General features: G+C 70.6%; 53 protein-coding genes and 2 pseudogenes (1 of these 55 only partly in view). 24 read left to right on the forward strand and 31 right to left on the reverse strand.

What is annotated here, in order from left to right; genetic code table 11:
* Positions 1-465 (forward strand): annotated as a pseudogene (locus ACIPSA_RS08170) (ATP-dependent helicase); the annotation flags it as partial.
* Positions 466-586: 121 nt separating this feature from the next.
* Positions 587-1,462: an alpha/beta fold hydrolase gene (locus ACIPSA_RS08175; protein WP_402630274.1), complete on the forward strand. Its 876-nt coding sequence runs from the start codon at positions 587-589 to the stop codon at positions 1,460-1,462.
* A gap of 40 nt (positions 1,463-1,502) precedes the next feature.
* Here ACIPSA_RS08175 and ACIPSA_RS08180 read toward each other — a convergent pair whose 3' ends face one another.
* On the reverse strand, positions 1,503-2,396 hold the full coding sequence (locus ACIPSA_RS08180; protein ID WP_402630276.1) for an NYN domain-containing protein: 894 nt from the start codon (positions 2,394-2,396) through the stop codon (positions 1,503-1,505).
* A 171-nt stretch (positions 2,397-2,567) separates the two neighbouring features.
* Between ACIPSA_RS08180 and ACIPSA_RS08185 the strand changes: the two genes are divergently transcribed.
* On the forward strand, positions 2,568-2,723 hold the full coding sequence (locus tag ACIPSA_RS08185) for a hypothetical protein (RefSeq protein WP_402630279.1): 156 nt from the start codon (positions 2,568-2,570) through the stop codon (positions 2,721-2,723).
* Positions 2,724-2,813: 90 nt separating this feature from the next.
* On the opposite strand, the gene ACIPSA_RS08190 is transcribed toward ACIPSA_RS08185, so the two are convergent.
* The 4 genes from ACIPSA_RS08190 to ACIPSA_RS08205 form a co-directional block, all read right to left on the reverse strand.
* The gene (locus ACIPSA_RS08190) at positions 2,814-3,419 is read right to left on the reverse strand and encodes a MarC family protein (RefSeq protein ID WP_402630282.1); all 606 of its coding nucleotides are present in this window, start codon (positions 3,417-3,419) and stop codon (positions 2,814-2,816) included.
* A 56-nt stretch (positions 3,420-3,475) separates the two neighbouring features.
* On the reverse strand, positions 3,476-4,333 hold the full coding sequence (locus ACIPSA_RS08195; RefSeq protein ID WP_402630285.1) for a PHP domain-containing protein: 858 nt from the start codon (positions 4,331-4,333) through the stop codon (positions 3,476-3,478).
* Positions 4,334-4,442: 109 nt separating this feature from the next.
* Positions 4,443-5,084, reverse strand: coding sequence for a DUF6758 family protein (locus ACIPSA_RS08200; RefSeq protein WP_402630287.1), 642 nt, complete (start codon positions 5,082-5,084; stop codon positions 4,443-4,445).
* A 196-nt stretch (positions 5,085-5,280) separates the two neighbouring features.
* The gene (locus ACIPSA_RS08205; RefSeq protein ID WP_402630290.1) at positions 5,281-5,877 is read right to left on the reverse strand and encodes a suppressor of fused domain protein; all 597 of its coding nucleotides are present in this window, start codon (positions 5,875-5,877) and stop codon (positions 5,281-5,283) included.
* A gap of 508 nt (positions 5,878-6,385) precedes the next feature.
* Between ACIPSA_RS08205 and ACIPSA_RS08210 the strand changes: the two genes are divergently transcribed.
* On the forward strand, positions 6,386-7,519 hold the full coding sequence (locus ACIPSA_RS08210; RefSeq protein ID WP_402630292.1) for a magnesium and cobalt transport protein CorA: 1,134 nt from the start codon (positions 6,386-6,388) through the stop codon (positions 7,517-7,519).
* Positions 7,520-7,559: 40 nt separating this feature from the next.
* A complete protein-coding gene (locus ACIPSA_RS08215; protein ID WP_402630295.1) occupies positions 7,560-8,075 on the forward strand; it encodes a hypothetical protein in 516 nt (171 codons plus the stop codon).
* A 286-nt stretch (positions 8,076-8,361) separates the two neighbouring features.
* Here the strand turns inward: ACIPSA_RS08215 and ACIPSA_RS08220 are convergent, their stop codons facing one another.
* Complete coding sequence (locus ACIPSA_RS08220) at positions 8,362-9,117, reverse strand: hypothetical protein (protein ID WP_402630298.1); 756 nt, start codon at positions 9,115-9,117, stop codon at positions 8,362-8,364.
* Between the two features lie 217 nt (positions 9,118-9,334).
* Here ACIPSA_RS08220 and ACIPSA_RS08225 point away from each other — a divergent pair, with 217 nt between their 5' ends.
* Genes ACIPSA_RS08225 through ACIPSA_RS08235 form a run of 3 tightly spaced genes read left to right on the forward strand, consistent with a single transcriptional unit; the run spans position 9,335 to position 12,474 of the window.
* Entirely contained in the window at positions 9,335-10,702 is a 1,368-nt protein-coding gene (locus ACIPSA_RS08225) for a magnesium transporter MgtE N-terminal domain-containing protein (RefSeq protein WP_402630301.1), read from the forward strand.
* Positions 10,692-11,297 carry a DUF1003 domain-containing protein gene (locus ACIPSA_RS08230; protein ID WP_402630303.1) on the forward strand — a complete coding sequence of 202 codons (606 nt, stop codon included), beginning with the start codon at positions 10,692-10,694 and terminating at the stop codon, positions 11,295-11,297. Before ACIPSA_RS08225 ends, ACIPSA_RS08230 begins: the two co-directional genes overlap by 11 nt.
* 43 nt (positions 11,298-11,340) lie before the next feature.
* Entirely contained in the window at positions 11,341-12,474 is a 1,134-nt protein-coding gene (locus tag ACIPSA_RS08235; protein WP_402630306.1) for an Mrp/NBP35 family ATP-binding protein, read from the forward strand.
* Between the two features lie 163 nt (positions 12,475-12,637).
* Here ACIPSA_RS08235 and ACIPSA_RS08240 read toward each other — a convergent pair whose 3' ends face one another.
* From ACIPSA_RS08240 to sigE, 5 genes are all read right to left on the reverse strand, one after another.
* Complete coding sequence (locus ACIPSA_RS08240; RefSeq protein ID WP_402630309.1) at positions 12,638-13,309, reverse strand: hypothetical protein; 672 nt, start codon at positions 13,307-13,309, stop codon at positions 12,638-12,640.
* 243 nt (positions 13,310-13,552) lie between these two features.
* A complete protein-coding gene (locus ACIPSA_RS08245) occupies positions 13,553-14,020 on the reverse strand; it encodes a sec-independent translocase (RefSeq protein ID WP_402630311.1) in 468 nt (155 codons plus the stop codon).
* Positions 14,021-14,224: 204 nt separating this feature from the next.
* Complete coding sequence (locus ACIPSA_RS08250; RefSeq protein ID WP_402630314.1) at positions 14,225-16,267, reverse strand: trypsin-like peptidase domain-containing protein; 2,043 nt, start codon at positions 16,265-16,267, stop codon at positions 14,225-14,227.
* Positions 16,268-16,376: 109 nt separating this feature from the next.
* Positions 16,377-17,351 (reverse strand): anti-sigma factor family protein, encoded by a 975-nt coding sequence (locus tag ACIPSA_RS08255; protein WP_402630317.1) that lies wholly within the window; start codon positions 17,349-17,351, stop codon positions 16,377-16,379.
* Positions 17,348-18,064: an RNA polymerase sigma factor SigE gene (gene sigE / locus ACIPSA_RS08260; RefSeq protein ID WP_402630320.1), complete on the reverse strand. Its 717-nt coding sequence runs from the start codon at positions 18,062-18,064 to the stop codon at positions 17,348-17,350. The genes ACIPSA_RS08255 and sigE overlap by 4 nt, the downstream gene beginning before the upstream one ends.
* 235 nt (positions 18,065-18,299) lie before the next feature.
* On the opposite strand from sigE, the gene ACIPSA_RS08265 reads away from it, so the two are divergent.
* Positions 18,300-18,998 (forward strand): O-methyltransferase, encoded by a 699-nt coding sequence (locus ACIPSA_RS08265; protein WP_402631697.1) that lies wholly within the window; start codon positions 18,300-18,302, stop codon positions 18,996-18,998.
* 80 nt (positions 18,999-19,078) lie between these two features.
* Here the strand turns inward: ACIPSA_RS08265 and ACIPSA_RS08270 are convergent, their stop codons facing one another.
* The gene (locus ACIPSA_RS08270; RefSeq protein ID WP_018544333.1) at positions 19,079-19,246 is read right to left on the reverse strand and encodes a DUF3117 domain-containing protein; all 168 of its coding nucleotides are present in this window, start codon (positions 19,244-19,246) and stop codon (positions 19,079-19,081) included.
* Between the two features lie 391 nt (positions 19,247-19,637).
* On the opposite strand from ACIPSA_RS08270, the gene ACIPSA_RS08275 reads away from it, so the two are divergent.
* A complete protein-coding gene (locus ACIPSA_RS08275) occupies positions 19,638-20,441 on the forward strand; it encodes an enoyl-CoA hydratase/isomerase family protein (RefSeq protein ID WP_402630323.1) in 804 nt (267 codons plus the stop codon).
* 29 nt (positions 20,442-20,470) lie between these two features.
* Here the strand turns inward: ACIPSA_RS08275 and ACIPSA_RS08280 are convergent, their stop codons facing one another.
* Both ACIPSA_RS08280 and ACIPSA_RS08285 read right to left on the reverse strand, forming a co-directional pair.
* Entirely contained in the window at positions 20,471-21,067 is a 597-nt protein-coding gene (locus ACIPSA_RS08280; RefSeq protein WP_402630325.1) for a DNA-3-methyladenine glycosylase I, read from the reverse strand.
* Entirely contained in the window at positions 21,064-21,420 is a 357-nt protein-coding gene (locus ACIPSA_RS08285; RefSeq protein ID WP_402630328.1) for a DivIVA domain-containing protein, read from the reverse strand. The genes ACIPSA_RS08280 and ACIPSA_RS08285 overlap by 4 nt, the downstream gene beginning before the upstream one ends.
* Positions 21,421-21,578: 158 nt before the next feature.
* On the opposite strand from ACIPSA_RS08285, the gene folP reads away from it, so the two are divergent.
* Complete coding sequence (gene folP, locus ACIPSA_RS08290) at positions 21,579-22,439, forward strand: dihydropteroate synthase (protein ID WP_402630330.1); 861 nt, start codon at positions 21,579-21,581, stop codon at positions 22,437-22,439.
* A 136-nt stretch (positions 22,440-22,575) separates the two neighbouring features.
* On the opposite strand, the gene ACIPSA_RS08295 is transcribed toward folP, so the two are convergent.
* Positions 22,576-23,334, reverse strand: a complete 759-nt coding sequence (locus tag ACIPSA_RS08295; protein WP_402630332.1) for a TIGR00730 family Rossman fold protein — start codon at positions 23,332-23,334, stop codon at positions 22,576-22,578.
* A gap of 114 nt (positions 23,335-23,448) precedes the next feature.
* Positions 23,449-24,528 (reverse strand): succinyl-diaminopimelate desuccinylase, encoded by a 1,080-nt coding sequence (gene dapE, locus ACIPSA_RS08300; protein WP_402630335.1) that lies wholly within the window; start codon positions 24,526-24,528, stop codon positions 23,449-23,451.
* Positions 24,529-24,624: 96 nt separating this feature from the next.
* On the opposite strand from dapE, the gene ACIPSA_RS08305 reads away from it, so the two are divergent.
* Both ACIPSA_RS08305 and ACIPSA_RS08310 read left to right on the forward strand, forming a co-directional pair.
* On the forward strand, positions 24,625-25,620 hold the full coding sequence (locus ACIPSA_RS08305; RefSeq protein ID WP_402630337.1) for a heavy metal transporter: 996 nt from the start codon (positions 24,625-24,627) through the stop codon (positions 25,618-25,620).
* Between the two features lie 342 nt (positions 25,621-25,962).
* Positions 25,963-26,409 (forward strand): ATP-binding protein, encoded by a 447-nt coding sequence (locus ACIPSA_RS08310; protein WP_402630340.1) that lies wholly within the window; start codon positions 25,963-25,965, stop codon positions 26,407-26,409.
* Between the two features lie 86 nt (positions 26,410-26,495).
* Here the strand turns inward: ACIPSA_RS08310 and ACIPSA_RS08315 are convergent, their stop codons facing one another.
* Positions 26,496-27,593 carry a bifunctional succinyldiaminopimelate transaminase/glutamate-prephenate aminotransferase gene (locus tag ACIPSA_RS08315; protein WP_402630342.1) on the reverse strand — a complete coding sequence of 366 codons (1,098 nt, stop codon included), beginning with the start codon at positions 27,591-27,593 and terminating at the stop codon, positions 26,496-26,498.
* 120 nt (positions 27,594-27,713) lie between these two features.
* Positions 27,714-28,034: a ferredoxin gene (fdxA, locus tag ACIPSA_RS08320; protein ID WP_402630345.1), complete on the reverse strand. Its 321-nt coding sequence runs from the start codon at positions 28,032-28,034 to the stop codon at positions 27,714-27,716.
* A 140-nt stretch (positions 28,035-28,174) separates the two neighbouring features.
* On the opposite strand from fdxA, the gene ACIPSA_RS08325 reads away from it, so the two are divergent.
* On the forward strand, positions 28,175-29,275 hold the full coding sequence (locus tag ACIPSA_RS08325; RefSeq protein ID WP_402630347.1) for a GNAT family N-acetyltransferase: 1,101 nt from the start codon (positions 28,175-28,177) through the stop codon (positions 29,273-29,275).
* Between the two features lie 32 nt (positions 29,276-29,307).
* Entirely contained in the window at positions 29,308-30,159 is an 852-nt protein-coding gene (locus tag ACIPSA_RS08330) for a tetratricopeptide repeat protein (RefSeq protein ID WP_402630350.1), read from the forward strand.
* Between the two features lie 16 nt (positions 30,160-30,175).
* Here ACIPSA_RS08330 and ACIPSA_RS08335 read toward each other — a convergent pair whose 3' ends face one another.
* From ACIPSA_RS08335 to mshB, 7 genes are all read right to left on the reverse strand, one after another.
* Positions 30,176-30,790, reverse strand: coding sequence for a response regulator transcription factor (locus ACIPSA_RS08335; RefSeq protein WP_402630352.1), 615 nt, complete (start codon positions 30,788-30,790; stop codon positions 30,176-30,178).
* A gap of 10 nt (positions 30,791-30,800) precedes the next feature.
* Entirely contained in the window at positions 30,801-31,985 is a 1,185-nt protein-coding gene (locus ACIPSA_RS08340) for a sensor histidine kinase (RefSeq protein ID WP_402631700.1), read from the reverse strand.
* A 5-nt stretch (positions 31,986-31,990) separates the two neighbouring features.
* Entirely contained in the window at positions 31,991-32,731 is a 741-nt protein-coding gene (locus ACIPSA_RS08345) for an ABC transporter permease (RefSeq protein ID WP_402630354.1), read from the reverse strand.
* Entirely contained in the window at positions 32,728-33,687 is a 960-nt protein-coding gene (locus tag ACIPSA_RS08350; protein WP_402630356.1) for an ABC transporter ATP-binding protein, read from the reverse strand. The genes ACIPSA_RS08345 and ACIPSA_RS08350 overlap by 4 nt, the downstream gene beginning before the upstream one ends.
* Before the next feature lie 136 nt (positions 33,688-33,823).
* Positions 33,824-36,088, reverse strand: coding sequence for a hypothetical protein (locus tag ACIPSA_RS08355; protein WP_402630358.1), 2,265 nt, complete (start codon positions 36,086-36,088; stop codon positions 33,824-33,826).
* Between the two features lie 193 nt (positions 36,089-36,281).
* Positions 36,282-36,698, reverse strand: a complete 417-nt coding sequence (locus ACIPSA_RS08360; RefSeq protein ID WP_402630361.1) for a DUF6113 family protein — start codon at positions 36,696-36,698, stop codon at positions 36,282-36,284.
* Complete coding sequence (gene mshB / locus ACIPSA_RS08365) at positions 36,695-37,597, reverse strand: N-acetyl-1-D-myo-inositol-2-amino-2-deoxy-alpha-D-glucopyranoside deacetylase (RefSeq protein ID WP_402630363.1); 903 nt, start codon at positions 37,595-37,597, stop codon at positions 36,695-36,697. The genes ACIPSA_RS08360 and mshB overlap by 4 nt, the downstream gene beginning before the upstream one ends.
* A 1,234-nt stretch (positions 37,598-38,831) precedes the next feature.
* Here mshB and ACIPSA_RS08370 point away from each other — a divergent pair.
* A pseudogene (locus tag ACIPSA_RS08370) lies at positions 38,832-39,609 on the forward strand (DUF5753 domain-containing protein).
* The gene (locus tag ACIPSA_RS08375) at positions 39,606-39,815 is read left to right on the forward strand and encodes a DUF397 domain-containing protein (RefSeq protein WP_402630366.1); all 210 of its coding nucleotides are present in this window, start codon (positions 39,606-39,608) and stop codon (positions 39,813-39,815) included. The pseudogene ACIPSA_RS08370 and the gene ACIPSA_RS08375 overlap by 4 nt, the downstream one beginning before the upstream one ends.
* Positions 39,816-40,145: 330 nt before the next feature.
* Here the strand turns inward: ACIPSA_RS08375 and ACIPSA_RS08380 are convergent, their stop codons facing one another.
* A complete protein-coding gene (locus tag ACIPSA_RS08380) occupies positions 40,146-40,340 on the reverse strand; it encodes a hypothetical protein (RefSeq protein ID WP_030346161.1) in 195 nt (64 codons plus the stop codon).
* Between the two features lie 190 nt (positions 40,341-40,530).
* Here ACIPSA_RS08380 and ACIPSA_RS08385 point away from each other — a divergent pair, with 190 nt between their 5' ends.
* Positions 40,531-42,642 carry a prolyl oligopeptidase family serine peptidase gene (locus ACIPSA_RS08385; RefSeq protein ID WP_402630369.1) on the forward strand — a complete coding sequence of 704 codons (2,112 nt, stop codon included), beginning with the start codon at positions 40,531-40,533 and terminating at the stop codon, positions 42,640-42,642.
* 127 nt (positions 42,643-42,769) lie between these two features.
* Here ACIPSA_RS08385 and ACIPSA_RS08390 read toward each other — a convergent pair whose 3' ends face one another.
* Genes ACIPSA_RS08390 through ACIPSA_RS08410 form a run of 5 tightly spaced genes read right to left on the reverse strand, consistent with a single transcriptional unit; the run spans position 42,770 to position 48,408 of the window.
* Positions 42,770-43,879, reverse strand: a complete 1,110-nt coding sequence (locus ACIPSA_RS08390) for an ABC transporter ATP-binding protein (RefSeq protein WP_402630372.1) — start codon at positions 43,877-43,879, stop codon at positions 42,770-42,772.
* Positions 43,872-44,846, reverse strand: coding sequence for an ABC transporter ATP-binding protein (locus ACIPSA_RS08395; protein WP_402630375.1), 975 nt, complete (start codon positions 44,844-44,846; stop codon positions 43,872-43,874). Before ACIPSA_RS08395 ends, ACIPSA_RS08390 begins: the two co-directional genes overlap by 8 nt.
* A gap of 6 nt (positions 44,847-44,852) precedes the next feature.
* Complete coding sequence (locus ACIPSA_RS08400; RefSeq protein WP_402630378.1) at positions 44,853-45,857, reverse strand: ABC transporter permease; 1,005 nt, start codon at positions 45,855-45,857, stop codon at positions 44,853-44,855.
* The gene (locus tag ACIPSA_RS08405; protein WP_402630381.1) at positions 45,850-46,773 is read right to left on the reverse strand and encodes an ABC transporter permease; all 924 of its coding nucleotides are present in this window, start codon (positions 46,771-46,773) and stop codon (positions 45,850-45,852) included. Before ACIPSA_RS08405 ends, ACIPSA_RS08400 begins: the two co-directional genes overlap by 8 nt.
* A 6-nt stretch (positions 46,774-46,779) precedes the next feature.
* On the reverse strand, positions 46,780-48,408 hold the full coding sequence (locus ACIPSA_RS08410; RefSeq protein ID WP_402630383.1) for an ABC transporter substrate-binding protein: 1,629 nt from the start codon (positions 48,406-48,408) through the stop codon (positions 46,780-46,782).
* A 487-nt stretch (positions 48,409-48,895) separates the two neighbouring features.
* On the opposite strand from ACIPSA_RS08410, the gene ACIPSA_RS08415 reads away from it, so the two are divergent.
* The 6 genes from ACIPSA_RS08415 to ACIPSA_RS08440 all read left to right on the forward strand — a co-directional run.
* Positions 48,896-49,924 (forward strand): ABC transporter permease, encoded by a 1,029-nt coding sequence (locus ACIPSA_RS08415; protein WP_402630385.1) that lies wholly within the window; start codon positions 48,896-48,898, stop codon positions 49,922-49,924.
* A gap of 79 nt (positions 49,925-50,003) precedes the next feature.
* Entirely contained in the window at positions 50,004-51,770 is a 1,767-nt protein-coding gene (locus ACIPSA_RS08420; RefSeq protein ID WP_402630387.1) for an ABC transporter substrate-binding protein, read from the forward strand.
* Between the two features lie 99 nt (positions 51,771-51,869).
* Positions 51,870-52,850, forward strand: a complete 981-nt coding sequence (locus ACIPSA_RS08425) for an ABC transporter permease (protein ID WP_402630390.1) — start codon at positions 51,870-51,872, stop codon at positions 52,848-52,850.
* 47 nt (positions 52,851-52,897) lie between these two features.
* Positions 52,898-53,935 carry an ABC transporter ATP-binding protein gene (locus ACIPSA_RS08430; RefSeq protein WP_402630393.1) on the forward strand — a complete coding sequence of 346 codons (1,038 nt, stop codon included), beginning with the start codon at positions 52,898-52,900 and terminating at the stop codon, positions 53,933-53,935.
* Positions 53,936-53,961: 26 nt separating this feature from the next.
* The gene (locus ACIPSA_RS08435; protein ID WP_402630395.1) at positions 53,962-55,005 is read left to right on the forward strand and encodes an ABC transporter ATP-binding protein; all 1,044 of its coding nucleotides are present in this window, start codon (positions 53,962-53,964) and stop codon (positions 55,003-55,005) included.
* Positions 55,006-55,242: 237 nt separating this feature from the next.
* Positions 55,243-55,749 carry the 5' portion of a class I SAM-dependent methyltransferase gene (locus ACIPSA_RS08440; RefSeq protein WP_402630398.1) on the forward strand. Its footprint extends 234 nt past the window's final position, so 507 of the gene's 741 nt are visible here — the first part of the coding sequence; its start codon is at positions 55,243-55,245; the stop codon falls past the right edge of the window.

Below are 55,749 nucleotides of genomic sequence, written 5' to 3' on the forward strand. Positions count from 1 at the left end.
GAGACGGCCGAGGGCACGGAGGCCAAGCCGCGCCGCACGCGCAAGACCGCCGCCGCCCCCGAGGCAACCACGGAGACCGCCGAGGCCACCGAGGCCACGCCGCGCCGCACCCGCAAGACGGCGGCCGCCGCCGAGACGGCGGTGGACACGGCCGAAGGCACCGAGGCCAAGCCCAGCCGTACCCGCAAGGCCGCAACGGCCACCGTGGACGCGGTCGACGCGGTCGACGGTGTGGAGGCCAAGCCCGCCGTGCGCCGGACCCGGAAGGCCGCCGCCGCGGTGACCGCCGAGATCCCGGCGCAGGCCACGGAGGAGCCGGAGGTCAAGCCGCGGCGTCGTATGCGCAAGGCCACGACGGCCGCGCCCGAGGCCACCGTCGAGGCCGCTGCCGAGACGGCCGAGGCGAAGCCCAGGGCGCGCCGGACCCGTAAGGCCGCGGCGGCCGTGGAGGCCCCGGAGGCCTGATCCGGCGCGACCGGACAACGGTCGGAGAAACAACTCGACGGCCCGGCCCACCTGGTGTGGGACCGGGCCGTCGGTGTCCCCGAACTGCCACGGTGGGCGGGCGCCCGATAGCCTCTCCTCCATGAGCAGGCCTCCTACCTTCGTCCCGCCTCCAGGTGCCCGCGCGTACTCCCTGCGTACCGCGCGCGGTGAGTTCGCCGTCGTCGACGCTCCCGCGGCCGCCGGTGTCGAGCCCAGGGGTGTCGCGCTGCTGCTGCCCGGATTCACCGGGAGCAAGGAGGACTTCAACCCGCTGCACGTGCCGCTCGCGGAGCGCGGATACCGGACCGTCGCGGTGGACGGACGCGGGCAGTTCGAGTCGGACGGTCCGGAGAACGACGAATCCGCTTACGCGCAGGAGGAGTTGGCCCAGGACGTGCTCGCGCAGGCGGAGGCCCTCGGTACGCCCGTGCACCTGCTGGGGCATTCCCTGGGCGGCCAGATCTCGCGCGCGGCCGTGCTGATCGACTACTCGCCCTTCCGGTCGCTCACCCTGATGGCCTCGGGTCCCGCGCAGATCTCCGTCTCCCAGCAGCAGCGCGTGAAGCTGCTGCGGGACGCGCTCGGCGTGATGTCGATGGCCGAGGTCTGGGACGCCATCCAGGCGATGGAGCCACCCGAGGAGACCGAGATCGACGGCGGGCTCGACGACCGGGAGGACCTGCGCCGGCGCTGGCTCGGCAACAAGCCCGCCCAACTCCTCGCCACGGGACGCCAGTTGTGCATCGAGGCGGACCGCGTGGCGGAACTCGCCGCCGTACCGCTGCCGTTCCACGTCCTGTCGGGCGCGCTCGACGACACCTGGCCGGTGACGCTCCTCGACGAGATGGCGGTACGGCTCAGGGCCCGCCGGACGGTCGTCGAGGGCGCCGAGCACTCGCCCAACACGGACCAGCCGCTCGCGACCGCCCACGCCGTCGCCGGCTTCTGGGACAGGGCCGCCGAATCGGGTCGGTGAACGGCTAGTACTGCTAGTACCGCTAGTACTGCTAGTACTGCTAGTACTGCGTCCGCAGGTGCTCCCAGAAGCCGTCCCGCAGTGCGCGGCGCAGGTCCGCCTGGCCGCGCAGGGAGTACTGGAGCAGGCCCTCGGCCTCGACGAGGAGATCCTGGTCGACGGAGCCGGGCAGGTACGGGTGGCCCGGCAGCAGCTCTCCCAGGGCCTCCCGGCCGCGTGCGGAGAGCCACTTCGCGGCGATCTGGGCGCCGACGAAGCGGACGTCCTCGCGGCTCGGCCGGCTGGCCGTGGTTTCGTACGCGGGTACGGTGCGCCGCGAGACGTACGGCTTGAAGAATTCGAGGTCGAAGGTGCGCTGGCTGTCGACCTCCCAGAGCAGGGGCTCCGCCTGGTTGCGCGCCTCGGGGGCCTCGATGCCCCAGAGGTGGACACGGGCGCCGTACCCCTGCGCCGCCTCCACCGCCGACACCAGGTCCTCGTCGCCGCCGATGAGGGCCGCGTCGCTGATGGCGCGGTGGCGGGCCAGCGACTCCAGATCGGAGCGGATCAGTGAATCGACGCCCTTCTGCTGGTTGTTGGCGTTGAGGTTGCCGAGGCGGACCTTCACGTCCGGGAGTTCCGCGATGGACTGCTGCTCGGCCGTGTGGATGCGGCGCCGGGCGCCGTCGTACCAGTAGACCCGGAGCAGCCTGCTGTCCGCGAAGATCGTGCGGGCTCGGTCGATGAGTGCCTCGATCAGGCCCTCGGCGTCGAGGTCGAAGGCGCGGCGGTCCTCGGTCCCGGCGACCAGCCGGCCCGCGGCCGCGTACACGTACCCCGCGTCGACGAAGATCGCATGGGTCGAGGGCGTCTTCGCCACTTCGGCGAGCATGCGCTGCAGCAGCTCGTTCGTGCGGTCGATGCGGGCTTGGAGGGCCGCGAGGTCGTCGTTCATCACCTCCATTGTCCCGGCGGTCACGCTGCGAACACAACCGGTCCCGGTCGGTCTCGCGGCCATCCACTACCGGTCGGTAGTTAGCCGTTCGAAAAATTTCTTTAGCGTAGGGAATGTTTGTAACACGCAGCCCGTTGACTATGACGGAACAAAGCGACGAAGGGAGAGGCCATGCGCTTCGAAATCATGCGACTCGACGAGGTCGACGGGACGACCGTGGACAGCACCGTCGTGGACGCCGCCTCCGTCAACCGGATCGTGCAGCAGGCCGCCGCCATCGGGCAGCGGCTGTGGATCCGGCCGGCCGAGAGCTGCTCGGCCGCGTAACAGGCGCGGATCACCGCACAAGCTTCAGAGCCCCCGTACGGCATCGACTGCCGTACGGGGGCTCTGCGCGTACGCCCGGGGGCCGGACCCTCAGGCGCCCTTGATCACCTGCGTGATGCCGTTGATGATCTGCTGCACGGCGATGGCGGAGAGCATCATGCCCGCGAGCCGTGTCACCAGGACCACGCCGCCGTCCTTGATCACCCGGATGATCAGCAGCGAGTAGCGCATCACCAGCCACAGCACGACGTGGATCGCGAGGATCGCCGACCACACCGACACCTGCGTGGCCACGCTGTCGGCCTTCTGCACGGCCAGGATGACGGAGACGATGGCGCCCGGCCCGGCCAGCAGCGGCATGCCCAGCGGCACGAGCGCGACGTTGACGTCCTTGGTCTGCTTCGGTTCGTCGGTCTTACCGGTGAGCAGGTCGAGCGCGATGAGCAGGAGCAGCAGCCCGCCCGCGATCATCAGCGCGGGGACGGAGACGTGCAGGTAGTCCAGGATCTGATGGCCGAGCAGCCCGAAGACGGCTATCACACCGCCGGCCACGCAGACGGCCTGGAACGCCATCCGCTTCTGCACCTTGGTGGGGCGTCCGGCGGTCAGCGCGAGGAAGATCGGGGTGATCCCGGGGGGATCCATGATGACGAAAAGGGTCAGGAAGAGGGAGCCGAAGACGGCGGCGTCGAACATGGGTGGAGAGACCTTGCGGAAAAGAGGGTGAAGGTGGGCGTGCGGGGGTGTGAGCCTCAGGCTCCGCCGGTCCCCGGCACCGGGAACGCCCCCGTGGCCCGCCGTGTGATCTCCCCGTACACCTCGGGGTCCGTGGTGTACTCGCCCAGCGCCACGGTCTTGCGGCTGCCGTGGTAGTCCGAGGACCCCGTGATCAGGAGACCCAGGTCGGCGGCGAGCCCGCGCAGGCGCGTCCGGGCGTCGGCGTCGTGGTCCATGTGGTCGACCTCGATGCCGTCCAGACCGGCGGCGGCCATCTCGGCGATCGCGGACTCGGGGACCGTACGGCCCCGCTTGGCGGCCGCCGGGTGCGCGAAGACGGTGACCCCGCCCGCGCCCTTGACCAGCCGGATCGCCTCGAAGGGGTCGGTCTCGTGCTTCTCCACGAAGGCCCGGCCGCCGTCGGCCAGCCACTCCTGCGTGAACGCGTCACCGACCGTCGGCACGACACCGAGTTCGACGAGCGCGGAGGCGACGTGCGGACGCCCGACGGAGCCGTTGCCGGCGATGCGCGAGACCTGGTCCCAGGTGACCGGCACGCCCAGCCCGTTCAGCTTGACGATCATGGCCTTGGCCCGCGGCACCCGGTCGTCCCGGACCAGCTCGCGCTCGGCGAGCAGGGCGGGCTCCTCGGGGTCGAAGAGGTAGGCCAGCATGTGCATGGAGACGCCGTCGATACGGCAGGACAGCTCGGCGCCGGTGACCAGGGTGAGCCCCTGCGGTACGGCGGCGATGGCCTCCGTGTACCCCCGGGTGGTGTCGTGGTCGGTCAGCGCGACGACGTCCAGACCGGCCGCGGCGGCATTGCGCACCAGCTCGGCCGGGGTGTCCGTGCCGTCGGAGGCCGTGGAGTGGCAGTGCAGGTCGATGCGCACGACGCGGACTCCAGGCGGTGACGGGGCGGATGGGGACACCTAAGGATAGCGGGATCCCGGCGGTGCCCTGTCACACCCCAAGCCCGCTTGCGCCCCCTACAGCCGACGCTCAGGGTTCCAACAGCCTCGGCGACAGCGCTCCGCACGGCACCAGGTCGAGCTCGGCCCCCGCGTCCCGCAGGTCCGTCAGCACCAGCTCGTCGTACATCAGCAGCCCGGTCTGCTCGGGCCACACGACCGCCCACAGCCACAGCCCGAGCGCCTCGCCCGCGAAGACGGCGCGGTCGTCCGGGGAGCCGGTGACGTGCCACAGCGGGGTCGGACGGCCGGCGGCCAGCACCTTGGCCTGCGGCGGCTTCTCGACGTTCATGTACGGCCCCGGGTCCGGGCCGTCGATGCCGGCGTAGCGCGCGCCAAGGCCGACACCGAGCTCCTCGGCGACCAGGATCAGCTCGCCCATGCCGCCGAGCGGACCGGGCCCCGAACAGGCCACGGCTGTCGCGCGGCCGCCGCTGCGGTCGTCACCCGCACAGGCCACACCCGTGAACAGCCAGCCCACCGGCAGCGGCCACGGCATCCACACCGGCACCTGCGTGCGGTGCACGACGACGCCGAGCGCCTCGACGCTGGGCGGGATCGCGGGCTGTACCGGATGCACGGTCCCGTGCACATCGCACTGCCACGAATCGGCGAAGAGTCCGGGAGCCCTGACCCGGCCACCACACTTCGGGCAACTGGGTTCGCCCCTCATAGGGCTCCACGGTCCTACCCCCGCTCCCCCACGTCAAGGACGATCACCCGTCCGGACGGAACCGGTCACCACAAGGAACCAGACGCACCCACATCAGTTAGTTGACCTAACTTCCTGCATGTACGTCACCATCTTTACCAACTGACTGATTCCAGCCTTGCGTTGGTGAGATCGGTCACTCCCGGAATCGCCGGAGTCAGTCGAGCGGGACGGACTTGCGGCCGGGATCCCGGAGATCCGTCCCGTTCGCGAGCCAGCGCTCCTGGAGGGCCTGGGCGCCGTGCACACGCTTCCAGGCGGCCTCGTTCGGGGTCATCGGGAGCAGCGGCAGGAACCGTACGGGATCCATCGGCTCGTCCAGCTCCAGGTCCTCGACGAGGCCGCCCGGCTCGCCGACCAGGACCGAGGTGAACGGGGCGCCGGGCCACAGCGGCGCGCCCACGTCGAGGGAGGCACCCGGAGCCACCACCACACCCTCCACCTGCGGTGACGCACCGAGGACGGCGAGCGGTCGGAGCACCTTGTCGGTGTCGGCGAGGCCGCCGCGAACCGAGAGGACCAGCTCCGCGCGGGGTCCCTTGACCGGATCGGCGAGCATCGCCGTGGGGTCCGTCATGGGCTGCGCGGACATGCCGAGCGTGGCGTAGCGGACGACGGCGCCCTCCTGGTCGCTGTCCTGGAAACGGAGCACCTCGATGCGGTCCGTACCGAGGAAGGTGACCGCCGCGCGCGCGTCCGGTTCTCCTAGCGCGGTAGTCAACCGCGCCTCGACTAGAGGCAGAACATCAACCATGCGGTGAGCATAGAACTCGTCAGTACCGGGCAAAGCAGCGCCTTGACACTACAGGCGGCTGATACTCTGAGCCGGTGGTTCGGGGCAGCACGCAGAAGCGTCGCGATCGAGTCCCGACGCCGATGAGACTCCCCTACGGGGAATGGATCGTCCCTCACGAGGGACCGGCCGGAGGAGGTGGGGCTGCGATGGACCGAAGTCGACCGTGCAGTACCACCCGCTCTTCCTGCCGTTGATCTGGTTGATCTAGCTGCCTCGGCTCCTCTGCCTGGCCGCCACCTCTCGCATTCGTGCGTGCTCCGGTCGTCGCATGGAAGAGCACTTCGTTTCGTATTGCCTGATCTGCATCAGTAGCCGAATCAGCAGCGAAGCCCGCCACCGCGACGGAGCGGTGCTCCCCGCTTTGTGGACGTGCCAAACATCCCGCAGCAAGGACGTCCCCATTCCGGGCAGTTCCACCCGTCGCAACGGCCTGCGCGCCTCGTTGCTCGTTGCGAAGGAGCCTGCCATGTCGATGATCCGCGACCTGCGTGCCGTCGTCCGCCCCTCCCGTCCGTCGCTGCGCAAGAACAGCCTGCGGATGGACACGAGCGCGTACGACGCCACCCGCGACCCCTCGACCCCCTCGGCCGTCGTCGACTGCGCCGTGTACCGCGACGGCACCCGGATCGACAGCGCCAAGCCGCTGACCCCGCAGGAGGCCATGCGGCTGGTGCGCCGCGACGGCGGGTTCGTGTGGATCGGCCTGCACGAGCCGACCGAGGCCGAGTTCGCCGGTATCGCAAGCGAGTTCGGGCTGCACCCGCTGGCCGTGGAGGACGCGGTGCAGGCGCACCAGCGCCCGAAGCTGGAGCGCTACGACGACTCCCTCTTCACCGTCTTCAAGACCATCCACTACGTCGAGCACGACCGGCTCACCGCCACCAGCGAGGTCGTGGAGACCGGCGAGGTCATGTGCTTCACCGGCCGGGACTTCTTCATCACCGTCCGGCACGGCGGACAGGGCTCGCTGCGGGCGCTGCGCCACCGCCTCCAGGACGACCCCGAGCTGCTCGCCAAGGGCCCCTCGGCCGTACTGCACGCCATCGCCGACCACGTCGTCGACGGCTACATCGCGGTCGCGGACGCGGTGCAGGACGACATCGACGAGGTGGAGACGGAGGTCTTCTCGCCGGGTCGCAAGGGCGGGGTGTCGCGCGGTGTGGACTCGGCGCGGATCTACCAGCTCAAGCGCGAGGTGCTTGAGTTCAAGCGCGCGGTCTCCCCGCTGCTCCGCCCGATGCAGCTGCTGAGCGAGCGCCCGATGCGGCTGATCGACCCGGACATCCAGAAGTACTTCCGGGACGTCGCCGACCACCTGGCCCGCGTCCAGGAGCAGGTGCTGGGCTTCGACGAACTCCTCAACTCCATCCTCCAGGCCAACCTGGCGCAGGCGTCGGTCGCGCAGAACGAGGACATGCGCAAGATCACGGCCTGGGCGGCCATCATCGCCGTACCGACGATGGTGTGCGGTGTGTACGGCATGAACTTCAAGTACATGCCCGAGCTGCACTGGAAGTACGGCTACCCGGTCATCATGGGCGTCACCGTGGTCCTCTGCCTCGGTATCCACCGCACCCTGAAGCGCAACGGCTGGCTGTGAGGACGGCCGGAGCGGCGGGATGCGTGGATAGGCTGGACGCATGACAAGTGAGCTGCTCGACCAGGCCCTCGTCGAGGAGGCCACGAAGAAGTCCGGCCTCGTCTGGGTCAAGGGCGCCGGGGCTCCGGCCGCCCGCGCCCTGTGGCACGTGTGGCACGAGGGCGCGGTGTGCCTGCTCGGCGACGGCCCCGGGGAGCAGCCGCTGCCCGGACTGGTCGACGGGGGCTCCGCCGAGGTGACCGTGCGCAGCAAGGACAAGGGCGGCCGGCTCGTCTCCTGGACGGCGGCCGTCTCCGAGCTGCCGGCCGGCTCCGCCGAGTGGGACGCCACGGTGGCCGAGCTCAAGGGCAAGCGCCTCAACGCACCGGACGGCGAGGCGATGACCGACCGCTGGGCCCGCGAGTGCCGCGTGTTGCGCCTGGTGCCGACGGGTTCCACGGCGGCGCTGCCCGACGGCAGTCTGGCCGAGCCCCCGCTGCCGTCTCCGGCGACCACCCGCCGGCCGATCCCCGCGGGGCTTCCGCGGCTGCTCGTGAAGCGGCGCAAGCGCAAGTAGCGCCACCGCCCGAAGACAGTCTGCCCAGGGCCCGCTGCCGCCCCTGGCCGAACCCCGCCACGCCTCGGCGGCCGCTCGTGCCGTGACGCAAGCGGAAGTGGCACCACCAGCGCCACCGCCACCGCCACCGCCACGAAAAGGCGACGCCGGGCGCCGCAACCGCGACCGCCGGAACAGCGAACCGCCTGATGCTCCGCCGGACGACCGCAGCCTTCACGGCACCGCCGCCCGACGGCAGCCTGCCCCAGGCCCGCTGCCGCCCCGGCCACCACCCCCGACCGGGGGCCTACGACGTCGGCAGCTGCTTCCCGTAATCCACGGTCTCGTTCTTCGCGGGCTGTGTCACGGCGAAGTCCTTCCCCCAGTCCGAGAAGCTGAGCGTCCCCGCGCCGCCGGCCCGCACCAGGCGGAGCGGATACGGCTTGCCCTCCAGGGAGACGTCCAGCGTGCCGCCGGAGCCGCTGTCGCCGGTGATGCGGATGGTGGGGGTGCCGGACTGGTCGTGGTGGCCGTCCGTGGCCAGCTTGCCGTGCAGGCTCAGCAGACCGTCGAGGAGGACGGCCTTGTCCGTGAAGCCGCTGAACCTCTTGTAGGCGGGATCGCCCTGCGGCACCTTCACGTACTTGCCGCCGAGCTTGCCCGCGGCCGCCGCGTCCCCGCTCTTGTGGCCGGTGCCGTCCGCGTGGCTCCAGAAGTCCGCGTCGGCCTTCAGGTACAGCCGCTCACCGATCCGCAGCACATGGAAGGTCGCCCCCTCCGAGGTGACCGACCCGGTACCGCCCTCCGACTTCAGGCGCATGTCCAGCTGGTACGTGTGCCCGCTGGTGACGACCGTCCCGGACAGCCGCACCGCGTCGACGGAGCCCGCGGCCGCCTTCGTCCTGCTCTGGATCTTGTCGGCGGACAGCTTGCCCACACCGTTGGTGCCCGCGTCCGGATCCTCGCTGCACCCCGAGAGCGCCACCGTTCCCGTCACCACCAGGGCACATGTCGCGGTCACCAGCGCGGCGCGGCGGATACGGCCCTGGGGAATCGCAGTCACAGGTGGGGCTGCCTTTCTGACGGGTCCTGAGCGGCGTACGGCAGCGTACCCGGGCCGCACCCGTCCAGCGGAGCCAGTCCGTCCGGACCGCTCGCCAGGGCGTGCCCGATCGGGACGGGCTAGCCTGAAGCCCACCGAGCGGGCAATTCGGAAAAGGAACGCAATCGGCAGCATTCCTGTACGCAACAGCACTCCTGCACGCAAAGGAAGCAGAGCCATGGCAGCCGGGGCCCCCCGGATCTTCGTCTCGCACCTCGCCGGCGTCGCCGTCTTCGACCCGAGCGGCGACCAGGTGGGGCGCGTGCGCGAGCTGGTCGTCATACTCCGCGTCGGCCGCCGGCCCCCGCGCCTGCTCGGGCTGGTCGTCGAACTCTCGACCCGGCGCCGCATCTTCCTGCCCATGACTCGGGTCACGAGCATCGAGTCCGGTCAGGTCATCACCACCGGCGTGCTCAACGTCCGCCGCTTCGAGCAGCGGCCCACCGAGCGGCTCGTCTTCGGCGAGCTCTTCGACCGGCGCGTCAAGCTCGTCGAGACCGGCGAGGAGGTCACCGTCCTGGACGTGTCCGTGCAGCAGCTGCCGGCCCGCCGGGACTGGGAGGTCGACCGGGTCTTCGTCCGGAAGGGGAAGAAGGGCGGCGCCTTCCGGCGTGCCAAGGGCGAGACGCTCACCGTCGAGTGGTCCGCCGTCACCGGGTTCTCCCTGGAGGAGCACGGGCAGGGCGCCGAGAACCTGCTCGCCACCTTCGAGCAGCTCCGCCCCGCCGACCTCGCCAACGTCCTGCACCACCTCTCCCCCAAGCGGCGCGCCGAGGTCGCGGCCGCCCTCGACGACGATCGTCTCGCCGACGTGCTGGAGGAGCTCCCGGAGGACGACCAGATCGAGATCCTCGGCAAGCTGAAGGAGGAGCGCGCGGCGGACGTCCTGGAGGCCATGGACCCGGACGACGCGGCCGACCTGCTCTCCGAGCTCCCGGAGGCGGACAAGGAGCGGCTGCTGAGCCTGATGGAGCCCGACGACGCGGCGGACATGCGGCGCCTGATGTCGTACGAGGAGCACACGGCCGGCGGTCTGATGACCACCGAGCCGATCATCCTGCGCCCCGACGCCACCGTCGCCGACGCCCTCGCCCGGGTCCGCAACCCCGACCTGTCCCCGGCCCTCGCCGCCCAGGTCTACGTGTGCCGCCCGCCCGACGAGACCCCGACCGGCAAGTACCTCGGCATGGTCCACTTCCAGCGCCTGCTCCGCGACCCGCCGTACACGTTGGTCAGCTCGCTCGTCGAGGACGACCTGCAAGCCCTCGACCCCGACGCCGCGCTGCCCGTCGTCGCCGGGTTCTTCGCCACGTACGACATGGTGGCGGCACCCGTCGTCGACGAGGCCGGGGCGCTGCTGGGCGCGGTGACCGTGGACGACGTGCTGGACCACATGCTGCCCGAGGACTGGCGGGAGACGGAGTTCCACCTGGACGAGGAAACCGGCGAGGGAGCAGGCGAGAAAGCGGGCAAGGGAACAGGCGAGGGAGTGGGCAAGGGAGCAGGCGAGGGCGCAAGCAAGGGGGCGAGCGCACATGGCTCCTGAGCGCGAGGCCGGCACACGCGAGCGGACCCCGGTGGGTGCCACCGCCGCCACCCGGCCGCGCACGCCCCGGCTGGACCAGCCGCGCCCGCCCCGGCGCCGGATCGTGCCCGAATGGGATCCGGAGGCCTTCGGACGGCTGTCGGAGAAGATCGCGCGCTTCCTGGGCACAGGACGCTTCCTCGTCTGGATGACGGTCGTGATCAACGTCTGGGTGCTGTGGAACATCTTCGCGCCCGGTGTGCTGCGCTTCGACCAGTACCCGTTCATCTTCCTGACCCTGATGCTGTCCCTCCAGGCCTCCTATGCCGCCCCACTGATCCTGCTCGCGCAGAACCGGCAGGACGACCGCGACCGGGTCAACCTCGAACAGGACCGCAAGCAGAACGAACGGTCCATCGCGGACACCGAGTACCTGACCCGCGAGATCGCCACCCTGCGTACGGGCCTGGGCGAGGTGGCGACCCGTGACTGGATCCGCTCCGAGCTGCAGGACGTCATCAAGGAGGTGGAGGAGCGGCGGCTCCGCAACGGGCATGTCCTATTCCCGGCAAAACACTCGGAACACCCGCCGGAACGTGACGTAGAAGACCACTGACTCGCTTTCCGGGGCCCCCGGCAGGCGCCGTACCATCGTCCTTATGGCTACGGAAGACGCGGTGCGCGAAGCACTGGCGACGGTGAACGACCCCGAGATCAACCGACCCATCACCGAGCTCGGGATGGTCAAATCGGTGGAGATCGGCGAGGACGGGGCGGTCGCGGTCACCGTGTACCTGACGGTCTCCGGCTGCCCGATGCGCGAGACCATCACGCAGCGCGTGACGGACGCGGTCTCCCGGGTCGAGGGCGTCACCCGTGTCGACGTCTCGCTCGACGTCATGAGCGACGAGCAGCGCAAGGAGCTGGCGACCGCGCTGCGCGGCGGCCAGACCGAGCGCGAGGTCCCCTTCGCCAAACCGGGCAACCTGACCCGGGTGTACGCGGTCGCCTCCGGCAAGGGCGGCGTCGGCAAGTCCTCGGTGACGGTGAACCTGGCGGCGGCGATGGCCGCCGACGGCCTGAAGGTGGGCGTGGTCGACGCCGACATCTACGGCCACAGCGTGCCGCGCATGCTGGCGGTGGACGGCCGTCCGACCCAGGTCGAGAACATGATCATGCCGCCGCAGTCGAACGGCGTGAAGGTCATCTCGATCGGCATGTTCACGCCCGGCAACGCCCCGGTGGTCTGGCGCGGCCCGATGCTCCACCGCGCGCTCCAGCAGTTCCTCGCGGACGTGTGGTGGGGCGACCTGGACGTCCTGCTCCTGGACCTGCCCCCGGGCACCGGTGACATCGCCATCTCCGTCGCCCAGCTGGTTCCGAACGCGGAGATCCTGGTCGTGACGACGCCTCAGCAGGCCGCCGCCGAGGTGGCCGAGCGGGCCGGCGCCATCGCGGTCCAGACCCACCAGAAGATCGTCGGCGTCGTCGAGAACATGGCCGGCCTCCCCTGCCCGCACTGCGGCGAGATGGTCGACGTCTTCGGCACGGGCGGCGGCCAGCTGGTCGCGGACGGCCTGACGCGTACGACGGGCACGACCGTCCCCGTCCTCGGCAGCATCCCGATCGACGTCCGCCTGCGCGAGGGCGGCGACGAGGGCAAGCCGGTCGTCCTGACCGACCCCGACTCCCCGGCGGGCTCCGCGCTGCGGTCCATCGCGGGGAAGCTCGGGGGGCGGCAGCGGGGCCTTTCCGGGCTGTCGCTCGGGCTCACGCCGAAGAACAAGTTCTAGGGCTGCCGACCGAAGGACTTACGACGAAGGGGCGCCGTCTTCCATGGACGGCGCCCCTTCGTGCTCGCGCCCCGGACACAGGTCCAGCGTGGTCACAGCTGGAGCACCGCCGGAAAGGACCACCGCCGTACTTCCGCGGCGGTGGTCCCGCTGAGTGCCGTGGCTAGGCGTACGCCGCGATGTCCTTGATCATGGCGAAGCCCAGCCCGTACGCGCTCATGCCCCTCCCGTACGCCCCCACATGCACCCCTTCCCGGGTCGACCCGGCGAGCACCCAGCCGAACTCGGACTCCCGGTAGTGGAAGGGTGTCGGCACGCCGTCGACCGGCAGGGACAGGGTCGACCAGTCCGGGCCGGCGAGGTCGTCCGCGAGGACCCACGCCGTCTCCGTCTGCTGCTCCAGCCAGTCGTCACGGAGGGCGTGGTCCATCTGGCCGGGCCAGGTGAAGGTCAGCAGGCCCACACCGGCCAGCCAGGCCGCCGAGGAGACCGAGGTGGCCTCCAGGAGGCCCGTGCCGTCCGGGCTGCGTCGTGAGGGGTTGGCCGCGACCGTGACCACGACCGCGAACTTCTCCCGGGGCTCGGTCGCCGAGCCGACGGCGTACTCGTTCTTGACGGAGGGTTCGTCGCCGTGCCCGATCGAACCGTGCTCGACGGCGCCGTCGGCCGCCGTACCGACCTGCATCAGCCAGCGCGACCCCGTGAAGGCCTCGTCGAGGCCGTACCACGGGAAGGGCGCCAGCAGGTAGCCGTCGACCGTGCGCCGGGCGGAGGGGACCGGCTGGCCGCCCTCCGCGCCCGGCGCCTGCGCGACTGCCTGACTTGTCGTCTCCATGTGCCCGGACGCCTCCTCGCTCTCGTCGGACCGGGGCGGCCCGCCCCCCTTCGGGCGTACTCGTCCGGTCCGCACAACAACTCGGCAGCATATCCACACCACTCCGAGCAGCAGGGAAACCATCCGGTGCGTGGGTCGCACGCGCGGCCGGTTCACGCCGCACACGGCGCATACGGGGTATGAAACGCGTCACGTCCCGGCGCGGGGGCGCACTGGGACGCGCGGTTCACTGGCGTACGACGGTCAGGTGGCGTCCGCGTCGAAGGGCGGGCGCTCGTCCTTGCCCGGGTCCTCGGGCCCCTTGGTCATGTCGATGCGGCCACCGGACGAACCGGCACCGGCACCCGCGGACGAGGACGACGACGCGGACGAAGAGGAGGAGTCGGTGTCGCGGCCGTTGACCACGTCCGTGACCTCGGCCATCTCCTTCTTCAGGTCGAAGCCGTTGCGGATCTCCTTCAGCCCCAGCTCGTCGTTGTCCAGCTGCTTGCGGATGAACGCCTTGGGGTTGAGGTCCTCGAACTCGAAGTCCTTGAACTCCGGCCCCAGCTCGGCGCGGATGTCCTGCTTGGCGCCCTCCGAGAACTCTCGGATCTTCCGGATCGTGCGCGTGACGTCCTGGATGAGTTTCGGGAGCTTGTCCGGACCGAAGACGAGCACGGCGAGCACGACGATCGTGACCAGCTCGAGCGGTCCTATGTCATTGAACACCTGAAGCTCCTTGGCGATGTCCTCGGTCCTCGGCCCTCGGCGGTCCGTGTTGCTGCTCTTCCGTGGTCCGGGCCGGGTCCACGGTACCCGGCGTACCTGTCTCACCGGTACCGTCCCCAGGCGTCCGAGCGGGTGTCGGACACGGGTTTTTGGGGTTGTTTGCCTTGTGGGGAGGGGTGCCGGGCCTCACCTGTGAGGTTTATGTCAGTTGTCGTCGGACGATCCGAGCACCAGCGAGACCGACTTCTCCTCGCCGTCGCGCTCAAGTGTCAGCCGCAGGCGGTCGCCGGGGCGGTGGGCGCGGGTCTTGACAATCAGCTCTTCACCGGAGTGGACGCGCTGCCCGTCGACCTCGGTGATGACGTCACCCGGCCGGAGGCCCGCCCGGTCGCCGGGTCCGCCCGTGGTCACCGCGGGCGAGCCCTTGGCGCCCTTGCTGCCGATACGGGCGCCGTCGCCGGTGTAACTCATGTCGAGGGTCACCCCGATCACCGGATGAGCCGCCCTGCCCTCGTTGATCAGTTCCTCGGCGACGCGCTTGGCCTGGTTGACGGGGATGGCGAAGCCGAGCCCGATGGAGCCGGCCTGGCCGTCCTGCAGCTCGGAACCGCTGTCGGCGGAACGGATCGCGGAGTTGATGCCGACGACCCGGGCCTGCGAGTCGAGAAGGGGTCCGCCGGAGTTGCCAGGGTTGATGGGCGCGTCGGTCTGCAGGGCGTCGACGTACGACACGTCGCTCCCGTCCTCGCTCTCACCGCCGGCCGTGATGGGCCGCTCCTTGGCGCTGATGATGCCGGAGGTGACGGTGTTGGCGAGGTCGAAGGGGGCGCCGATGGCCACGACGGGGTCGCCGACCTGGACGTTGTCGGAGTTGCCGAGCGGCAGGGGCGTGAGCCCGCGTACGCCCTTGACCTGCACGACGGCGAGGTCGTAGCCGCTGTCCCGGCCGACGATCCTGGCCTTGGCCGTGTCGCCGCTGCTGAAGGTCACGGATATCTCGCCGCTCGACGCGGCGGGCTCGACGACGTGGTTGTTGGTGAGGATGTGGCCGCGCGTGTCGAGGAGGAAGCCGGTGCCGGTGTCCTGCTCGTCGCTGCCGCTCACATGCAGCGTGACGACACTGGGCAGCGCGCGGGCGGCGATCCCGGCCACGCTGTCGGGCGCCCGCCCGGCCGGCACCTTGCCCGCCTGCGGCAGCTGTACGGCCCCCACGCCGCCGTTGCGCTCCAGGTACGCCCCCACGGCCCCGCCGACGCCCCCGGAGACGAGGGCGAGCGCCAGGGCCCCGCCGACGAGCGCCCGTCCGGCCCGCCTACGGCGCTGCTGCTCGGTGGGGACCGCGGCGCCGTTCTGCTGGAGGGGGCCGTGGGCCTGGAGAGGGGTTTGGGTGAAGGCCGGGTTGAACCAGGGGTCGTAACGGCGCCAGGGGTCGGGCTGCGGAACGTCCACCGGCGTCACGGGAGGCGGAAGCGGGGTGCCGGGCGCCGGCGTCGCGGGAGGCGAGAGCGGGGCGCCGGGCGCCGACGTCACGGGAGGCGGAAGCGGGGCGCCGGGCGCCTGTGTCGCGGGAGGCGAGAGCGGGGCGCCGGGCGCCGGTGTCGGCGAGGCAGGTGACGGCGGCTGTGCGGGCGCTTGCGTCGCCGTGCCGTGTGCGGGTGTGGTCGCCGGGTGCTGGACCGGCGGAGCCGGCGCCCAGGGGCCCGGCTCGCCGTACGGCGGCGTGCTGTACGGGTCGGGGTCGTGGAGGGGCTTGGGGCGGTCCGTGGCGGACGGTACGACGGGAGTGCCGGGGCTGGGTCCGGCAGTGCCGGTCATGGGCGCAGCGGCGCCGGACACGGGCACGGAGCCGTCGGACACAGGCACGGAGCCGCCGGGCACAGGCACGGAGCCGCCGGAGACAGGCACGGAGCCGTCGGGTACAGGCACGAAACCGCCGGACACGGGAACGGAGCCGTCGGGCACGGGCACGGAGCCGCCGGGCACGGGCACGGAGCCGCCGGGGGCCAGCGGCTCGGCAGCCTCCGCCACGGCACCCGTGTCCCCCACGACAGGCCCGGCCCCCTGCCCATCAGGCCCGGGCGAGGGTGCCTCCAGCTCGAAGTCGCCGTCGGCCGCAGCTGCGGGGCGGGCCAGTTCGAAGTCGCCCTCGCTGTCGCCCCGCACCGGATCACCCGCCTCCGGAACCTGGGGTCGAGGCCGACTCCACCACTTCGCCTTGGACGGCTTCGTCGGTTTCCCCTCGTTCATGCTCTCCCCACAGCTGGCCGCGCAACGTCGACTCCGCGCCCGGAACTCCGCCGCGGGCACGGCCCCCACAGGATTCAACCAGGTTCGAGGGACGGCGCGCAGAGGCTGGTCAGGGGGCCGTGCGGGGGGAGGTGGAGGGGTTCGGAGCGGAGGTCGTGTCGGGGGCGGGTGCGGCGAGCAGGCCGGGGCCGGTGACCTCGGGGGCCGCGGACCATGAGGCCAGGGCCACCGGCGGGGTCGCGCCGAGCGGACGTATCAACGGGGACATGGCGGCCGCGCCGGCCACGACTGGCGTGGTCAGCGGGTGGATGGCGTCCCCGGTCCGCCCGGTGCCGGGGGACGGCGCCCCGGGCAGCAGTGGCGCGGACACCGAGGTCGGCACCATGGAGGTGTCGCCGAGCTGCGTGCCCTGGACGAGCAGCGGTCCGACCGAGCGGCGGCGCTGGGTGTCGGGCGTCGACGCCCCTCCCCCGCCCTGGGTACGGGCCGGTGTCACGTTGCTCCCGGAGCCGGAGCCGCCCCGGGCGTCCGCTGCCGCGTCGCCCGGGATGCCCGTGGTCACGCCGCCCAGCGCGACCGCGGCCAGCGACACCGCCCCGGCAGCGGCGGCGGCGAACCGCAGCCCGCGCGAGGCGGACCGGTCGGGGTCCGGGCGGCCGACGGGGTGGATGCGGAACCCTCGGTCAGCGGCCGAGGGCGCGGTGTGGGGGTCGGCGGGGACATAGCCGAACTCGAACCGGTTGGGCCGTCTCACACCGAAGACACCGGTGTCGGAGGCTCGTCCGGAGAGGCCGCCCCCGCCCAGCAGGGAGTCGCTGTCGCCGGGATCGCCTCCGCCGGGAAGTCCCTGGAGGCGGGCCAGGAAGCTCTCGGAGGGAGGCGGCGGGGCCGCCTCCGCGAAGACGTTCTTCAGCCGTCGCTGGGCGTCCGCCTCCGCCTTGCACTTGGCACAGGTGGCCAGGTGGGCCAGGACGCGGTCGCGCGACTCGTGACCGAGCTCCCCGTCCACGAGGGCGGAGAGTCGGTCTCCCAGATGCTGCTCTGCGAGGCGTGCCTCGGCAGGTTTCGGCCGTGATCCACTCACGCGGTCGCGCCCCCTCCTCCCAGTGCGGGAACGCGGGCCATGAACGAGCGGCGCTCGGCGGCCCGGGCTTCCGGGGAGCGGTGCGCGAGGGCCTTGCGCAGCTGGGAGCGGCCCCGGTGGATCCGGGAGCGGACGGTGCCGAGCTTCACGCCGAGGGTCGCGGCGATCTCCTCGTACGACAGTCCTTCGATGTCGCACAGGACGACCGCGGCGCGGAACTCGGGCGCGAGGGTGTCGAGGGCCTGCTGGACGTCCGCGTCGAAGTGCGCGTCGTTGAGGACCTGCTGGGGCGTCGGTTCGCGGCTGGGCAGGCGCTCGGCCGCGTCCTCTCCCAGCGCGTCGAAGCGGATGCGCTGCTTGCGCCGCACCATGTCCAGGAAGAGGTTCGTGGTGATGCGGTGCAGCCAGCCCTCGAAGGTGCCGGGCGTGTAGGTCGACAGGGAACGGAAGACACGGACGAAGACCTCCTGAGTGAGGTCCTCGGCGTCGTGCTGGTTGCCCGTGAGGCGGTACGCCAGGCGGTAGACCCGGCCGCTGTGCATGCTGACGATCTCCTCCCATGTGGGCGGAGTCCACGCCTGCGCGTCCGCGTCGGTGGAGAACGTCGCGGTCTGGGCAACGCCGGCGGCGGAACCAGCGGCGTGGCTTGGGTCAGCAGCGGTGTCGTTCACGGATTTCGGCCTGCCTGCCGACCCGAGAAAGCGCCGCAGCACTCCTCCCCGGTCCCCAGGCGCAGCCGCACCTCCCCTGTCGGCTCTGGTGGTGTCCAGTGGAGCCCCTACCATAGCCACCTCGCCCGTTAGCTCCGGATAAGCGGTTTTACGAGAATTTGATCTGGGCTGATACGGCTCATGTGGCTGCGTCAGCACTTGCTGGGCCTTCTGATCCACCTCTTACCCCCCGTCGGGTTCCCCCACCACGCGCTCAACCCTTTAAACGCCCGGTCCCATCTGCGGGTTCCCAGGGCCAACGGATACAGTCACGCCCAGGCAACCACGGGGACAGGAGAGGGTCATTACCGGCAACCGGCTGACGAGCTGGGCGTTCGCCGACGCCTTTGTCGCCGAGGACGAGGCGCTGCACTGGGCCCGTGAGCGGGCCCGGGAGGCCGGCCTGCGCTCGGTGTCGCCCGGCACGGGCGCCGCGCTGGGATTGCTCGCCGCCGCCGTGGACGCCAAGGCGGTCGCGGAGATCGGCACCGGCTGCGGGGTGTCGGGGATCCATCTGCTGCACGGCATGCGGCCGGACGGGGTGCTGACCACCGTGGACCCCGAGCCGGAGCACCAGCAGTTCGCCCGGCAGGCCTTCCGCGCCTGCGGCTTCGCCAGCAACCGCGCCCGCTTCATCCCCGGCCGCGCCCTGGACGTGCTGCCCCGGCTCGCGGACGCGGGCTACGACCTCGTCTTCTGCGACGGCGACCGCCTGGAGTACCTGGACTATCTCGAGGAATCGTTGCGCCTGCTGCGGCCGGGTGGCGTGGTGGTCTTCGAGGGCGTCTTCGGCAACGGCCGGACGGTGGACTCGGGGCCGCAGCCCACGGAGGTGCTGCGGCTGCGCGAGCTGTTGCGGACGGTGCGGGAGAGCCAGGAACTGGTGCCGTCGTTGCTGCCGGTGGGCGACGGGCTGCTGTGCGCCGTCAAGCGGTGACCCCCGTACCCGGGAACACAGCTGCCCCGGCACCGCGTACGCGGTGCCGGGGCAGCTGAAAGGGTATGGTCGCTGGCGCCTCAGACGACGACCTTCTTGAGGGCGTCGCCGAGCGCCTCGGCCTCGTCAGGGGTCAGCTCGACGACGAGCCGACCGCCGCCTTCGAGCGGAACGCGCATGACGATGCCCCGCCCCTCCTTGGTCACCTCGAGCGGGCCATCGCCCGTCCGCGGCTTCATGGCCGCCATGCTCGTTCCCCTTCCTGAAACCAGCTCATCCTGTGCCGACGGCCCGGGAGGGCACGCGCGACCGTGCAGGACACGCGACACCGGCATCGAACACATTGCTTCCAAGCCATTATCCCGCATCTCAGGACCCGATGACCAACATCAGTAGGCATCGCTTGGGCAACGCGCGCGAGCAAAACCACTCAATTCGGCGATGTGACTGCGATACTGCTCCACCGCGCCGACGCACGCCGACGTAAGTCGACGCCCGCCGACGAGATCCGCGACGGAATTCTTTGACGCAGGTCACACGACGGGTCCGGCCGGTGGACAGCGATGTCCGCCATGCTGTCCTTCAGACATCGACGTACCAAGCGGTACGTCAGAGCCGCCACAGCAGAGGGGATGCGCCATGGCCGACACCGTGCTCTACGAGGTGAACGACGGGCTCGCGACGATCACGCTGAACCGCCCCGAGGCGATGAACGCGCTGAACATCGCGACCAAGGTCGCCCTCCGGGACGCGGCGCAGGAGGCGGCGGTCGACGGATCCGTACGGGCGATCCTGCTCACCGCCGCCGGAGACCGGGCGTTCTGCGTGGGCCAGGACCTCAAGGAGCACATCGGGCTGCTGGCGTCCGACCGCGAAACGGGGGCCGGACAGACGATGAGCACGGTGAAGGAGCACTACAACCCGATCGTGCGGGCCCTCGTGGAAGCGCCGAAGCCGGTGATCGCGGCGGTGAACGGGGTCGCGGCCGGGGCGGGCCTCGGTTTCGCGCTGGCGGCGGACTACCGGCTGGTGGCGGACACCGCGTCCTTCAACACTTCGTTCGCCGGGGTGGCCCTGACCGCCGACTCCGGCATCTCCTGGACTCTGCCCCGGGTCGTGGGCCCCAGCCGCGCCGCCGACCTGCTGCTCTTCCCGCGGAGCATCAGCGCGCAGGACGCGTACGAGCTCGGCATCGCCAACCGGATCGTGCCGGCCGCTGAGTTGCGCGCCGAGGCCGAGAAGGTCGCCCGGAAGCTCGCCGAGGGCCCGACGGTGGCCTACGCGGCGATCAAGGAGGCGGTCGCCTACGGGCTCGCGCACTCCCTGGAGGAGACCCTGGACAAGGAGGACGAGCTGCAGACGCGGGCGGGGCAGTCCGAGGACCACGCGATCGCCGTGCAGGCGTTCGTGAACAAGGAGAAGCCGAAGTATCTGGGCCGCTGAGCCCAGTCCTCTCCTCGGGCGCCTTCTCCTCAGGTGCCGGGCGGGCTGGTGCGGCTCACGCACGCCTCCAGGTGGTCGTCGACCAGCCCGCACGCCTGCATCAGCGCGTACGCCGTCGTCGGCCCGACGAAGCGCAGGCCCCGCTTCTTGAGGGCCTTCGACAGGGCGGTCGACTCCGGGGTGACCGCGGGGACGTCGGAGAGGGTCTTCGGGGCGGGCCGGTCGGCCGCGTCCGGGGCGTAGGACCAGATCAGGGCGTCCAGCTCGTCCGGGGACCAGTCGGCGAGCACGCGCGCGTTGGCGAGGGTCGCGTCGACCTTGGCGCGGTTGCGGATGATGCCGGGGTCGGCGAGGAGTCGTTCGCGGTCGTCGTCGGTGAAGGCCGCGACCTTCGAGATCTCGAAGTCGGCGAAGGCGGCGCGGAAGCCCGCGCGGCGGCGCAGGATCGTGATCCACGACAGGCCCGACTGGAAGGCCTCCAGGCTGAGGCGCTCGTAGAGGGCGTCGTCGCCGTGTACCGGGCGGCCCCACTCCTCGTCGTGATATGCCACGTAGTCGTCGGTGGACAGGGCCCAGGGGCAGCGCAGCACGCCGTCGGGGCCGGCCAGGGCGGCGCCGTCGCTCACCGCTGGCCCTCCTGCCCGGGCTTGTCCAGCCGGGCGTGCGCGGCGGCCTGGGCACCGGCCAGCGCGGACTCCAGGTCGGCGATACGGGCGTCCCGCTCGGCGAGCTCGGCGGCGAGGCGGCCCAGGGCGTCGTCCACGTTCGCCATGCGGTAGCCGCGGGGGGCGAGCGGGAAGCGGATGTTCTCCACGTCCGCGCGGTTGACCGGGCGGTCCGGAGGCAGCGGGTCGTCGAGGCGCTCCGGCGCGGCCTCGGGCAGGGGGCCGGTGGCGCCCTCGCCGCCGCCCACCACGGCGAGTGTCACCGCGGCGACCACGACGGCGAGCGCGACGACCAGGAACAAGAACATAACCATCGCTGGGTCCCCACGCTCTGTGTGCTCGGTGTCGAAGTACTCGAAGCGATCGAAGTACTCGGTCTCGGAAGTCTCAGGGTCCGATCGTGCCATGCGAGTCTGACAGTTAGGGTCGCAGGCGGCCGTACGTCGCGACGCACTAGGAGAGGTCACAGGGGATGCTCAGGCTGGGCAGGCGGGAATTCGAGCCGCACGAGCCGGTGATCATGGCGATCGTGAACCGGACCCCGGACTCCTTCTACGACCAGGGAGCCACCTTCCGCGACGAGCCGGCGCTCGCGCGCGTGGAGGAGGCGGTGGCCGAGGGGGCCGCGATCATCGACGTCGGCGGGGTCAAGGCCGGGCCCGGGGACGAGGTGACCGCCGAGGAGGAGGCGCGGCGGACGGTCGGCTTCGTGGCCGAGGTGCGGCGGCGGTTCCCCGACGTGGTGATCAGTGTGGACACCTGGCGGGCCGAGGTCGGGGAGGCCGTGTGCGAGGCCGGGGCCGATGTGCTGAACGATGCGTGGGGCGGGGTGGATCCGCGGCTGGCGGAGGTCGCCGCGCGGTACGGGGCGGGGCTGGTGTGCACGCACGCGGGGGGTGCCGAGCCGCGGACCCGGCCGCATCGGGTGACGTACGACGACGTCATGGCCGACATTCTCCGGGTGACCGTGGGGCTGGCCGAGCGGGCGGTGGCGCTGGGGGTGCCCCGGGAGTCGGTGATGATCGATCCCGGTCACGACTTCGGCAAGAACACCCGGCACAGCCTTGAGGCGACGCGGCGGCTGGACGAGATGGTGGCCACGGGGTGGCCGGTGCTGGTGTCGCTGTCCAACAAGGACTTCGTCGGGGAGACGCTGGACCGGCCCTTGAAGGAGCGGGTCGTGGGGACGCTGGCGACGACCGCGGTGTCCGCGTGGCTCGGGGCCCAGGTGTACCGGGTGCACGAGGTGGCCGAGACGAAGCAGGTCCTGGACATGGTGGCGTCGATCGCGGGCCACCGCCCCCCGGCGGTCGCCCGCCGGGGGCTGGCGTAGCCGGCCCGGCCGTACCAGGGGGCTCCGCCCCCTGGATCCCCGGCCTATGCCCACCCACCACCCGACTCGCTCGGCCGAGAGGTGAACGACTCGTCCTCCGGGCGGGTGGGCAAGGACCGCCGTCGAGGCCCGGCGCCTAGCGCGCCGCCTCCTTCGACACCAGTGCCACCGCCTCCTCCACGTCGTCCGTGACGTGGAAGAGGAGCAGGTCCTTCTCGGAGGCCTTGCCCTGGGTGATCACGGTGTTCCTGAGCCAGGTGACCAGGCCGCCCCAGTACTCGCTGCCGAAGAGGACGATGGGGAAGCGGGTGACCTTCTGGGTCTGGACGAGGGTGAGGGCCTCGAAGAGTTCGTCGAGGGTGCCGAGGCCGCCTGGGAGGACCACGAAGCCCTGGGCGTACTTGACGAACATCATCTTGCGGACGAAGAAGTAGCGGAAGTTCAGGCCGATGTCGACGTAGGGGTTGAGGCCCTGCTCGAAGGGGAGCTCGATGCCCAGGCCGACCGAGGTGCCGCCCGCCTCGCAGGCGCCCTTGTTGGCCGCCTCCATGGCACCGGGGCCACCGCCGGTGATCACCGCCCAGCCCGCCTGCACCAGGCCGCGGCCGAGGCGTACGCCGGCGTCGTACTCCGCCGAGTCCACCGGCGTACGCGCGGAGCCGAACACGCTGATCGCGGATGGGAGTTCGGCCAGGGTGCCGAAGCCCTCGATGAACTCCGACTGGATGCGGAGAACTCGCCAGGGGTCCGTGTGGACCCAGTCCGAAGGGCCGCCCGCGTCGAGCAGGCGCTGGTCCGTCGTGCTCGCCGTCACCTGCCCGCGCCGTCGGAGGACCGGTCCCAGGCGCTGCTCCTCCGGCGGCTGCTTCTTGCCCTCGGGGTTGCCAGTAGGCATGTGCGCTCCCTCCACTTGCAGGTATTTCCACCTCAGCGTAGATCCGCGTGGGTTACGGGCGGGGGACGTGAGCATGTCCGCCATGAAGCGCCCTGCTCAAGCCCCCCGCGCGCGTCAGTTCGTCAGCCAGGCCCTCAGGCGCTCCTCGCCCGCCAGGATCTTCGCGGTTTCGACCCGTTCGTCCCGCTTGTGGGCCAAATGCGGGTTTCCGGGGCCGTAGTTGACCGCCGGGATACCCAGGGCGGAGAACCGGGAGACGTCCGTCCAGCCGTACTTCGGCTGCGGGATGCCCCCGACCGCCTCGATGAAGGCTGCCGCCGCCGGGTGGGACAGCCCGGGCAGCGCGCCGCCGCTGTGGTCGTCCACCACGAATTCCTCCACCCCGCAGTCCGCGAAGACCTCACGGACGTGCGCGATGGCCTCCTCCTCGGACCGGTCCGGCGCATAGCGGAAGTTGACCGTCACCACGCACTCGTCGGGGATGACGTTGCCCGCCACTCCGCCCGAGATGCCCACCGCGTTCAGGCCCTCGCGGTACTCCAGGCCGTCGATCAACGGGTAGCGCGGCTCGTACGCCGCCAGCCGGGCCAGGATCGGGGACGCCGCGTGGATCGCGTTGGAGCCCATCCAGCTGCGCGCCGAGTGGGCCCGCTCGCCCTTCGTCCGCAGCAACACGCGCAGGGTGCCCTGGCAGCCGCCCTCGACCTGGCCGTCGGAGGGCTCCAGGAGCACCGCGAAGTCGCCGGCCAGCCACTCGGGGTGCGCCTCGGCCACGTGCTTGAGGCCGTTCAGGTCGGCGGCGACCTCTTCGTTGTCGTAGAAGATGAAGGTCAGGTCGCGGTTCGGGGCGGGGACGGTGGCCGCGATGCGCAGTTGCACCGCCACGCCGGACTTCATGTCGCAGGTGCCGCAGCCCCACAGGACGCCGTCCTCGTCGAGGCGCGAGGGGACGTTGTCGGCGATCGGGACCGTGTCGATGTGGCCGGCCAGGATCACCCGCTCCGCCCGCCCCAGGTCCGTACGCGCGACGACGTTGTTGCCGTACCGGTCGACCGTCAGGTGCGGCAGGGTGCGCAGGGCGGCCTCGACGGCGTCCGCGAGGGGCTTCTCCGTGCCGCTCTCCGAAGGGAAGTCGACGAGCTGCGCGGTGAGCGCGGCGGCGTCCAGCGTGAGATCAAGCGAGGTGTCGGCCATGGTGACGACCCTAACGCGCGGCCCGTCCGCCGGGGGGTCCGTGCCGTGCGCCACACCCGCCGCTGAGGCCCCATCGGCCTCCAGTACCTTGTACGGGTGCCAGAGCCGTCCCCCCCAACTCCCAAGCGCCGCGGCCGTCTCTTCCGTTTCGGCGCGGCTTTCATCGTCCTGTCGGCCCTCGTGGGCTACCTCGTGGTGCAGTACGTCACGGGCGGCGCCGGGGCCCCGGGCTGCAAGGTGGTCTCGGGAAGAGACGCCGAGACCTCGTACGAGTTCACGCCCGAGCAGGCAGTGAACGCGGCGACGATCGCCGCCGTCGGCACCGGGCGCGGCATGCCCCAGCGGGCCGTGACCATCGCGTTGGCAACCGCCCTGCAGGAGTCGGGGCTGCGCAACATCGAACACGGCGACCGGGACTCCCTCGGCCTGTTCCAGCAGCGGCCCTCGCAGGGCTGGGGCACCGAGAAACAGATCATGGACCCGACGTACGCGGCGGGCGTCTTCTACGAGCACCTGGCCAAGGTGCCCGACTACACCGAGCTGCCGCTCACGGTGGCCGCGCAGCGCGTGCAGCACAGCGGCTACCCGGAGGCGTACGCCAAGCACGAGCCGGACGCCGTGCTGCTGTCCGCGGCGCTGACCGGACGGGCGGCGGCCACGCTGACCTGTCAGGGACGGCAGAAGGCCACCACGGCCCAGGCGACGGCGACGGGTCCGGACGCGGTACGGGCCGCGCTGGTACGGGACTTCGGCCGCGACGCGCTCCAGGAGGCGGGCGCGGAGGTGAGCGACACGGCGGCGGCCTCTCCGTCCCCGAGCGTGACCGCCGAGGCGCGCGGGCGGACCGTGACCGTGCCGGTGCCCGACGCCCCGAAGACCGACCGGACCGGGCGGACCGAGCGGGAGCGGGGCTGGCAGCTGGCCCACTGGGCGGTGGCCAACTCCTCGGCGCTGCACATCGCACAGGTGTCCTACGCGGGGCGGGAGTGGGCCGCCGGGAGCACGGACAGCCAGTGGCGTCCGGCCGGCGGGCAGGGCGCCGGGGGCGCCGAGAGGTCGGCGGGGTCCGTGCGGATCGTCACCGGGCAGTAGTACGGGGTTTCGCCCGCAGGGGTTATGACACGCGCGGCGGGGTGACCGTGCGGGCAGGTTTTCGTGCGGCCACCTTCGCGGGCGCGGAAGTCCTTGGAAACACAGCGCCGTAAGGATTCGGCAGGGTCGCGCGACGGGCGGCCTTTGCCCGCTTTTATCCACAACAGATAATGCGATGCGTTGCCAACTCTTTACCTTTGGCGTCCGAAACCTTCGCGGGCTTCGAGCGGTAGTCACTGCGTCCGAGCCCGGAGATCAACAACCGGTCGAGCGACAGCCGGACCGGTCAACTGCCGGGCACGGTCGGACACTTCAACGTTCTCTCCCGTCGAATGGAGCATCATGTCCCTCCCCCTGACCCGCCGGATCGCCCGTGCCGCGCTGCTCGTCGCAGCGGGAGCGGCCGCCGGGGTCGGTGCGGCCGGCTCCGCCAGCGCGGCCCCCGATCTGCCGGCCACCCCGAACCTCGGCGGGCTGACCGCCCTGGACGGGGCGAACGTCGGCAACACCGTCGACGGTGCCACCCAGCACGTCACCGGGCTCGCGGGTGACGCCGCCGGCAAGGCGGTCAAGCAGGCGGTGCCGGCCGCGGGCAAGACCGGCGGCAAGACCGTACGGAAGGCTGCGCCCACGGCGCAGAAGGCAGCGGGGGACGCGGCCGGCTCCGCCGGGTCCGTCCTCGGTGACACGACGAAGACGGCGACGAAGGGCGGGCTGCCCACGGACTCCCTCACCAAGGGCGGGCTGCCGACGTCCTCGCTGCCGGTGAGCAGCCTGCCGCTCGGCTAGGGCCTCGACGGCCGAAGGGGGCCGGGGGAGTCGACTCCCCTGGCCCCCTTCGCTCTGCGTCCGGGCCGCGCATGCGTACCGGTCGGCTATCGGGCCAGCCTGTCCACCGCGGCCGCGACGCGCTCGTCCGTCGCCGTCAGGGCCACGCGGACGAACTTCTCGCCCGCCGTGCCGTAGAAGTCGCCGGGAGCGACCAGGATGCCCCGCTCGGCCAGGTGGGCCACCGTGTCCCAGCAGGACTCGTCCCGGGTGACCCAGAGGTAGAGGCTGGCCTCGCTGTGCTCGATACGGAAGCCGTGGGCCGACAGGGCCTCGCGCAGGGCAGTACGGCGGGCGGCGTAGCGCTCGCGCTGTTCGCGCACGTGGATGTCGTCGGACAGGGCCGCGACGACCGCCGCCTGGGTGGGCGCCGACGTCATCATGCCGCCGTGCTTGCGGATCTCCAGGAGGGGTCCCAGCACGGCCGGGTCACCGGCCAGGAAGGCCGCGCGGTAGCCCGCCAGGTTGGAGCGCTTGGAGAGGGAATGGACCGAGACGATTCCCTCGTACGAGCCACCGTTGACGTCCGGATGGAGGACCGAGACGGGCTCGGCCTCCCAGCCCAGTTCGATGTAGCACTCGTCGGAGAAGAGCAGGACGCCGTGCTCGCGGGCCCAGGCGACGATGCGGGTGAGCTCCTCCTTGCCCAGCACCCTGCCCGTGGGGTTGGACGGCGAGTTCAGCCAGAGGAGCTTCAGGTTCGCCGGGTCGAGGTCCGTCGGATCGTCGTAGACCTCGTACTCCGCACGGGCAAGACGCGCGCCGACCTCGTAGGTCGGGTAGGCCAGGCGGGGGTACGCGACGCTGTCGCCGGGGCCGAGACCCAGCTGGGTGGGGAGCCAGGCGACCAGCTCCTTGGAGCCGACGATCGGCAGGACGTGGCGGTGGGTGACCTCGCGGGCGCCCAGGCGGCGCTCCAGCCAGCCCGTGATCGCGTCGCGCAGCTCGGGGGTGCCCCACACGGTCGGGTAGCCCGGCGAGTCGGCCGCGGCGATCAGGGCCTTCTGGATCAGCTCGGGCACCGGGTCGACCGGGGTGCCGACGGACAGGTCGACGATGCCGTCCGGGTGGGCTGCGGCCGTCTTCTTGTACGGCTCCAGCTTGTCCCAGGGGAAGGTGGGCAGACGGTCTGAGACTGCGGACACGATGGACTGGCTCACTTTCTTCGGTACGGCAAACGCCTCGGTCCCGTACGGCGCTGATCAGGGCGATCAGGCCGCACGGGACCGAGGCGGCGCGGTTGCGGGCGCTGGGCCGCCTACGGATTACTCGGCCTGCGGCGGCAGCGCGGCGATGAGGGGGTGGTCGCGCTCGATCAGCCCCAGCTTGCTGGCACCGCCGGGAGAGCCCAGATCGTCGAAGAACTCGACGTTCGCCTTGTAGTAGTCCTTCCACTCCTCCGGAGTGTCGTCCTCGTAGAAGATCGCCTCGACCGGGCAGACCGGCTCACAGGCACCACAGTCGACGCATTCGTCCGGGTGGATGTACAAGGACCGCTGGCCCTCGTAGATGCAGTCGACCGGGCACTCCTCGATGCACGCCTTGTCCTTGACGTCGACACAAGGCTGCGCGATGACGTAGGTCACGCTGTCGTTCCTCCTCGATAGGGCGCCGGCGGGCCTCTTCAGGCTCCGCCGCCTGGCGCGCGGGAGCGCGGCGTCGTCGATGCCCGCCCCTAGTATCTCCGTTCTTGGGCATGATCCGAACAGGAGGGGTGAACTGACCTGTGGAAATCTCTTCCTCCGGGCGACTTGAGGTCCGTATCACCGCTGCTGACGTGGGTAAACGAGTCTCCGTACGGCGCTTGAGCGAATCTGGAACCTCGGGAGAGAAGTTCACCGACACGGTGGGTGTTCTCACATCCTGGGACCATGGCGTGCTGGTGATCACACGCAGGAACGGGGTGGTCGTCCGGATTCCGGAGTCCTCGCTGGTCGCGGGCAAGGTCGTACCGGCCGCCCCGGCGCGTCGGCGGGGTCCCGCGGCCTCCTACGGGGAGCTGGCGCGTGTCTCCTCGCGGGCATGGCGGCCGGTGGAGAGCGAGCGGCTGGGCGAGTGGGAGCTGCGGGCCGCCGAAGGGTTCACTCGGCGGGCCAACAGTGTGCTGCCGCTCGGCGACCCGGGTCTGCCGCTCGACGCGGCGCTGGACGCCGTACGACGCTGGTACGGAGAGCGTGGCCTGCCCGCGTACATGCAGACCGCGACCGGCGCCGAGGGCACGCAGGAGCTGCTGTGCGCGGAGCTGGAGCGGCGCGGCTGGGTGCGCGAGGTGACCGCCGAGCTGTGGATCGGCGCACTGGCACCGGTGGCCGACCGGGCCGAGGGCGCCGGCGTGACGCTCTCCCGGCAGGCGGACGAGGCGTGGCTGGCGCGGTACCAGCGCAAGGGGGTGAGCGAGGTGGCCCTGAAGGTGCTGGGGTCGGGGTCCCCCCGCTCATGGGGGTCCCCCCGCTCGAGCGAAGCCGAGAGTGGGGGAGAAGCCGAGAGCGGGGGAGGGCCGTCGGTGTGGTTCGCGAGCGTCCCGGGTGAGGGCGGCAGTGCCCCGGCCGCGATCGGCCGGTGTGTCGTCGACGGGCGGTGGGCCGGCTTCGCCGCGGTCGAGGTGGCCCCGGAGCAGCGCCGGCGCGGCCTGGGGACCACCGTGATGGCCGCCCTCGCCCGCCAGGCCCTGGCCGAGGGCGCCTCGGCGGCCTGGCTGCAGGTCGAGGCGGACAACGAGGGGGCGCGGGCGCTGTACGCCGAAATGGGCTTCGCGCTGCACCACACGTACCACCACTATCGGGAACCGGTGCCTGCGGCGTCGGCCGGTAGTGGCATCGACCGGTAGTACGGAGCATCGTGAAAGGGCACAAACCTGCTATGGGTCCGCCTTACCCCCCACCACCGGAACGGTCCGCCGAGGTGCGGCGTCGGTTCGCCGACGAGGCACGGGCCGAGCGGCCCGATCTGTCGGCCCTGTGTCTGCTGCTGGGCGCGGAGGCGGACGGCTCGCTGGACGAGGCGGGCATGGACGCCGCGCAGATCGAGCTGGACCGGCTGGCGGGGCAGCTGCCGTACCGGCCCGGCGGGCCCCTGGCCTGGGCGACGGCGCTGCACCACCTGCTCGGCGTCCGCTGCGAGTTCCACGGCGCCGCGACGGACTACCACCGCCTGGAGTCGTCGCTGCTGCACGAGGTGCTGAAGCGGCGCCGCGGGCTGCCGATCCTGCTGTCGGTGGTCTGGATGGAGGTCGCCCGCAGGGCGGGCGCCCCGGTGTACGGGGTCGCGCTGCCGGGGCACTTCGTGGTCGGGTTCGGCCCGGCCGAGGAGCAGGTGCTGGCCGATCCCTTCGACGGGGGCCGGGTGCTCACCGGCACGGATGCCGAGCTGCTCGTCGTCGGGGCGACGGGGGCTCCGCTGGATCCGGCCATGCTGGTGCCCGCGGATCCCCTCGATGTCGTCGTGCGGATCCTGAACAACGTCCGGGCGTGGGCGGCGGCCCGGCCGGAGCGGTCGGACGTGGCCCTGTGGGCCGTGGAGTTGTGCCTGCTGCTGCCGTCGCACCCGGCGCGGCTGCGGTACGAGCGGGCTCAGCTCCTCGTGCAGAGGGGCGAGTTCCTCGCCGGGGCGGCCGAACTGGAGGCGTACGCCGACGTGGTGGCCGACGTGGACGAACCGACCGCCCGGCGGGTACGGAGTCAGGCACACACGGCACGGGCGATGCTCAACTAGGGCCCGTTCGGCCGGGCTACAGCCAGCCCTTCTCCCGGGCGATCCGTACCGCCTCAGCCCTGTTGCGCACCGCCAGCTTCTGGATCGCCGTCGAGAGGTAGTTGCGGACCGTGCCCTGGGAGAGGTGCAGGGCGGCCGCCAGTTCGGCGTTGGTGGAGCCGTCGGCCGCGGCGCGCAGGACCTCGCGTTCGCGGTCGGTGAGGGGGTTGGCGCCCTCGGCGAGGGCCGCCGCGGCGAGCGTGGGGTCGATTACCCGCTCCCCGGCCAGCACCTTGCGCACCGCCTCGGCGAGTTGGGCCGCGGGCGCGTCCTTGACCAGGAAGGCGTCGGCGCCCGCCTCCATGGCGCTGCGCAGATAGCCGGGGCGGCCGAAGGTGGTGAGGACGACCAGTTTCACCGCGGGGAGTTCCTTGTGGAGCCGGCCCGCGGCCTCGATGCCCGTGCAGCCCGGCATCTCGATGTCGAGCAGGGCGACGTCCACGCCGTGCTCCCGCGCGGCCGCCAACACCTCGTCGCCGCGCGCGACCTGGGCGACGACCTCGATGTCGTCCTCAAGGCCGAGCAGGGCTGCCAGTGCCTCGCGGACCATCGACTGGTCCTCGGCGAGGAGGACCTTGATCGGGCTGCTCATGCCCCGGATCCTACGTCCCCACGGAGTCCGTGGGGACGCGGGCCACCAGCCGGAACCCGTGCCTGACGCGGCCCGCCTCCAGTGTGCCGCCGACCTTCTCCAGGCGTTCGGTCAGGCCGGTCAGGCCGTTGCCGGGGCCCTTGCCGGAGCCGCCCGAGCCGTTGTCCTCGACGGCGAGTTCGAGAACCGGGCCGTCCAGCGTCTGGCGGCGCAGCAGCTCGACCGTGCAGGCGTTCGCGCCACTGTGCCGTACGACGTTGGTGATCGCCTCGCGCAGTGCCCACGCGAGGGCCGCCTCGCCGTCCTCGGGTACGCCCGTGAGGTCGGGGTCGGCCGGGACCTCGGCGGTGACCGCGGCGGCGGTCAGGGCGACCTGGGCACCCGCCAGCTCGGCGGCGAGCCGGGGGCGCCGGTAGCCGGTGACGGCCTCGCGCACGTCCACCAGGGCCTGGCGGCTGACCTGTTCGATGTCGGCGACCTGCTGGGCCGCCTTGTCGGGATGGCCGGGGAGCATCCGGCCGGCCAGCTCGCTCTTCAGCGTGATGAGGGAGAGGGAGTGGCCGAGGAGGTCGTGCAGGTCGCGGGCGAGGCGCAGCCGCTCCTCGTTGGCAGCGAGCTGGGCGACGGTGGCGCGGGCCTTGCGCAACTCGATGGTGGTGGCGACGAGTTGGCGGATGCCGGTCATGGAGTAGCCGACCAGCAGCACCACCAGGAACAGGCCCCAGGCCGTGTCCAGGTCGTGGGCGTGCCAGCCCGCCAGCATCATGGCGGCGGTGGTCAGCGGGATCGTCCAGTAGGCGACACGGAGCGGGAAGGTCACCCCGCACATCACGGAGACGTACACGAACAGGCCGAGCCAGGAGCTGCCGAGGCTGAAGGCCAGGACGACCGCGAGCGTCCACTGCACGGCGACCGCGACGGTGACGATCCCGCCGCGGAAGGGCAGGCCCATCGTGCGGAAGACGACGGTCAGGTAGATCCCGACGAAGGCCGTCAGGCCCGCCCAGCCGGCCACCGTGGCCCCGGTGGTGTGGTGGCCGGAGGTCAGGTCGCCCACCGGGGAGGCGAGGAAGATCAGCCACGGCAGGACCCACACGAGCTTGCGGATCGCCTCGCTGCGATTGCGGGGCGGCGCGCCGATCCGCATCAGCCGCTCCGCCCGCGCTTCGTCGTCCGGCCGCAGGTCTTCCGTCATCGCGCTCACGCCTTCAGCGTGTCCTTCCGGTACAGCCAGGCCGCTCCGCCCGCGAAGAGAACGAAGAAGACGGCCAGGATGGCGATGTCCTGGGCGTGCGGGGTCTGGCTCTGTTCGATCGACCGTCCCAGGGCAGCGTACGCGTGCGTGGGCAGCCACTTGGCGATGTCCTGGAGCCACTGCGGGAAGGTCGTGGTGGGCATCCACAGGCCGCCCAGCATCGACAGGCCGAAGTAGGTGATCATCGTGATCGGGCGGACCGCGTCCCCGCTGGCCAGGTAGCCGATGGCGACGCCGAGCGCGGCGAAGACCAGGCTGCCGGCCCAGATGGCGCCGGTGAGGGCGAGCCACTGCCAGGCGTCCAGGCGTACGTCCTTCACGGCCGCGGCGACGACGAAGACGATGACGATGGAGGGAAGGCTGACGACGGCCGCGCTCGCGGTCTTGGCGAGGACGTAGCCGCGCCCCGGCAGGGTGGTCAGCCGCAGCTGCCGTACCCAGCCGCTCTCGCGCTCCTTGGCGATGCGCTCGCTGTTGCCCATGAGGACGGCGGTCAGGGCGCCGAAGGAGGCCATGGAGACCATCATGTAGGTCGGGATGGTCAGGCCGGTGCCGTCGACCTTGGTGTGGGCGTCGGCGTTGCCGGCGATCAGCAGGAACAGGGCCGAGGGGTAGATCACCGAGAAGAACAGGAACTTGCGGTTGCGCAGGGCGCGGGCGAGTTCCAGCTTGATCAGGCTGTTCACGACGCGGTGACCTCCTTGGCCTCTTCGGCCTCCGTGATGGCGACGAACGCCTGCTCAAGGCCGAGCCCGGCGACTTCGAGGTTGCGGGGGTAGACGCCGAGGCCGTACAGGGCGTGCACGGTGGCGTCGGCGTCCGTGGACTGGATACGGACGGTCTGGCCTGAACCCGCGGCGGAGCCGCCGTTGGACACAGTGATCGAGGCCAGGAAGGGCAGGCCGCGCAGCGAGGCCTCGTCGATCTCGCCCTCCAGGTCGAAGGAGATCCTCCGCGCCCCCGCCTTTGCCTTGATCTCGGCTGCCGTCCCGTCGGCCAGCAGCCGCCCCCGGTGCAGCACCAGCACCCGGTCGGCGATGGCGTCGGCCTCTTCCAGGTAGTGCGTGGCGAACAGGACGGTCCGCCCCTGGTCGGCCTGTTCGCGCATGGTGGCCCAGAAGGCCTGGCGGGCGGTGACGTCCATGCCGGTGGTCGGCTCGTCCAGGACGATCAGGTCGCTGTCGCCGGCGGTGGCGAGGGCGAAGCGGACGCGCTGGGCCTGGCCGCCGGAGAGCTTGTTGACCTTGCGGTCGGCGATCTGGGAGATCCCGGCGCGGGCCAGTACGTCGCTGACCTTGTACGGCTTCGGGTGCAGATCGCAGGCGAGCCTGACCAGCTCGGTGACCGTGACCTCGTCCATCAGGCCGCCGCTCTGCAGCATGGCGCCCACCCGCCCGGCGACGATCGCCTCGCGCGGGCTGGTGCCGAAGACGCTGACCGTGCCGCCGTCGGCCTGCTTGAGGCCGAGGAGCAGGTCGAGGGTGGTGGACTTGCCGGCCCCGTTCGGCCCGAGCAGGGCCACAGTCTCCCCCGGGTGCAGCGTGAGCGAGAGCCCGTCCACGGCCCGCACGCTCCCGTACCTCTTGCTCACCTGATCGAACCCGACCACCGGGGTGCCGGTGGTCACCGCTGTCGTTGTCATGCCTCCATGCTGGCGGCGGAGGCCGGGGGCACGGCAGTGTCGGGGGTCCTGACTGCCGGATGACAGATGTCATACGGAGTCCGTGACATGCCGGAGGGGCACCCGGTGATCGCCGGACGCCCCTCCGCGGGCCGTGCTAGTTCGGGGTGGTGTCGATGACCGCGACCCGGTTGGTCTTGCTAAGCAGCGCCGGGCGCAGGGCGACGTACACGTCCTGGGGCGTGACGGCCGTCTTCTGGCCGTTGGCCCGGGTGATCGTCACACCGTCGAACGCCTGACCGTAGAGGTCCTTCAGGGCGACCAGGTCGGGCTTGTCGACCAGCTTGCCGTCGACGACCGTCACCTTGAGGAACTTCCACAGCGAGTTCTGCGGGCTCATCGGGACCGAGTGCGCGGCGTCCGTCTGCACGGTCACGCGGGCCGACATCGCCGGCTCCGCGAACTCCTTCATCTCGCGGTCGACCTCGGCGTTCGAGACCTTCGGCTGCTGGGTGGTGGTCGGCACGGTGACCGGGGCGGCGGTGCCGGTCTCCACCATCGCCTGGTACGCCTTCTCGACCGCCTGCGTCGAACTGGCCGCGTCGATGCCCTTGCCCGCCTTGCCGTACACGGCGACGGCCTTGCCGGACTTGAACTCGATCGAGCCCTCGGTGACCGAGCCGGAGCCGCCGCCGGCGTCCTGCAGGGCCGCCTGGAGCTTCTCCTCGTCGACCGGCATGACCGGCTCCACGACCCGGCTCTGGCCGAAGAGGGAGCCGATCACCGAGATGGGGTTGTAGTCGCTCTTCGCGGCGTCGCTGACGGTGGCGGTGGTGTCGAACTGAAGCCCCGCCTTGTCCGGCGCGAGCGACACCGTCCGGCCGCCCACCGACAGCTTCAGCGGCTTGTTCACCCGGCCGCCGAACGCCTCGTCGAGCTTCTTGACGGCCTCGTCGCGGGTGCCACCGCCGATGTCCACGCCGAGCACGGTGGTGCCCTTGGGCACGTCGGAGTGGTTCATCAACAGCCCGGCACCGTAGGCACCGGCGCCGGCGACGACCACCAGGCCGCCGAGCAGGACCAGCTTGTTGCGGCCCTTCTTTTTCTTGGGCTTGGCCTTCGGCACGTTCTGGGAGACGGGCTCGGGCAGCTTCGGGGGCGTGTGCGACACGGGCCCGTCGGCGGGGGCACCCGGTCCGAACGGCGAGCTGGCGGCGGGCGGGACGACCGGGATACCGCTGGTGACGGTGTGTCCGGAGACGTTGTCCGCCGGGGAGCCGTAGCCGGGCATGCCTGGTCCGGGGGCGGGATTCTGCGGGGTGAGGACCGCGGTGTCGTCGCTCAGACCGCCGCCGGGACCGCGCCTCGCACCGGGACCGGGGGCCGTACGGGGGCCGCGCGGGCCGCCGACGGGGTTGGGGTCGATGAAGGACTCGCCGGGCGCCATGCCCAGCCCCGGTCCACCGTTGACCGGCGGCACCATCGGGCCGTCGCCGGTGACCGGACCGCCGGTCGGGCCCGCGGGGCCCTGCGGGCCGCCGCGGCCGTTGGGGCCGTTGAAGCCGTTGGGGCCGCCAGGACCCGCGCTCTGGCCGTTCGTGCCGGCGAAGCCGTTCTGACCGGCGCGGCCGTCCTCGGAGAAGTACGGCAGGTCGTCGCGGCGCGGTTCGTCGCCGCCGGAGGCGGGGCGGGAGCCGTTGCCCAGCGAGCCCGCGGCCAGCACCTCGGTCACGTCGAAGGAGCCGGTGCCGCCGCCGTGCCCGGGAGCCACGGGTCCGCCGGTGGCGCCGGGCAGTCCCGCGCCGTTCGTGCCGCCGGGCCGGGAACCGCCGGGCCCGCTCATGGAGCCGACCACGCCACCGGGACGACCGGCGCCCGGACGCGCGCCCTTGGCGGCACCCGCGCCGCCGGAGGCACCCGCGCCCGCGCCCGGAGCACCCACGCCCGGAACGGCCGTGCCGGCCGCGGAACCGCCGGGCAGCCCGGCCCCGTTCGTACCGCCGCCGCCAGGACCGGCCTTGCCGCCGCCGGACTTGCGGGGCGCGAACCAGTCGCTCGTCTTCTCCTCGGCCGGCGCCGCGGGCTCGGCAGGGGGAGCCTCGACGGTGCCGGTGGACGACGTCGTGGCGGCCGTCGGCTGCGCTTCGGGCTCCGCGTCCTTGGCGTCGTCGGCGCGCTCGGCGTCCGCGACGGGCGTGCGCATGACGACCGGCGGAATGGGGCGCGATCCGGGGATGTTGATCCGGATGCGCGTCGTCAGCGTGGTCTCGGTCTTGCGTTCCTCGGGCTGTGCGGCCGAACGGTCCGCGTCCGTACCGCTGTCGGAAACCATGGGGGTCCCGTACGGCGGCGTGCCCGAGGGGTATGCGGCTCCGCCGCGCCCGTTGGGCCCGGAGGACGGAGTGTCAGTTTCACGACTCAAGGCAGGTTCTCCCGGTTGGCTCCGCCGCCCGTCACGACCTCACGGTGGCGGTCCCCCTGCTCGAACGAAGTCGAGCACTCGGGGGAGGCTCGGCGGCGCGCACCACGATACTGGCCGTTTCCGGCGCGTATCCCAGGACCGTCGGGGAAACCCACACCGGACTCGCACGCGCGCCTCACGGCGAATTGGTACGTCACTTGGCAAGTCGGACAGCATCGCCGTCTGGTTGCCGCCCCGATCCAAGGGTGGCGCAGATCACAGCCAGGGCCATGCCGCCCAGCAGGAACAGGTAGGAGCCGCCTCCCGCGCCGAACAAGAAGTCCCCTTCGGGGCGGCCGACGGTCAGGAAGATGACGATGACGAACCAGCCGGCCGCGGGCGCGACCGCCCCCGCGCGAGTGCCGGTGGCGCGCGCGCCGCCGAGGAACAGACCGGCCGCGCCCGCCAGCGCGAGCAGCAGCCCGCCGGGGAACCAGCCCGCCTGGACCAGCGACCCCGCCACGCCGACCACGGCACCGAGCACGAACAGGCCCAGATAGGCGGCGATCCGCCCGGCGGAGGGGGGCTTCAGCGGCTGGGCGAGCATCGAACCGCGTCCCGCCGAGCTCATGACGCCTCCCCGACGCCGGTCCCGGCGAACAGGTCGGTCTCCCGCGCCTGCGGACGCCCACCGCTCACCAACTCGTAGTACTCGGTCGTGAACAGCGGCTGGGCCAGCTCGTTGGAGAGCGCGAAGTACGGTCCGGCGACCTCGATCTGGGTCACGTGCGCGGCCATCGCGGCGGCCTTGGCGGCGGCGTGCGCGGTGCCGTCGATCTCGGTGCTGACGAGCTCGTCGTCGACCACGCCCGGCACGTCGTCGAGGGCGGCGGACTTGGCGAACGGCAGACCGGGCAGATCGCCCCGGAGACGAGCGAACGCATCCTCCGCAACACGGCGCGGAACGCGGTTCCAGTAGACCTTGGGGATGCCCCAGCCCGCGTCGGCGGCCAGCTCGACGGCCCTCATGGCGACGCGGTGTGCCTGGATGTGGTCGGGGTGGCCGTATCCGCCATTGTCGTCGTAGGTGACCAGCACCTGGGGGCGGACCTCCAGGATCACCTTTGCGAGGTGCCCGGCGGCCTCGTCGAGGTCGGCCTGCCAGAAGCAGGCGGGGTCGTCGTTGTCGGACAGCCCCATCATCCCGGAGTCCGCGTACCGACCGACCCCGCCGAGCAGCCGGAAGTCTTCGACGCCGAGCTCGCGCATCGCGGCCGTGAGCTCGCGCAGGCGGTACTCGCCCAGGGCGGCACCGGTCAGGTGCGCCAGTTCGGGCGGAATGACCTCACCCCGCTCCCCGAGGGTGCAGGTGACCAGCGTCACGTCCGCTCCCTCGGCCGCATACCTGGCCATGGTCGCGCCGTTGTTGATCGACTCGTCGTCCGGGTGCGCGTGCACCAGCAGCAGACGCCGAGCGGCGCGAGATGGGGGTCCCCCCGGCCGAAGGCTGGGAGAGGGCAGTTCCGTCATGGCACCCACCCTACGAGGCGCCCGTCCCGCCCGGGGCACCTCCCCAGCCGCCTGTCACCCTTGGCCGTCGAGCACATGAAAGAAGGCCTTGTTCGCCCCACCCCGCCGACAGGCCGGGCGCAACGCCTCCCCGACGCCCCGCCAGTCACATGGGCCACACAGGTCACGCGTCCTGGGGTGAGTTGGACGATTTGGGACAGCCCGAGCCGCAAATCGGCCCCAATTGACCCGGCCACAGGGCTCCGAGATGACCCCAAACCGTCCAATTACCATCCTCGCCCGGCCCATCGGCGAACCGGGGGAAACGGAGCCACACCACCACCCCTCGCCCCGCCACCACCCCTCGCCCCGCCACCCTCCCGTTCCCCACCGACACGCCCCACCCATCGGCCGCCGGCCGCCGACCTGACCGGGCGTGCCCCGCACCCGGGTCCGCGCCCCGCCCACCAGCCGTTCGCCGCTAAACCCACCCGACGTACCACCACCCGGCGACCGCGCCCCCACCCATCAACCGCTCACCGCCAAGCCGACCCGGCATGCCCCCACTCGGCTGACGCGCCCATTCCCACTGGCCGTAAGCCGCCGAATCCGCCCGGCGTGCTGGCGAGGCGCGGACGCGTCCGCCAACCCCGGCCCGGAACGCAGCCGACGGTCGCCCGCGAACCCCGGCCGGGACCCCGTCTTTCCGGGCCGCCCGCTCGCTTCTCACCCGCGCTGGAGCGAGCCGAGTCAAGGGTGGCCCGCAGGGCCATCGCCGAAGGCGACGCGGAACGCAGTGGAGCGCCCTTTACTCGCCTCGCGGAAGCACGACACTGACAAGAAGCGGGCGGCCCCCACGGCACCCCCTCGACAGGCGTCCATCTCAGAGGGCCGCGCCCCAGCGGTCCGCGAGCGCCTCGACGAGGAGGACGTCTCGACCGGGGCGCGACCGTGTGTGACCGGGGAGTTCCCAGGAGCGGAGCTGCTCGGTGGCGGCCAGGTGGGCGAGGCGGGCCCCGCGGGCCTGGGAGACAGCCGCACGCTGAAGCTGCGGATGGGGTGGTCGAGTCGGGCCTCAGAGGCGGCAGTTTCATGGATCACGTCACCGAGAGTGGCCGCACACACTTGCCGTGAACAGTGACGACGCCGTTGCTTACGGTGACTGTCCGGAGCTTGTCCAGTCGGGTCCGGGCTGCCGGGACCGGCCGTACGGGCAAAGGCGTCGCGGCACGGTCCTACGGCGAAGGGGTGCGGGATGCAACAGGTTGACGGGAGCGCGGCGCGGCTCAAGAGCGAGGCTGACGAGCCCGGTTGGGAAGTGGACCCGGACGACGACTGGGGTGTGGCCGTGGTCGCCACCGTGGGACGGCAGCTGAAGCTGCGGCGAGAGGCGGTGGGCATGCGGGCGGACGAGGTGTTGGGGGCGGGCGGGTTACTCGCCGCGATGAAGGAGGACGTACGGCGGGTCCGGTATCCGAAGAAGGTGCAGGACCTGGCGAAGATGGAGGCCAAGGCGGTCGAGCTTCAGCTCTACGATCCGCTGAACGTCCACGGGTTGTTGCAGACGCCGGAGTACACGCGCGCTCTGCTGCTGATGCGACGCCCCGCGTACACCGAGGACGAAGTAGAGCGGTTCATCTCGGCACGTGTGGCTCGCAAGGCGGAATTCGAGCGCGACCCGGCGCCCGAGCTGAGCTTCGTGCTGGAGGAGTGGACGCTACGGCGCCCCCTCGGCGGGAAGGCACTGTTGCGCCGCCAGCTTGAACACCTGCTTGGGGCGGGACAGCTGCGGAACGTTGAGCTCCAGGTGATGCCAATGGATCGCGAGGTGCACGCCGGAGTGGACGGTGGGATCGAGGTCCTGAAGTTCGAGGACGGCTCGGCGGTAGGGCGATCGCCGGTGGTGGCCGGCGGCCGACCTGTCTCTGAACCAAGGCAGCTTCGTATCCTTGAACCGCGCTACGGCATCATCCGGGCGCAAGCTCTCACACCAGTCGACGGCCTTCATCGAACAACTGCTGGGGGAAACATGATCCGCAACAGCTCGGCCGAGCGTGACTCCGACCTGGCGTGGTTCAAGAGCAGCTACAGCAGCGGCAGCGAAGGTGACTCCTGCGTCGAAATCGCCACCACCCCCCGAATCGTCCACGTCCGCGACTCCAAGCACACCGCCGGCCCCCGCCTCGCGCTCTCGCCGGAAGCCTGGGCCGACTTCGTGCCGTACGCGTCGGAGTGCTGACGGGAGCGGGCGATGGCCGTGAACTCGACCAGTGCGGACTGAAGGTAGCGAGCGATCTCCCCGGCAATCTCCTCAGGCGACAGCCCACTGCCGGCGTCGTCACACCCGCCGCACACCCGCCCGCCCGCGTCACGGATCAGGGCGCGTTGAAGGGTGCAGAACAGCCGGTCGCAGGCGGGCTCCGGTCGCGTTCCGCTGCCGGAGCTCACGTTCCACCGCGACTCAGAACTTGAGGCTGCCCACCGCGGCTCAGAACTAGATGCTGCCCACCGCGGCTCAGAACTAGATGCTGCCCACCGCGACTCAGAACTAGATGCTGCCCACCGCGACTCAGAACTTGATGCTGCCGATCATGCTAGCCACGTTCGTCGTCAGCTCACTGATCGTCGGAGCGACGGTCGAGGAGGCGAGGTAGAAGCCGAGCAGCATGCAGACGACCGCATGGCCGCCCTTCAGCCCTGACTTCTTGATCAGCAGGAAGACGATGATCGCCAGCAGCACCACCGCCGAAATCGAGAGTGCCACGGCGGATCACCTCCAAAGATCCCAGGTACGCGGGGGGTTCGGACTATGGGGGTTGTAGATCGGTACAGCAAATGCATACACGAGCCAGCAGGTTCATACCCACTCAACGGCAGTGATCATAACTATCCGTGCTCGCGCATCGCTCGGCGCATGGCCGCACAAGGGGGCGCATGGCCAATATGGTCGGGGCATGACGACCGAGCCTGACTCCTTCCCCCGACGGCACGCCCGCACCCAGCGGTTCACACTCGGCGCGCCGCGTGCGTTCACCGTGGCTCCCGACGGTTCCCGTGTCGCGTTCCTGCGCTCGGGTTCCGGTACGGAACGGGCCAACTCCCTGTGGGTTCTCGATGTGGCGGACGGCGGGGAGCGCCTGGCAGCCGAGCCGCGCGCGCTCCTTGGCGGCGCCACGGAGCATCTCTCGCCCGAGGAGCGGGCACGCCGCGAACGCAGCCGCGAGGGCGGTGCCGGCATCGTCGGCTACGCCACCGACAAGGCCCTGGAATTGGCGTCTTTCGCCTTGTCAGGGCGGCTTTTCACGGCGGAGCTGCGGGCCGGTACGGCTCGCGAACTCCCGGCCCCCGGGCCGGTGATCGACCCGCGTCCCGCCCCCGACGGACGGCATGTGGCGTACGTCGTCCAGGGTGCCCTGCGGGTGGTGGGCGCCGAGGGCGAGGGGGACCGGGCGCTGGCGGAGCCCGAATCGGACGGGGTCACCTATGGATTGGCCGAGTTCATCGCGGCCGAGGAGATGGGGCGTTCGCGGGGCTTCTGGTGGGCTCCGGAGTCGGACCGGCTGCTCGTGGCGCGCGCGGACGACACGCCGGTGGAGCGGTGGTGGATCGCGGATCCGGCCCACCCGGAGCGTGAGCCACAACACGTCGCGTATCCGGCGGCGGGCACTGCCAACGCGGACGTACGGCTGTTCGTGATCGGCCTCGACGGTACGCGCACGGAGGTCGTCTGGGACCGTGCGCGCTATCCGTATCTGGCGCATGTGCACTGGTCAGACGCGGGAGCGCCACTGGTCCTGGTGCAGGCGCGGGACCAGCGCAGCCAGCTGTTTCTGGCCGTGGACCCGGACTCCGGGGTGACCCGGATGGTGCACGCGGAGGAAGATCCAACATGGCTTGAACTTTTCCCTGGCGTGCCCTGCTGGAGCCCCTCCGGACAGCTGGTGCGGATCGCCGACGAGGGCGGTGCGCGAGTGCTCGCGGTGGGGGAACGCCCGCTGACGGGAACGCAGTTGCACATCCGTGCGCTGCTCGACGTCTCCGCCGACGACGTGCTGGTCACGGCGTCGGCCGGCGAGGAGGCCGAGGCTCCGGGCATCGGCGAGGTGCACGTCTACCGGGTGAACGAGCTCGGCGTGGAACGCGTGTCGCAGGAGCCCGGCGTGCACTCGGCGGTGCGCGCCGGGGGCGTGACGGTACTGATTTCCGCCGCGCTCGACCGCCCTGGCGCCCGTGTACAGGTACTGCGTGACGGAAAACCGACGGCGACTGTCATGTCGTACGCCGAAGATCCCGGTATGTCCCCGCGCGTGACACTCACCGAGGGGGGCGCACGCCGAATCCCGTGCGCCGTGCTTATGCCACAGGACTACCACTCCGACACTCCCCTTCCGGTTTTGCTGGACCCCTACGGCGGTCCGCACGGCCCGCGCGTGGTCGCCGCGCACAACGCGCACCTGACCTCGCAGTGGTTCGCCGACCAGGGCTTCGCGGTGGTCGTCGCCGACGGCCGGGGCACCCCCGGCCGCTCCCCCGCCTGGGAGAAGGCGCTGCACCGCGACCTCACGGTGTCCCTGGACGACCAGATCGAGGCACTCCAGGACCTGGCGAAGCGCTACCCCCTCGACCTGTCCCGGGTGGCGATCCGCGGCTGGTCGTACGGCGGCTGGCTGGCGGGCCTGGCCGTGCTGCGCCGCCCGGACGTCTTCCACGCGGGCATCGCGGGCGCGCCGGTCACCGACTGGCGGCTCTACGACACCCACTACACGGAGCGGTACCTCGGCGACCCGGCCACGGACCGGGCGGCGTACGCGAAGAGCTCCCTGGTCACGGACGACGGCCTGTCCGCCCCCGCCGAGCCGCACCGCCCGCTGATGATCGTGCACGGTCTGGCCGACGACAACGTGGTGGTGGCCCACGCCCTGCGCCTGTCCTCCGCCCTGCTGGCCGCCGGCCGCCCGCACGAGGTGCTGCCGCTGTCCGGCGTCACGCACATGACCCCGCAGGAGCAGGTCGCGGAGAACCTGCTCCTCCTCCAGGTGGACTTCCTCAAGCGGACGCTCGCATAACCCCGCAAATATCAGCAAACTGCGTTAACACACAGGCAACTTCACGGAAGCGGTACCGATATACGGACGCGCGACGCTGAACAGCGTACGGCCGTGCGGGTGCCGTAAACGGGCCGGGGTGGCCATGTCACCCCGGCCCGTTGCTGTGCTCGTTGCTCTGCTCATTGCTGTGCTCGTTGCTCTGCTCATTGCTGTGCTCGTTGCTCTGCTCCTCCGGGGGCACCACCTGCTTCTCCTCCGCGAAGTGGCAGGCCGAGTCGTGCGCGGCGGGACCGGCCGCGTCCCGGAACCGGGCGGGGACCGCGAGCGCCGGCACCTCCCGGGCGCAGCGCTCCTGGGCCTTCCAGCAACGGGTGCGGAAGCGGCACCCGGACGGGATGTCGGTCGGGGACGGGACGTCACCCGTGAGGATGATGCGCTCGCGGCGTTCCCGCGCGTCGGGGTCGGGGACCGGGACGGCGGAGAGGAGGGCCTGGGTGTAGGGGTGCGTGGGATGGTCGTAGATCTCGTCGTGCGTGCCGGTCTCCACGATGCGGCCCAGGTACATCACCCCCACCCGGTCCGAGATGTGCCGCACGATCGAGAGGTCGTGCGCGATGAAGACGTAGGAGAGCTTGAACTCCGTCTGGAGCCGGTCGAGGAGGTTGACCACCTGCGCCTGGATCGAGACGTCCAGCGCCGACACCGGCTCGTCGGCGACGATCACCTCCGGGTGCAGCGCCAGCCCCCGGGCGATGCCGATGCGCTGACGCTGGCCGCCGGAGAACTGGTGCGGATAGCGGTTGATGTGTTCGGGGTTCAGTCCGACCACGTCCAGCAGCTCCTGGACCCTGCGGCGACGGTCGCCCTTCGGGGCCGCCTCGGGGTGGATCCGGTACGGCTCGCCGATGATGTCGCCCACCGTCATACGGGGGTTGAGGGAGGTGTACGGGTCCTGGAAGACCATCTGGATGTTGCGCCGTACCGCCTTCAGGGCCTTGCCGGTCAGCCCGGTGATCTCCTCGCCCTTGAACCGGATCGAACCGGCCGTCGGCTGCTCCAGGCTGCACAGCAGTCGGGCGACCGTCGACTTGCCGCAGCCCGACTCGCCCACGATGCCCAGGGTTTCGCCGCGGTGGAGCGTGAAGTCGACGCCGTCCACCGCCTTCACCGCGCCGATCTGCTTCTTGAAGAGGATGCCCCGGGTGAGCGGGTAGTGCTTGACGAGCCCGCTGACCTCCAGGATCGGCTCAGCCATGCAGGCACTCCCTCCAGAAGTGGCAGGCGCTGCCGCGGTCCTCGGAGACCTCGTACAGCGGGGGCTCGTCCGTGCGGCACACGTCCTGGGCCATGGGGCAGCGCGGGTGGAAGGCGCAGCCCGGCGGGATGTCCATGAGGTTCGGCGGCAGGCCCTTGATGGCGTAGAGCTCCTGGCCCTTCTGGTCCAGGCGCGGGATGGAGTCGAGGAGGCCCTTCGTATAGGGGTGCGCGGGTGCCTTGTAGATGTCGTGCACCGGGGCCGACTCGACGATCCGCCCCGCGTACATGACGACGATGCGGTCGGCGACGTCCGCGACCACGCCGAGGTCGTGGGTGATCAGGATGAGCCCCATGTCGTACTCGCGCCTGAGCTCCGCGAGCAGGTCCATGACCTGGGCCTGGACGGTGACGTCGAGGGCGGTGGTGGGCTCGTCGGCGATGATGAGGGCCGGTTCCAGCGCCAGCGCCATGGCGATCATGATGCGCTGGCGCATACCGCCGGAGAACTGGTGGGGATAGTCGCGCACCCGCTGGGCGGCGCCCGGGATGCGCACCCGGTCCATCAGCTCGACCGCCCTGGCCCGTGCGTCCTTCCTCGACATCCCCCGGTGCACGACGAACATCTCGCCGAGCTGCTCGCCCACGGAGAGCACGGGGTTCAGCGCCGAGAGCGCGTCCTGGAAGATCATCGCCATCCCGGCGCCCCTGATCCTCCTTCTCTCCTCTTCTTTCAGCTTCAGCAGATCCTGGCCCCGGAAGAGGATCTCGCCGCCCGTGACCTTCCCCGGCGGCACGTCGAGGATCCCCATCACGGCCTGCGCGGTGACCGACTTTCCGGAGCCCGACTCGCCGAGCACCGCGAGGGTCTCCCCCGCGTCCACGCCGTAGCCGACCCCGTTGACGGCCCTGACGACCCCGTCCCGGGTCCGGAACTCCACGTGCAGGTCGCGTACTTCCAGCAGCACGGCGGCTCACCTCAGCCTCGGGTCGAGGGCGTCGCGCACCGCGTCGCCGAGCATGATGAAGGCCAGGACCGTGACGGCCAGGGCGCCGGAGGGCCACAGCAGCGCGTGCGGGGCGTTGCGGATGTAGGGCGAGGCGGCGGAGATGTCGATGCCCCAGGAGACACTGGGCGGCTTCAGGCCCACGCCGAGGTACGAGAGGGTCGCCTCCAGCGCGATGTAGGTGCCGAGGGCGATGGTCGCCACGACGATCACCGGGGCCACGGCGTTGGGCGCGATGTGGCGCAGCAGGATGCGGGAGTGGGAGGCGCCCAGGGCGCGGGCCGCCAGGACGTAGTCGTTCTGCTTGGCGGTGATGACCGAGCCGCGGGCGATGCGGGAGATCTGCGGCCAGCCGAGCAGGACCATGAACCCGACGACCGGCCAGACCGTATTGCTTGTCACGACGGAGAGGAGGACCAGACCGCCGAGGACGACGGGGATCGCGAAGAAGATGTCGGTGAGCCGGGACAGGAGTGAGTCCCAGGCCCCGCCGAAGAACCCCGCCAGGCCGCCCAGGACGGACCCGAGGAGCGCGACCCCGAGCGTGGCGCAGACGCCGACCGTGACGGACGTACGGGCCCCGTAGACGGTCCGTGTGTAGACGTTGCAGCCCTGGCCGTCGTACCCGAAGGGGGCGCCCGGCTGGGAGCCCTCCTGGGCCTTGGAGAGGTCGCACTGGAGAGGGCTGCCGGAGGCGATCAGCGAGGGCCACAGGGAGATGACGACCAGGAACAGGATGACGAGCCCGGAGACGATGAAGACGGGGTTGCGCCGCAGGTCCCGCCAGGCGTCGGACCAGAGGCTGCGCGCCCGTCCGCCGGCGGCGGCCGTGGGACGCCGCTCCAGGGTCTCCGCCTCGCTCGTCGCCAGGTCCATCGCGCCGCCCGCTCCGGTACCGGCGATGCTGCGATTTTCCGGGGGGCGCCCGCCGGGCCCCCGGGGCTCGGGCTCGTACGGCGGCTGCTCAGGCATAGCGGATCCTCGGGTCGAGTACGGCGTAGAGCAGGTCGACGAGCAGGTTGGCGACCAGGAACACGAGGACGAGGACGGTCACGAAGCCGACGACCGTCTGGGTGTTCTGCCGCACGATGCCCTGGTAGAGCTGGTAGCCGACGCCATGGATGTTGAAGATCCGCTCGGTGACGATCGCGCCGCCCATCAGGGCTCCGATGTCGGTGCCGATGAAGGTGACGACGGGGATGAGGGAGTTGCGCAGCAGGTGCCGGGTGATGATCCGGCGCCGGGGCAGGCCCTTGGCGACGGCCGTACGGACGTAGTCGGACCGCTTGTTCTCCGCGATGGAGGTGCGGGTCAGGCGGGTGACGTAGGCGAGGGAGACGGAGGCCAGGACCAGGCCCGGCACGATCAGCTCGCCGAACGTGGCGTCCGGGGAGACGGACGGTTTGATCCAGCCCCACTGGACGCCGAGCAGGAGCTGGAGCAGCAGGCCGGTGACGAAGGTGGGGACGGAGATCACGACCAGGGTGGCGAGGAGCACACCCGTGTCGACGGGGCGGCCCCGGCGCAGACCGGTCACCACGCCCAGCGTGATGCCGATGACGATCTCGAAGAGGATCGCCACGATCGTCAGCCGGATGGTGACGGGGAACGACGTCGCCATCAGCTCGGTGACCGGCTGGCCGTTGAACGCCGTACCGAAGTCGCCGGTGAAGATGTTCCCCATGTAGGTCAGGTATTGCTGCCACAGCGGCTTGTCGAGGCCGAACTCCCTCTTCAGCTGGGCGGCCGTCGCCGGGTCGCAGGCCCGCTCGCCGCACAGTCCCGCGATGGGGTCGCCCATCACGTTCACCATCAGGAAGATCAGCAGCGTCGCCCCGACGAACACCGGGATCATCTGGAGCAGACGCCGGACGACATAGCGCCCCATGGCGGCTCAGCTGACCTTGATCTCGTTGTAGACGGGGACGCTGAACGGGTTCAGCGCCACGTTGGACAGCCGCTGCGAGTAGCCCGCGCTGCCGTTCTGGTACCAGAGCGGGATGGCGGCCATGTTGTCGCGCACCACCCCCTCGGCCTGCTGGAAGGTGGAGACCGCCTTGGCGGTGTCGGACTCCGCGTTGGCCTGGTCCACGAGCTTGTCGAACTGTGCGTTGGACCACTTGCCGTCGTTGGAGGAGGCGTTGGTGTAGTAGAGCGGCTGCAGGAAGTTCTGGATCAGCGGGTAGTCCATCTGCCAGCCGGCCCGGAAGGGGCCGCTCATCTTGTGCTGGCTGATCTGGTTCCTGAAGTCCGCGAAGGTGCCGACCGGGTTGCCGACGCAGGCCTTGTCGTTGCCGAGCGCGTTGTTGATGGAGTTGCACACGGCGTCCACCCACATCCTGTGCGAGCCGGTGTCGGCGTTGTAGGTGATCTTGAGCTGTCCGCCCGGGAGCCCGCCGCCCTCCTGGATCAGCCGCTTGGCCTCGGCGGGGTTGTAGTCGCAGGCGGGACCGCACAGGCCGTCCTTGAAGCCGCCCTCCGGGCCGAGCACCGGCGAGGTCCAGTCGGTGGCCGGGGTGCGGGTGTGCTGGAAGATCGTGTCGGTGATCTGCTTCCGGTTGATCGCCATGGACAGGCCCGTGCGGACCTTGTCCGAGCCGCTCTTGTTCCAGTCCTTGTCGTAGTACGGGAAGGCGAGGGTCTGGATGATGCCGGCCGGGGTGTTGATGTAGCGGTCGCCGAGGTCGTTCTTGACGTTCTTGAGCTGCGAGGCGGGAATGTCGTCGGCGAGGTCGAGGTTTCCGGCGAGCAGATCGGTGTACGCGGTGTCACTGTCCGTGTAGACCTTGAGGGTCACGCCGTCGTTCTGCGCCTTGTCCGCGCCCGGGTAGCCGCCCCACTTCCTCAGGGCCATCTGCGCGCCCTTGGTGTACGAGTCGATCATGTACGGCCCGTTGCCGACCGGCTTCTTCACCCAGGCCGCGTGATCGGTGAAGAAGGCCTGGGGCAGTGGCGCGAAGGCGACGTAGCCGAGGGTGTCGGGGAAGCTGGAGAACTTCTGGTTCAGCTTGACGGTGAAGGTCCTGTCGTTCACGACCTTCAGGCCGGAGAGCGTGTCGGCGCTCTGTGAGCCGGTGGCGGGGTGGACCTTGTCGTAGCCCTCGATGTAGCCGAAGAAGTACGCGTTCTTCTGGTTGTTCTTCAGGCTCGCGCCGTAGTTCCAGGCGTCCACGAAGGACTTGGCGGTGACCTTCTCGCCGTTGCTGAAGGTCCAGCCGCCCTTGATCGTGATCGTGAAGTTCTGCGAGTCCGGGGTGTCGATCTTCTCGGCGAGCATGTTCTGGGCCTCGGCGGTCTTCGGGTCGTACCGCTTCAGACCGCGGAAGATCATGTCGAGGACCTTGCCGCCCTGCACCTCGTTGGTGTTGGACGGCTCCAGCGGGTTCTGCGGGTCGCCCCAGGAGGAGCTGAGCACTCCGTCGGCGCCACCACCGCCGCTCCCACCTCCTCCCCCGCACGCCGTCGCGGCAAGCGTGACTGCCGTCACACCGACGGCCCATCTGGCGTGCGTCACTCCCCGCATGGCGTGCCTCCTCGGTGGCCGTTGACCTACTACCGGTCAATATCAGCGCAAATTACGCATATCGCACGTGCGCGCCACTCGCGAGGAGGCCTTTCAGGGGACAGGTCATCCGGATGCACGCATACGCCCACCGGAGGGGCGACGGCGGCCGAGGCGATCTTGAGCGACGAATGCAATGGATCTTCGCGTAACGATGCTGAAACGTTGGATTGCGACGCGTCTATGTACGGATTTCGGCACACAGGCGTCCGCATATCGAACTCGTTGCCCGTTTGGTCCAATTAGTCCGAGATAAAGCACGGATTGATTACGGCGCGCTACCCGCGTAGCTACAGATTGGTCAAGCGCGAGCAAAGAAAGCAAAGAGACAACCAAGGCGACCGAGAATTTATTGACCTTCAATGAATTGCGTTGAAAAAGTCCGGCGTAGCCCGTAGGGGAGTGTGCCCTGCGGAGTCATCAGACCCTCCCTTGGGCCAGGAGCACCATGACCCCCCCAACTCCATCTGCGGCTGCCCCGCTTGAGGTGACCGACGAGAGCGTCGAGAAGTCGACCACTTCCTCGACCCCGAAGGGCAGCGAGAGCCGCTCACCGGGACGGCTTGCCTGGAAGCGGTTCAAGCGCGACCGTACGGGCGTCATATCCGCCTATGTGGTGATCTTCTTCTTCGTCGTCGCGATCACCGCGCCGCTGATCGCCAAGCTGTACGGCAAGAACCCGTACGAGCAGTACGGTCAGGAGACCCCTGGGCTGCTGAACGACTTCTCCTACCCGGTCAAGCCCAATGGCGGCATGAGCGGGGACTTCTGGTTCGGCATCGAGCCGCAGCTGGGCCGCGACGTCTTCACCTTCCTGCTCTACGGCATCCGCACCTCGCTGCTGATCGCCACGGCCGCCACCCTGCTCACCACGCTGCTCGGCGTTGTGATCGGTGTCACCGCGGGCTACCTGGGCGGCAAGACGGACTACTTCATCGGCCGGATCATCGACATCCTGCTGTCGTTCCCGTCCACGCTGTTCTTCATCGCCTTCATGCCGGTCGTCTACGGCATATTCGTCCCCTTCGACCAGGACGTCCCGGCCTGGCTGCGGGCCACCTGCCTGATCCTCGTCCTCTCCGCCTTCGGCTGGGCCTCCATCGCGCGACTGCTGCGCGGCCAGGTGCTCGGCCTGCGTGAACGGGAGTTCGTCGAGGCGGCCAAGGTGACCGGCGCATCGCCGCGCCGCATCATCTTCAAGGAGCTGCTGCCCAACCTGTGGACGCCGATCCTCATCCAGTCGACCCTCATGCTCCCGGCCTACGTCACGGCCGAGGCGGGCCTCGCGTTCCTGGGCGTCGGCATGATCGACCCGACCCCGGACTGGGGCGTGATGATCGGGCGCGGCGCGCAGTTCTACTCGGACGACATCACCTTCATGATCTTCCCGGGCCTTTCGATGATCCTCTTCGTCCTCGCCTTCAACCTTCTGGGCGACTCGGTCCGCGACGCGCTCGACCCCAAGTCCAAGCGCTGAGTCCCACTCCGGTCCGGTCACCGTCGTCCGGCTGGTTGCACCTCCTCTCTCACTCCATCCACACCTAGGCAGGTAAGCCATGTCCTTTTCCCGCAGAAACTTCCTCATAGCCACTGGTGTGGCGGCCGGCGCGACCACCGTGCTGAGCGCGTGCAGCAGCGGCAACGCGGGCGGCAGCGGTGCCAGCGACAAGGCTCCGTCGGTCGACAAGGCCAAGGCAGCCACCATCGCGGTCGGCACCAAGGCCGACTCCACCGGTGCGGCCCCCGAGGTCCCGGGCGCGGTCAAGGGCGGCACGATCTACACGCTGGAGCAGATCGACTGGGACCACCTGGACCCCGCCCAGGTCTACTCCTCGTACGAGGGCGCCTGCTCGGTCCTGTTCCTGCGCGGTCTGACCGGCTACAAGATCGACTCCAAGGGCACCACCACCCTCGTCGGCGACCTCGCCACCGACGCGGGCACGGTGAAGGACGGCGGCAAGACCTGGTCCTTCACGCTCAAGGACAACGTGAAGTGGGAGGACGGCGCCGACGTCACCATCGAGGACGTCCGCTGGACCTTCGAGCGTCTCTTCGCCAAGTTCGTCACCCAGGGTCCGCGCTACCCCCAGAGCTGGCTGCTCGGCGGCGACAAGTACAAGGGCCCCTACGAGGGCAAGCACCTCAAGTCGATCGAGGTCGACGGCAAGACCATCACGTTCAAGCTGAAGGAGGCCCACGCCGACTTCAACTTCATGCTCGCGATGCGCGGCTTCTCCATCGTGCCGAAGAAGCACGACACCAAGGAGAAGTACGACAAGCGCCCGTTCTCCTGCGCCCCGTACAAGATCGCGAACCGTGACATCGGCAAGTCGGCGTCGCTCGTCCGCAACGAGCACTGGGTCGCCGAGACGGACCCGATCCGCAACGCCTACCCGGACAAGTTCGAGTTCGGCTTCGGCTTCCAGAACCTGGCGTCCACGGACCGTTACATCGCCGACCAGGGCAACGACCAGTACACGCTGTCGGTGCTCAACGAGGTCGCCCCCGAGCGCCTCCAGAAGGTGATGACGGACCCGGCGCTCAAGAAGCGCGTCCTGACCCAGGTCGACACCACCTGCTACTACTTCGCGATCAACACCACGCGCGTCAAGGACGTCAAGGTCCGCCAGGCGCTCAACTACGCGTGGCCGTCGCAGCAGCTGAAGCAGATCCGTGGTGGCTCGCTCTCCTCGGCGACCGCGACCACGATCATCAGCCCGCTCACCCCGGGCCACAAGGACTTCGACCTCTACGGCAAGAAGACCAAGCCGATGGGCGACCCGGAGAAGGCCAAGGCCCTCCTCAAGGAAGCCGGCAAGGAGGGTCAGACCGTCGTCATCGCGATGCAGCAGTCGGACAACTCCGTCAAGCAGGCCGTCGCGCTCAACAGCGCGCTGACCAAGGCCGGCTTCAAGCCGGTCGTCAAGCAGGTCGACAAGACGTCCTTCTACAGCCAGATCGGCCAGCTGGACAACAAGTACGACCTGTTCGCCGCGGGCTGGGGCCCGGACTGGCCGGCCGGTTACGCGGTCATCCAGCCCTGCTTCGACGGCAGCCAGATCGCCGACGGCGGTGTCAACTGGCCGCAGCTGAACGACACGGGCGTGAACAAGGCGATCGCCGCCGCCACGGTCGAGACGGACGCGAAGAAGGCCGCGAAGATGTGGGGCGACATCGACGAGCAGATCATGCAGCTCGCCGCGGTGGTTCCGGACTACAACCCGATCCGTAACTACTTCTACGGTTCCAAGGTCGGCGGCGTGATCTGGGACTCCGGCAACACCTGCATCGCCCTGGGCAAGGTCTTCGCCGCGAAGGCCTGATCCCGCTTCGGGGCGGCGGCCACCACCGCCGCCCCGGTTCCCCCCTTCCGTTTCGCTCCCCACACCCCGGCGACGGCGCCCCGTCCGGAAAGTCACGCCATGTTCCGTTTTCTAGTCCGCCGTGTCATCGGCGCACTTGTCATTCTGCTGATCATCAGCGCCGTCACCTTCATGCTCTACTACGCGCTCCCGCGTGACCCGGCCCGTATGGCGTGCGGCAAGGTGTGCACGCCGGAACTGCTGGCGCAGGTCCGGCACAACCTCGGGATGGCCGACCCGCTGCCGGTGCAGTACTGGCACTGGCTGGAGGGCCTCTTCCTGGGCCGCGACTACGGCGGTCTCGGCAACTGCAACGCGCCCTGCCTGGGCTTCTCCTTCACCAACCGCGAGCCGGTCCTCGGCACGATCCTGGACCGCATGCCGCTCACCATCTCGCTCGCGCTGGGCGCCTCGTTCTTCTTCCTGATCATCGGCGTCGGCACCGGCATGATCGCCGCCGTCAAGCAGGGCAAGGCGGCCGACAAGATCGCCAGCTCGTTCTCGCTGATCGGCTCCTCGCTGCAGATCTACTTCGTCGGCTACATCGCCATGTTCTTCCTGGTGCAGCAGCTCGGCATCCTCGACCAGCCGTCGTACACGCCGTTCACCGAGAACCCGGTCAAGTGGGCCTCGGGTCTGCTGCTGCCGTGGCTGGTGCTGTCCATCATCTTCACCGCCAACTACACCCGTATGACGCGCTCCCAGCTGGTGGAGCAGCTCAGCGAGGACTACGTGCGCACCGCGCGGGCCAAGGGTCTGTCCCGGCGCTCGGTGTTCTTCCGCTTCGCCTGGCGCGGTGCGATGGGCCCGATCGTCACGATCTTCGGCATCGACATGGGCACCCTGATCGGCGGTGCCATCATCACCGAGTACGTCTTCAGCCTCCAGGGCATCGGCCGGCTCTCGCTCACCGCGGTGGACGCCAACGACCTGCCGATGCTGCTCGGCGTGACCCTGGTGGCGTCGGCGGCGATCGTCTTCTTCAACATCATCGTGGACGCCGTCTACGCCATGATCGACCCGCGGATCCGGCTCGCCTGACCTCCGCCCACCCCCGACCCCCCGCATCACCCCCCAGGAGCGTCACCGTGACGAGCACCGAACAGCAGCCGTTCCTCTCCATCAAGGACCTGAAGGTCCACTTCTCCACCGAGGACGGCATCGTCAAGGCCGTCGACGGGCTCAGCTTCGACCTCGCCAAGGGCCAGACGCTCGGCATCGTGGGCGAGTCCGGCTCGGGCAAGTCCGTCACCAACCTGACGATCCTGGGTCTGCACGACCGCGACCGGACCGCGATCGACGGCGAGATCCTGCTCGACGGCCAGGAGCTGCTCACCGCCCGGCAGTCGGAACTGGAGCGGCTGCGCGGCAACAAGATGTCCATGATCTTCCAGGACGCGCTGGCCTCGCTGTCGCCGTACCACACCATCGGCACGCAGATCGCGGAGACCTACCGCAAGCACACCGGCGCCTCCAAGAAGGAGGCCCGGGCGCGGGCCATCGAGATGCTCAGGCGGGTCGGCATCCCCCAGCCGGACGTGCGCGTCGACGACTACCCGCACCAGTTCTCCGGCGGTATGCGCCAGCGCGCGATGATCGCCATGGCGCTGGTCTGCGACCCCGAGCTGCTGATCGCCGACGAGCCGACCACGGCCCTCGACGTGACGGTCCAGGCCCAGATCATGGACCTGCTCAAGGACCTCCAGCAGGAGTTCGGCACCGCGATCATCTTCATCACCCACGACCTGGGCGTCATCGCCGACATCGCGGACGACGTGCTCGTGATGTACGGCGGCCGCTGTGTGGAACGCGGCACCAAGAAGGAGGTGCTGAGCACCCCGCAGCACCCCTACACCCTCGGTCTGCTCAACTCCATGCCGAGCCTCGACGGGCCGGTGGACGTGCCGCTGTCGCCGATTCCGGGCTCGCCGCCGTCGCTGCTCAACCCGCCGTCCGGCTGCCGCTTCCACCCGCGCTGCTCCTTCGCCGAGAAGGTTTCGGGCGGGCGGTGCTCCAGCGAGCAGCCGGTGCTCGACGTGGTGGGCGGCCGGGGCTCGGCCTGCCACCTCACGCTGGAGCAGCGCCAGGAATTCTTCGCCGACTTCGCCGCATCCCGGCACAAGTGACGGACACGAGACGGGACTTCACTACCATGAGCAACACAAACCCCCTCCTGGACGTCTCCGGGCTGACCAAGCACTTCCCGATCAAGGGCGGCTTCCCGATCCGGCGGACCGTCGGCGCGGTGCAGGCCGTGGACGGCCTCGACTTCCAGGTCGCCGAGGGTGAGAGCCTGGGCCTGGTCGGCGAGTCGGGCTGCGGCAAGTCGACCACGGGCCGGCTCATCACCCGGCTCCTGGAGCCGACGGGCGGCAAGGTCGTCTACCGCGGCCAGGACATCACGCACGCCGGCCGCAGGCAGCTCGCGCCGGTGCGGTCCGAGATCCAGATGATCTTCCAGGACCCGTACGCCTCGCTGAACCCGCGGCAGACGGTCGGCAAGATCATCTCCGGCCCGATGGAGATCAACGACATCAACCCGGCCGGCGGCCGCGAGAACCGCGTCCGTGAGCTGCTGGAGATCGTCGGTCTCAACCCCGAGCACTTCAACCGCTTCCCGCACGAGTTCTCCGGCGGCCAGCGTCAGCGCATCGGTGTCGCCCGCGCGCTCGCCCTGGAGCCGAAGCTGATCGTCGCGGACGAGCCGGTCTCGGCCTTGGACGTCTCCATCCAGGCGCAGGTGGTGAACCTGCTGCAGAAGGTCCAGCAGGAACTGGGCATCGCGTTCGTCTTCATCGCGCACGACCTGGCGATCGTCCGGCACTTCTCGCAGCGCGTCGCGGTCATGTACCTCGGTAAGATCGTCGAGATCGCCGACCGCGAGGACCTGTACGGCAACCCGCGCCACCCCTACACGCGGGCCCTGCTCTCCGCCGTGCCCGAGGCCACGGTGGACGAGGTCCCGCGCGAGCGCATCCGCCTGGCCGGCGACGTCCCGTCCCCCATCAACCCGCCCTCCGGCTGCCGCTTCCGCACCCGCTGCTGGAAGGCGACGGAGAAGTGTGCGACGGAGGCCCCGCCGCTGGTCCAGGTCGAGGGCAACAAGCCCGGTCACCTGACCGCCTGCCACTACCCGGAGACGGCGGACACCGTTCCGGCCCCCCGCCTCTCCAAGGACCCCGAGACGGCGGCCTGACACACCCCTTTCCGTCGGCCGTCGCCTGCGGAACGGACTTTCACCGGCCCATTGACCCGAGCCCATGATCGTCCGGTTCCAGGGGACGGAGGCCCGCACCTCCCCAGGTGCGGGCCTTCGCTGTGTCACCGGGTCCGCCGGGCCGACCGGACGTCGCCCGGAGTTCGGAGTTCGGAAGGCGGCAAGAAGACGGCCGATCTCGCCGTGCGGCTCATCCTCGTATGGCAAACTGCCGCGGTGGTCGATCATTCGTTCGCCGATCTTTCGCTTGCCGCCCTGTACGACAGCCTCTCCCCGTGGGGGCCGGGTGACGACTTCTATCTGGGCCTGGTGAAGTCGGCAGGGTCCGTGCTGGACGTGGGCTGCGGCACGGGGCAGCTGCTCAGGCGGGCGCACGAGAGCGGCCACCCCGGGCGGCTGACGGGCCTCGATCCGGCCGCCGCCATGCTCGTACAGGCGCGACGGAACGCCCCCGCCGTGGAGTGGGTTCTCGGGGACCTGAGAACCCGCCTGTGGGCCGGTGAGTTCGAACTGGTCGTCATGACCGGGCACGCCTTCCAAGTACTCGTGTCCGACGAGGAGTTGCGCACCTGCCTGCGCGCCGTGCGGTCGGCGCTCGCCGACGGCGGGCGGTTCGTGTTCGAGACGCGCAACCCGGCCGCCCGCGCCTGGGAGACATGGACGCCGGCCCGGGTTCGGGAGGTCCCGGCCGCCGACGGCACGACCGTACGCGTGTGGCACGAG

Source organism: Streptomyces sp. NPDC086549 (assembly GCF_044746205.1).
GTDB lineage: Bacteria > Actinomycetota > Actinomycetes > Streptomycetales > Streptomycetaceae > Streptomyces.

Bases quoted from the DNA above. Each gene is read 5' to 3' on its own strand.
- ACIPSA_RS08175 (WP_402630274.1), top strand. From the start codon at position 587: ATGAGCAGGCCTCCTACCTTCGTCCCGCCTCCAGGTGCCCGCGCGTAC.
- ACIPSA_RS08180 (WP_402630276.1), bottom strand. From the start codon at position 2,396: ATGAACGACGACCTCGCGGCCCTCCAAGCCCGCATCGACCGCACGAAC.
- ACIPSA_RS08185 (WP_402630279.1), top strand. From the start codon at position 2,568: ATGCGCTTCGAAATCATGCGACTCGACGAGGTCGACGGGACGACCGTG.
- ACIPSA_RS08190 (WP_402630282.1), bottom strand. From the start codon at position 3,419: ATGTTCGACGCCGCCGTCTTCGGCTCCCTCTTCCTGACCCTTTTCGTC.
- ACIPSA_RS08200 (WP_402630287.1), bottom strand. From the start codon at position 5,084: ATGAGGGGCGAACCCAGTTGCCCGAAGTGTGGTGGCCGGGTCAGGGCT.
- ACIPSA_RS08205 (WP_402630290.1), bottom strand. From the start codon at position 5,877: ATGGTTGATGTTCTGCCTCTAGTCGAGGCGCGGTTGACTACCGCGCTA.
- ACIPSA_RS08210 (WP_402630292.1), top strand. From the start codon at position 6,386: ATGTCGATGATCCGCGACCTGCGTGCCGTCGTCCGCCCCTCCCGTCCG.
- ACIPSA_RS08215 (WP_402630295.1), top strand. From the start codon at position 7,560: ATGACAAGTGAGCTGCTCGACCAGGCCCTCGTCGAGGAGGCCACGAAG.
- ACIPSA_RS08225 (WP_402630301.1), top strand. From the start codon at position 9,335: ATGGCAGCCGGGGCCCCCCGGATCTTCGTCTCGCACCTCGCCGGCGTC.
- ACIPSA_RS08230 (WP_402630303.1), top strand. From the start codon at position 10,692: ATGGCTCCTGAGCGCGAGGCCGGCACACGCGAGCGGACCCCGGTGGGT.
- ACIPSA_RS08235 (WP_402630306.1), top strand. From the start codon at position 11,341: ATGGCTACGGAAGACGCGGTGCGCGAAGCACTGGCGACGGTGAACGAC.
- ACIPSA_RS08240 (WP_402630309.1), bottom strand. From the start codon at position 13,309: ATGGAGACGACAAGTCAGGCAGTCGCGCAGGCGCCGGGCGCGGAGGGC.
- ACIPSA_RS08250 (WP_402630314.1), bottom strand. From the start codon at position 16,267: ATGAACGAGGGGAAACCGACGAAGCCGTCCAAGGCGAAGTGGTGGAGT.
- ACIPSA_RS08270 (WP_018544333.1), bottom strand. From the start codon at position 19,246: ATGGCGGCCATGAAGCCGCGGACGGGCGATGGCCCGCTCGAGGTGACC.
- ACIPSA_RS08275 (WP_402630323.1), top strand. From the start codon at position 19,638: ATGGCCGACACCGTGCTCTACGAGGTGAACGACGGGCTCGCGACGATC.
- ACIPSA_RS08285 (WP_402630328.1), bottom strand. From the start codon at position 21,420: ATGGTTATGTTCTTGTTCCTGGTCGTCGCGCTCGCCGTCGTGGTCGCC.
- folP (WP_402630330.1), top strand. From the start codon at position 21,579: ATGCTCAGGCTGGGCAGGCGGGAATTCGAGCCGCACGAGCCGGTGATC.
- ACIPSA_RS08295 (WP_402630332.1), bottom strand. From the start codon at position 23,334: ATGCCTACTGGCAACCCCGAGGGCAAGAAGCAGCCGCCGGAGGAGCAG.
- dapE (WP_402630335.1), bottom strand. From the start codon at position 24,528: ATGGCCGACACCTCGCTTGATCTCACGCTGGACGCCGCCGCGCTCACC.
- ACIPSA_RS08310 (WP_402630340.1), top strand. From the start codon at position 25,963: ATGTCCCTCCCCCTGACCCGCCGGATCGCCCGTGCCGCGCTGCTCGTC.
- ACIPSA_RS08330 (WP_402630350.1), top strand. From the start codon at position 29,308: ATGGGTCCGCCTTACCCCCCACCACCGGAACGGTCCGCCGAGGTGCGG.
- ACIPSA_RS08335 (WP_402630352.1), bottom strand. From the start codon at position 30,790: ATGAGCAGCCCGATCAAGGTCCTCCTCGCCGAGGACCAGTCGATGGTC.
- ACIPSA_RS08340 (WP_402631700.1), bottom strand. From the start codon at position 31,985: ATGACGGAAGACCTGCGGCCGGACGACGAAGCGCGGGCGGAGCGGCTG.
- ACIPSA_RS08350 (WP_402630356.1), bottom strand. From the start codon at position 33,687: ATGACAACGACAGCGGTGACCACCGGCACCCCGGTGGTCGGGTTCGAT.
- ACIPSA_RS08360 (WP_402630361.1), bottom strand. From the start codon at position 36,698: ATGAGCTCGGCGGGACGCGGTTCGATGCTCGCCCAGCCGCTGAAGCCC.
- mshB (WP_402630363.1), bottom strand. From the start codon at position 37,597: ATGACGGAACTGCCCTCTCCCAGCCTTCGGCCGGGGGGACCCCCATCT.
- ACIPSA_RS08375 (WP_402630366.1), top strand. From the start codon at position 39,606: ATGATCCGCAACAGCTCGGCCGAGCGTGACTCCGACCTGGCGTGGTTC.
- ACIPSA_RS08385 (WP_402630369.1), top strand. From the start codon at position 40,531: ATGACGACCGAGCCTGACTCCTTCCCCCGACGGCACGCCCGCACCCAG.
- ACIPSA_RS08390 (WP_402630372.1), bottom strand. From the start codon at position 43,879: ATGGCTGAGCCGATCCTGGAGGTCAGCGGGCTCGTCAAGCACTACCCG.
- ACIPSA_RS08400 (WP_402630378.1), bottom strand. From the start codon at position 45,857: ATGCCTGAGCAGCCGCCGTACGAGCCCGAGCCCCGGGGGCCCGGCGGG.
- ACIPSA_RS08405 (WP_402630381.1), bottom strand. From the start codon at position 46,773: ATGGGGCGCTATGTCGTCCGGCGTCTGCTCCAGATGATCCCGGTGTTC.
- ACIPSA_RS08410 (WP_402630383.1), bottom strand. From the start codon at position 48,408: ATGCGGGGAGTGACGCACGCCAGATGGGCCGTCGGTGTGACGGCAGTC.
- ACIPSA_RS08415 (WP_402630385.1), top strand. From the start codon at position 48,896: ATGACCCCCCCAACTCCATCTGCGGCTGCCCCGCTTGAGGTGACCGAC.
- ACIPSA_RS08420 (WP_402630387.1), top strand. From the start codon at position 50,004: ATGTCCTTTTCCCGCAGAAACTTCCTCATAGCCACTGGTGTGGCGGCC.
- ACIPSA_RS08425 (WP_402630390.1), top strand. From the start codon at position 51,870: ATGTTCCGTTTTCTAGTCCGCCGTGTCATCGGCGCACTTGTCATTCTG.
- ACIPSA_RS08435 (WP_402630395.1), top strand. From the start codon at position 53,962: ATGAGCAACACAAACCCCCTCCTGGACGTCTCCGGGCTGACCAAGCAC.